We start from the raw sequence: 57,671 nt of genomic DNA, 5'->3' as shown, positions 1-57,671 counted from the left end.
GGGGGCCTGCCGCCGGACGAGGGACCGCATCTCGCGGATGTACGGGGAGTCGGTGCGGTTCGCCAGGCCGGTGCCGGGGTCGCCGTAGTACGTGGCGATGGTCTTCTTGACGGAGTCGATGTTCGGGATGCCCTCACCGGACTGCGTCGCACCGGAGGAGCCGTCGGCCGCCATCGTGAACTGCGTCCGTGGGGACAGCCGGGGCTCGGAGACGCCGGGCAGGTCGGCCGAGGGTAGGTAGTAGGTGGGGTTCGGCAGCTTGAGGGACCGCTCGGCGTACCCGCCCTGCAGGTCGCTCCACTGGTCGCCGATGTTCAGCGCGATGTCGTAGCCGAGGTCCTGCTCGATGTGCTTGCGGGTCAGGGCCTTGTACTCGACGGTCGTGCAGCTCGCGGCGGCGCAGGTCACGTACGACGGTTGCTGCGAGGCGCCCTTGCCGGTCCACTTCGTGAAGAAGTGGTCCTCGGTGAAGGCGGTGTAGCCGACCTTCGACAGGTTCTGCACGGTCGCGGTCTTCTGGTCGTCGTTCCGGCCGGTCAGTCCGAAGACGGTGAAGCCCATCGCGGCGGCGCGGTTGACGAAGCTGACCATGGACGGGGTGGCGGCGAAGCGTTCGTCCTGCACCCACTCGTCCTGCCGTGCGGGGTCGAAGACGAAGTGCATGTCCGCGACCTCCATGTCGTACGTCCACAGGGTGGTGTCGTCGGCGTCGAGGACGATCGCGGGCTTCTCGCCGTGCCGGACGGCACGGTCGTGGATGCGCTGCAGCGACGCTCCCTGGCGGGCGACGATCGATCGCATCTCGCGGATGTAGGGGGAGTCGGTCCGGTTCGCCAGGCCCGTGCCGGGGTCGCCGTAGTAGGTGGCGATGGTCTTCTTGACGGAGTCGATGTTCGGGATGCCCTCGCCGCCCTGCGTCGCACCGGACGTGCCGTCGGCAGTCATCGTGAAGTGCGTCCGCGGCGTAAGGCCGGCGTCGGCCGAGTGCCCCGGTCCGTGTCCTGGGTCGCCCCACCCGTGTGCGCTGGCCGGACCGCCGACGAGGGTGGACGTGAGGACGATCGCGGCGCTGGTGGCGACGACGGAGAGGACGGAACGGCGCATGGAGGACCTGCACACCTTCGACTCGGGGAGGAGTGACCCCCGGATGGGGGATCTCGCAGCACGTTAGCTGGCAATCACCCGTGGAGTCCATACCAAAGTGCTGCGGCCAGTCCTGGTAGACATGGCCCCATGACGGTTCGCTGGGGAGTCATCGGCACGGGCGGCATCGCCCGGTCCTTCGTCGGCGACTGCGTCGCCGCGGGCATCGAGTTCACGGCGGTCGGCAGCCGCACCCGCGACGGTGCCGAGGCGTTCGCGGCGGAGTTCGGCATCCCACGGGCGCACGGCTCCTACCAGGACCTCGTCGCCGACGACACGGTCGACGCCGTGTACGTCGCGACCCCGCACGTCCGGCACGCCGAGGACGCCCTGCTCGCGATCCGCGCCGGCAAGCACGTCCTCGTCGAGAAGGCCTTCACGATGACGGCGGCCGAGGCACGGACCGTGGTCGATGCCGCCCGTCGAGCCGGTGTCGCGGTGACCGAGGCGATGTGGACTCGGTTCCTGCCGCAGATGGCGATGATCCGCGAGGTCCTGGCCGAGGGGCGCATCGGCCGGCCGGTGCTCGTCGAGGCGACGCACCACCAGGCCCTGCCCACCGACCCGTCGCACCGGCTGCGCGATCCGGCCCTCGGCGGTGGAGCCCTGCTGGACCTGGGCGTGTACCCGGTGTCCTTCGCCGTCGACGTGCTGGGGGTGCCCACCTCGCTCGTCGCGGCCGGCACGCTGAGCGAGCAGGGCGTCGACACGCAGATGGGCATCGTCCTGACGCACGACGGCGGTGCGCAGTCGGTGATCCACTTCGGGATGGACGTGCGCAGTCCGAACACCGCCTCGGTCATCGGGGAAGCGGGGCGCATCGACGTCGACTCGACCTGGTACACCCCGACGACCTGGCGGATCCGCGACCGCGACGGTGTCGTGGTCGAGGAGTTCGACGCGCGCGAGGAGCTCGCCGGCTACGGCCACGAGGCGCGCGCGTTCGAGGCGATGGTCACGTCCGGCGTGCACGAGGGCGGTCCGATGGACGCCGAACAGTCGGTCGCGATCATGGCCGTCATGGACGAGGCCCGCCGCCAGGTCGGCGTGCACTACCCGGCGGACGACCCCTCAACAGCGCCCTGATCCGGGTCGCGTCGTCCACATCGGGACGATCCGGCCTGGAGGCTCCTGCCGCAGTTCCGTAGGATCGGTCACGATGTCCGAGCAGCAGCCCACCCCGCCTTCCGTACCGGAGCGTGTCCGCGCCGCCGTCGCAGCCGCGCGCGCCTCCGCCGTGCGCCGCCCGGTGCCCTGGATCGCCGGTGGGCTCGCAGCCCTGCTCGTGATCGGTTCGGGCGGGGCCGTCGCGGTCGCCGCCGCGATGACACCGGACACGGGCACGACGGCCGCGCCGGCGACCACGTCGCGCGCGACCTCGACCCCGAGCCGGTCGACCGCCACCACGAAGCGACCGACGAGCACGCCGACACCCACCCCGGACGCCCGCGCCGTGCCGAAGGACCCGGCCGGCCCGTCCGCGCTGCGCACCTGCTCGATCGCCGGTGCGGCGTCGGCGAGCGGTCTCGGCGCGTTCGAGGGGTACGTCATGGACGCGAAGACCGGCGAGGTCCTGTTCTCGAAGGACGGCGACAAGGCCGCCCAGACCGGCAGCGTCATGAAGACCCTGACGACGGCGACGGCGCTCGCGGTGCTCGGCGGCGACCACCGCATCCCGACCACCGTCACACAGGAGTCCGGCGGGACCATCGCGCTGGTCGGGCACGGCGACGCCACGCTGTCCGCCGGCAACGGCACGGTCTACCCGGGGGCCCCGACGCTCGCGCAGCTCGCCCAGCAGGTCAAGGCGAAGGTCGGCAACACCCCCGTCACCACCATCGTGACCGATGACACGTACTGGAGCGACGCCGACGCGTGGGACCCCACGTGGCCGGTGTCCGAGCGCACCATCGGATACCAGCCGAAGGTCACGGCGCTCATGGTCGACGGTGACCGGGCGAACCCGGCCGCGGCGACCTCGCCCCGGTCCGAGGACCCGGTCGGCCGTGCGGGCACCGCGTTCCGGACGGCACTGGCGAACGCCGGGGTCGCCGGGGCCGGGTCGGCACAGATCGTCAAGCGCGCCACGACCAGCACGAACACCATCGCGACGGTCTCGTCGCAGCCGGTGTCGACGCTGATCGGGCAGATGATCCCGAACTCGGACAACACCCTCGCCGAGATGCTCGCCCGGGTGTCGTCGAAGGAGTCCGGCTCGAACGGGTCGGCGGCCTCGCTGACCTCGGTGTACCAGTCGGCGCTCGGCTCCTACGGCGTCGACCCGGCCGGCATCGTCATCAAGGACGGCTCGGGCGAGAGCGCCGCCAACGCGGTGTCGCCGAACTTCGTCGCCCACCTCATGGTGCAGGTCGCCGCCGGTGCGAAGGGTCTCGGCACCCTCGCGAACGCCCTGCCCGTGTCGGGCCAGTCCGGCACCCTCGCCAGCCGCTTCACCGGCGCGAACGCCGTCGCCCGCGGCAAGGTGCACGCGAAGACCGGGTGGATCGACAGCGCGAACACCCTCGGCGGGTACATCGACGCCGCGGACGGATCGCGCCTGACCTTCGCGTTCTACGCCATCGGGTCCTCGCGTGCGGCCGCGCTGCCGGCGCTCGACGCGGTGACCGCGGCGGCCTACTCGTGCGGGAGCAAGCTCACCGACTCCTGAGTCACCGGGTGTTGGATGGGCCCATGGCACGGGCTCTCCTCATCGTCGACGTCCAGAACGACTTCACCGAGGGCGGTGCGCTCGGTGTCACCGGGGGCGCGGCCCTCGCGGAACGGATCAGCGCGTTCCTCGGCCGGCACGCCGAGGAGTACGACCTGATCGTCGGATCCCGCGACTGGCACCACGGCGACGACGACAACGGCGGACACTTCGCCGGACCCGAGGGCCCCGACTTCGTCGACACGTGGCCCGTGCACTGCGTGGCCGGCACACCGGGCGCCGAGTACCACCCGGAGCTCGACACCGAGCCGATCGACGTCGACGTCTTCAAGGGCCAGGGCACGCCGGACTACTCGGCGTTCCAGGCCCGGACCGAGTCGGGCGTGCCGTTGCCGGAGATCCTGACCGAGCACCGGGTGCACTCCGTCGACATCGTCGGCATCGCCACCGACCACTGCGTCCGGGCCTCGGCCCTCGACGCCCGCGCTGCCGGCATCGACGTCGCGGTCTACGAGGACCTGGTGGCCGGCGTCGACGACGAGCGCAGTGCCCGCGCGCTCGACGACATCCGAGCGGCCGGCGGGCACGTCGACCGCAGCGACATGGACGAGGGGCTCGCGAACCCCGGAGGAGCACAGCTGTGACCGAGACCAACACCGAGACGAGCACCGACACGAGCACCACCACCGGCGACCTCACCACGACCGTGGGCGACGAGCACGTCACCGTGCACGGCGTCCCGACCGGCCTGTTCATCGGCGGGTCCTGGCGCCCGTCGACGAGCGGCGCGACGTTCGCCGTCCGCGACCCCTCGACCGGCGACGTGCTGGCCGAGGTCGCCGACGCCACCCCTGAGGACGGCATCGCCGCGCTCGACGCCGCGGTCGCCGCGCAGCAGGAGTGGGCGGCCACCGCACCGCGCCAGCGCTCCGACGTCCTCCGCCGCGCGTTCGACCTGGTCCGCGCGCACGAGGACGACCTGGCCGCCCTGATGACGCTCGAGATGGGCAAGCCCCTGGCCGAGGCCCGCGGCGAGGTGGTCTACGGCGGCGAGTTCCTCCGCTGGTTCTCGGAAGAGGCCGTCCGCATCGGCGGCGACTACCGCACCAACCCCGAGGGCACCGGACGCGCGATCGTCCTGAAGCGTCCGGTCGGCCCGGTCTACGCGATCACCCCGTGGAACTTCCCCCTCGCCATGGCGACCCGCAAGATCGGCCCCGCACTGGCGGCCGGCTGCACGGTCGTCGTGAAGCCTGCGGAGCTCACGCCGCTGACCACGCTGTTCCTGGTCGAGCTGTTCCGCCGTGCCGGGCTGCCGGACGGCGTGCTCAACGTGGTGCCGTCCCTCGACGCCAAGGGCCTGTCCGAGCCGATCATCGCCGACCGCCGCCTCCGCAAGCTCACCTTCACCGGATCGACGCCGGTCGGGTCCGCGCTCCTCAAGCAGGCGGCGGACAACGTGCTCAGGACGAGCATGGAGCTCGGCGGCAACGCCCCTTTGCTGGTGTTCGACGACGCCGACCTCGACGCCGCGGTGGACGCCGCGATGCTCGCGAAGTTCCGGAACGTCGGCGAGGCCTGCACGGCCGCCAACCGGTTCTTCGTGCAGGACGGCATCGCCGACGCGTTCGTGGCCGCCCTCACTGCGAAGGTCGACGCGCTCCGCATCGGCCGGGGCACCGAGGACGGCACGACGATGGGGCCGCTCATCGACGACCGTGCAGTGGACAAGGCTGCCGGACTCGTCGACGACGCGGTCACCCGCGGCGCGCGGCTCGTCACCGGCGGACACCGCGTCGAGCGGCCCGGCACCTACTACGCGCCCACGGTGCTCGACGACGTGCAGCCGGGTTCGGACATCCTGACGACCGAGATCTTCGGACCGGTCGTGTCGATCACGCGCTTCGCGACCGAGGACGAGGGCATCCGGCTCGCCAACGACACCGAGTTCGGGCTCATCGCCTACGCGTTCACGACGGACTTCCCGCGCGGGCAGCGGCTCGCCGAACGCCTGGAGACCGGGATGCTCGGGCTGAACACCGGCGTCGTGTCGAACGCAGCGTTCCCGTTCGGCGGGGTGAAGTCGTCCGGCCTCGGCCGCGAGGGCTCGCACGAGGGCATCGAGGAGTACCTCGAGACCGTGTACGTGCTCACCCCGGACCCGTTCGCCGCCTGAACGGGCCCGACCGCGGGGCTCAGACCAGCAGCTGGTGCTTCGCCAGGTCGCGGTAGAGCGGCGTCGACTCGACGAGCTCGGAGTGCGTGCCGGCGCCGACGACCCGGCCGTGCTCGAGCACGACGATGACGTCGGAGTCCACCACGGTGGACAGCCGGTGCGCGATGACGAGCAGGGTGCGGTCCTCGGCGACGGCGTCGATCGCCAGCCGCATCTTCTGCTCGTTCACGCCGTCGAGCGACGACGTCGACTCGTCGAGCAGCAGGATCGGGGGAGCGGCGAGCAGGGCGCGGGCGATGGCCAGCCGCTGACGCTCGCCGCCGGAGAGCATCACGCCGTCCTCGCCGACCTGGGCATCGAGCCCACGCGGGTCACGGTGCAGCACCTCGCCGAGGTTGACCGCCTCGAGCACGCGGACGCAGTCGTCCTCGGTCGCGTCCGGCGAACCGAGCAGCAGGTTCGCTCGGATGGTGCCGGCGAGCACCGGGGCGTCCTGCTCGACGTAGCCGATCTGGGCGCGGAGCTCCTGGCGGTCCATGCCCCGGACGTCGATGCCACCGAGCCGGATGACGCCGTCGGTGGGGTCGTAGAACCGCTCGATCAGGGCGAGGGTCGTCGACTTGCCAGCACCCGACGGGCCCACGAGTGCGACCCGCGAGCCGCGGGGAACACGGAACGACACGTCGTGGAGCACCACGTCGTCGGCCGGACGCTCGTCGGCGAGCCGATCCGGGCCTCCCGGTCGATCCACCGCGCCGGACGCGACGGCGCCGTCCGGACCGGACGCATCCGCTGCAGCCGCGTACCGGAACGTGACGTGCTCGAACGTGATGGCGTCGTCGGAGGCGACCGCGGCGGCGGGGCGCGCAGCGGCGTCGTCCTGCGCCTCGGTCGGCAGGTGCAGGATCTCCTCGATCCGGCCGAGCGCACCGAGCGCCTGGGCGACCGCGACGGCGGCGCCCATCGCCTGGCCGAGCGGCATGATCATCATGAAGAGCAGCAGGATGAACGTGATGAGCGTGGCGATGGTGATGGTGCCCGCGGCGACCTGGGCCCCGCCGACGCCGAGCACGGCGATGAACGCCACCTGCATGACGATGCTCGCGACCGGCACGACGAACGCGGACATCTTCGCGATGTCGAGGCCGCGCTGGTAGGCCTCGGTCGCGTGTCCGTCGACCTCGTGCACCTCGCGCTCGGTGGCACCGGCCGCGCGGATGGTGCGGACGGCGCCGATGCCGCGCTCGACGGCCGCGGTCAGGTCGCCGACCTTCTCCTGCGCACGCTTCGACGCGACCCGGATGCGCCGGCTCAGTCCGCCGACGACCACGATCGCGACCAGGACGATGACGACCACGATCACGAGCAGCAGCGGGTCGATGATCGCCATCGCGATGATCGCGCCGATGAAGGTCAGGGCGCCGCCGATCGACTCGATCAGGCCCTGGGTCAGGACGGCGCGCAGGAGCGTGGTGTCGCTGCCGACGCGGGACACCAGGTCGCCGGTGCGACGGGTGTCGAACTCCGAGATCGGCAGGTTGAGGATGCGGGCGATGAGCTTGCGGCGCGTGGAGAGCACGACGCCCTCGCCCGCACGCTGCAGCAGGAAGTGCTGCACACCGTTCAGGACGCCGGCGACCAGGACGAGCCCGACGAGCAGCCAGACGAGCGTGCTGAGCGTGTTGCCCTGCTGCACCGCCGTGACGACCTGGTTGACGAGCAGCGGCTGCGCGAGCGACGCCCCGGCGCCGAGGATGCTCAGCACGATGATGACGACCATCGCCGGCTTGTTCTCGAACAGGTAGGACAACAGGCGGCCGAAGGTGGCGCGGGGGCCGTCGGTCTTCTTGGGGCGCGCGAAGGGGAGACTCATCGTGTTCCTAGTTTCTGCCGTACTTCTTGTGCACTGCCTGTCGGCTGACACCGAGCAGGGTCGCGATCTCCTGCCACGACGCCCCGGCGTTGCGGGCGGCACGGGCAGCGAGCTCTTCGGTCCGGTCGAGTTCACGGCGGAGCTCGCGCACGTTGGCGAGGGCGGAGAACGGGTCGTCCCCGGAGGCTCCGGCCGCGAGGCTCGTGATGGTCGGTCGGTCCATGGCTGTCAACCTACATTGACGTGCCGACAACTGTCAACCTGAGTTGACGGACAGGGTCGCGCCGTGCGGTGGACGCGACGGCGGACGGACGGGAGACCCGGTGCCAGCTGGCACCGGGCCTCCCGTCCGTCAGGTGGTCGCGTCTCAGGCGTCGGTGAAGTCCTTGCTCTTCGTCTCGCGGACGAAGAGCAGCGCGACGAGCGTCACCACGGCGGCGATCGTCAGGTACAGCCCGACCAGGAAGATGTTGCCGTCGGCCTGCCACAGCGCCAGGGCGATCGTCGGTGCGAGCGAGGCACCGAGGATCGACGCGACGTTGTACGCGATCGCCGAGCCGGTGTACCGGACGTTCGTCGGGAACAGCTCCGGCAGCAGGGCACCCATCGGCCCGAAGGTCAGCCCCATCAGGGACAGCCCGACGATCAGGAACGTCACCACCGTGATCGGACCCTGCGACGCCGCGAACCAGAACTGGAACGTCAGACCGAACAGCGCGATGCCGATCGTGGTCGGGATGAGGGTCTTCCGGCGCCCGAACTTGTCGGCCAGGATGCCGGCGATCGGGGTGAAGATGCCGAAGAACACGACGCCGATCATGAGCAGCGTCAGGAACTCACCGCGGCTGTAGCCGAGGCCGACCTTCGGGACGAGTGGACCGGCCTCGGCACCGGTGGTGCCGTACGACAGCGTGAACGTGGTCATGAAGTAGAAGAGGACGTACGTCGCGACCATGCCGAACGTGCCGACGATGAGCGCCTTCCACGAGGTGCGGAACACCCGGCCCAGCGGGATCTTCGCGACCGTGCCGGACTCCTGCACGCCGCGGAACACCGGCGACTCGACGAGCTTGAAGCGCACGTAGAGCCCGACGATGACCAGGACCGAGGAGAGCAGGAACGGGATGCGCCAGCCCCACGCCTGGAAGTCGGCGTTCGGGGTGCCGTCGGCACCGGCGGGCATCGCGGCGTTGATCGCGATGAACAGGCCGTTCGCGAGCAGGAAGCCGATCGGTGCGCCGAGCTGCGGCATCGAACCGAAGACGCCGCGCTTGCCCTTGGGGGCGTTCTCGGTGGCGAGCAGTGCCGCACCGGACCACTCGCCGCCGAGGCCGACGCCCTGGGCGAAGCGCATCACGGCGAGCAGGACCGGCGCCCACACGCCGATGGTGCTGAAGGTCGGCAGGCAGCCGATCAGGAACGTCGCGGTGCCCATGACGAGCAGCGACGCGACGAGGGTGGTCTTGCGGCCCACCCGGTCACCGAAGTGCCCGAAGATGATCGACCCGATCGGCCGCGCGAAGAAGGCGAGGGCGAACGTCACGAACGACGACAGCTGCGATGCCGTGGGGTCCTCGTTCGGGAAGAACAGCGTCGGGAAGACGAGGACCGCGGCCGTCGCGTAGACGTAGAAGTCGTAGAACTCGATCGAGGTGCCGACGAGGCTGGCGATGACGACGCGCGAGCGCGGGTTGCCTGCTGGTGCCGGAGCTGAGGTCGGGGTTGCTGGTGCCGGTGCGGCGGTCATGGGTGTCGTGTGGTCTTCCGTGGTGCGCGCTCCTGGCAGGGAGCACGGATACCCGAAACGGCGGACACCGATCGGTTCGCGCAGGGTGGCGCGGGCACCGATCGGGTGCGTTCGGTTGGTGGGGGACCGCTTGTGACGGAAGACAACATCGTACGACAGATGTCGCCCACCTGCGAATCAGCCCAGAGTCAGCTGGCGGCTCCTGCGCCGGCGCCCGCCCCGGCTTCCAGGTGTGCGGGCAGCTGGTGCCCCATCCGATCGCGCTTGGTGTCGAGGTACCCGGCGTTCTGCGCCGAGACGCCGACGACCAGCGGCACGAGCGACTCGACGGTGATGCCGTGCTCCTCGAGCTGGCGACGCTTCTCGGGGTTGTTCGAGAGCAGTCGCACGCGGGTGATCCCGAGTTCGGCGAGGATGCCCGCGGCACCCCCGTACGCACGGGAGTCGGCCGGCAGCCCGAGCGCCAGGTTGGCGTCGAGCGTGTCGAGGCCGTCCTCCTGCAGTCGGTAGGCCTTGAGCTTGTTGATGAGCCCGATGCCGCGCCCTTCCTGCCCGCGCAGGTAGACCACCACTCCGCCCTCGGCAGCGATGGTGTCGAGCGCGGCGTCGAGCTGGGGCCCGCACTCGCACTTCAGCGAGCCGAACGCCTCGCCGGTCAGGCACTCGGAGTGCACGCGGACCAGGGCGCCGTCGGATGGGGCGGACCCGTCGGGCAGCGCGCCGATGATCGCGACGTGCTCGGCGCCGGTCACGAGGTCGCGGTAGGCGCGCATCTGGAACGTGCCGTGGGTGGTGGGGACGTTCGTCGACACCTCGAACTGGACGGGGCTGCCCGGGGTGGAGGAGGTCAGCGCGTCGGTCATGGGGTGCTCCGGTCGTTCGTGGGCCCGTCGTCTCCGAACCCGGGTGCTGCGTCGTGCTGCTGCGGTGTCTGCTGCTGCGCTGTCTGTGGTGGCGCTGTCTGTGGTGGCGCTGGCTGCGGCTGCGCTGTCACGCTGCGTTGCGGTCGGGCTCGGACCAGCAGGTCAGGGCCCAGGCTGGTGGTCGATAGTACGTCCAACCGCCGACGCCCGGACATGCTTCCCACCCCGAGGTCGTCGAGGGCGACCCGGGGTCCGCCGAGCAGGATCGGGGCGACGTACACGAGGTACTCGTCGACGAGCCCGGCGGCGATGAGCGCGGACGCGACGGTGGGGCCGCCCTCGACGAACACCGAGTGCACGCCGTGCCCACGCAGGGCGGCGAGCGACGCGGCGAGGTCGTGCCCCGGCAGCGTCACGAGCCCACGGGGGTGTCGACGGACCGCGGCGTCGTCGGGGACGGCGCGGTCACCGAGCACGACCGCGAGCGGCTGGTCGGCGAGGAGTTCGCCCGCGTCACCCCGAGCGGTCAGGCTCGGGTCGTCGGCGAGCACGGTGCCGGTGCCGACCAGGATCGCGTCGTGCGCGGCACGCTGCTCGTGGACGTGCTGTCGGGCTGCGGCGCCGGTGATCCACTTGCTCGTCCCGTCGGCAGCCGCGGCGCGGCCGTCCAGGCTCGAGGCCCACTTCACGGTCACCCACGGGCGTCCGAGGCGGACCGACAGGAGCCACCGTTCGAGGAACGCCTCGGCCTCGTCGGCGAGCACACCGGACACGACGTCGACCCCGGCGGCGCGGAGTCGGTCGGCACCGCCGTGCACGTCCGCGCCCGGATCGTCGATCGCGTACACGACACGGGCGACCCCGGCCTCGATCAGGGCGACGGCGCAGGGGCCGGTGCGGCCGGTGTGGTTGCAGGGCTCGAGGGTGACGACGGCCGTCGCGCCGCGGAGCTGTGCCGGATCGACCTTCGCCATCGCGTCGACCTCGGCGTGCGGGGTTCCGGCGCCCTTGTGCCACCCCTCGGCGAGGACGTCGCCGGCGGGGGAGAGGATCACGGCGCCGACCCGTGCGTGGTCGCCCACGACGGGCCCGAGGGCCGCGAGTTCGAGCCCGCGGCGCATCGCCCGGACCTCGGTGGGTCGTGCCGTGTCGCTCACGGATCGAGCCTACCGGCGGTGGATCGGTGACGCGTCATCGTCGGGAACGCGGCGTCATGCGGGACCGGGTCACGGGGCGCTGTGTCACGGAGCGTCGGGCCACGGGAGGTCCGATGCGGGCGCGCCGTCGGGGCGGCGCAGGGCGGTCCAGGCGGTCGTCGGTCCGCCGTCGCGTCCGGGGATCCGTGCAGGCCCGGCGCCGGTGAACGAGAACCCGGCGCTGCGTGCGACCGCGGCCGACGCCGTGTTGCCCTCGTAGCACTCCCAGTAGACGTCCGGAGCACCGCCCTCGAACGCCCAGCCCACGACGAGCTCCACCGCATCGTGCATCAACCCGGCACCGCGGGCCGAGGGCGCCAGCCAGAAGCCGAGGTCGCGGCCGGCGGTGCGGTAGCCGATGATCCCCTCGAGCCAGGTCGACCCGCGGCGACGGATCGCCCAGGTGTACTCGCGGTCCGACGCCCAGCCGGGTCCGACCAGGGCGTCGACGAAGGTCCGTGCGTCCTGTTCGCGGTACGGCGTGGGGATCGTCGTCCAGCGGACGATGTCCGGGTCCTGACAGGCGTCGGTGATCGCCGCGGTGTCCGCCCGGGTCGGGACGTCCAGTCGGACCCGGGCGGACTCCAGCGTGACCGGCAGCACGGTCAGCCGCGCGAGCGCGGGACGAACCCGATCCGGTCGTACACGCGCGCCAGGGTCTCCTGCGCGATGGACTCGGCACGGTCTGCGCCGACGGCGAGCAGTCGGTCGAGCTCCGCCGGGTCGTCGAGCAGCTCGAGCGTGCGGGTGCGCACCGGCTCGAGCTCGGCGACGACGGCGTCGGCGACCGCGCCCTTGAGGTCCCCGTAGCCCTTGCCCGCGAACGATGCCTCGAGCTCGGCGACGGGGGTCCGGCTGAAGGCGGACAGGATCGCGAGCAGGTTCGTCACGCCCGGCTTCGCCTGCCGGTCGGAGCGGATCTCGCGCTCGTCGTCGGTGACGGCCGACTTGATCTTCTTCGCGGTGCGCTTCGGGTCGTCGAGCAGCCGGATCAGGCCGCTGTCGGACGCCGCCGACTTGCTCATCTTGCTCGTCGGGTCCTGCAGGTCGTAGATGCGCGCCGTCTCGGTGCCGATCCGGGCCTCGGGCACGACGAACGTGTCGCCGAACCGCGAGTTGAAGCGTCCGGCGAGGTCGCGGGTGAGCTCGACGTGCTGGCGCTGGTCGTCGCCGACCGGCACGACCTTGGTGTCGTACAGCAGGATGTCGGCGGCCATCAGGACCGGGTACGTGAAGAGCCCGACCGACGCGGCCTCGGACCCCTGCCGCGCCGACTTGTCCTTGAACTGGGTCATCCGGCTCGCCTCACCGAACCCGGTGAGGGTGTTGAGCACCCAGGCGAGCTCGGCGTGGGCCGGCACGTGTGACTGCACGAACAGCGTCGACTTCGTCGGGTCGATGCCCGACGCGATGTACTGCGCGGCCGTCGCCCGGGTGCTTGCGCGGAGCTCGGCCGGGTCCTGCGGCGAGGTGATCGCGTGCATGTCGACGACGCAGTAGATGGCGTCGAAGTCGTCCTGCAGGTCGCGCCACTGCATGAGCGCCCCGACGTAGTTGCCGAGGTGCAGCGAGCCGGCGGACGGCTGGATGCCCGAGAAGATGCGGGTCTTGGTCATGGTGGTGTCCCTGTGGGTCAGGTGGAGCGCAAGGAGTGGGGATCAGAGGTCGTAGTCGACGACCACGGGGGCGTGGTCGGACCATCGCTGGTCGTACGCCGCGGCGCGGTCGACCGTGTACTCCGTGACCTTCGCCGCGAGGTCGGGCGTGGCCATCTGGTAGTCGATGCGCCAGCCGGTGTCGTTGTCGAACGCCTGGCCGCGCCAGGACCACCACGTGTACGGCCCCTCGACGTCGCCGGCCTGCGCACGACCGACGTCCACCCAGCCGAGCCCCGGGCCCGTCGAGCCGTCAGCGCCCTCGACCGGTTCGCCGTCGGTACCGAAGAAGCGCGAGAAGTAGGCACGCTCGCGCGGCAGGAAGCCCGCTCGCTTGACGTTGCCCTTCCAGTTCTTGATGTCGCGCTGGTCGTGCCCGACGTTCAGGTCACCGACGACGACGGCGAGCGGGTTGTGTGCGCGGAGGGCGGGCAGCCGCTCGGTCATGGCGTCGAGGAACTTCCACTTCTCGTCCTGCTTGGGGGTGTCGACCTCGCCCGAGTGCACGTAGGTGGACACGACCGTGACCGTGGTTCCGCCGATCTCGTAGTCGGCTTCGAGCCAGCGGCCGGCGGAGTCGAACTCGTCCGGTCCGAGGGCGACGCGGTGGATCTGGGCGGAGTGTCGCGAGGCGATCGCGACGCCGGCCCGGCCCTTGGCGGTCGCCGGGTCGTGCACGATGTCCCACTCGTCGCCGAGCAGACCGGCCAGGTCTTCGCTCGACGCACGCACTTCCTGCAGGGCGAGCACGTCGACGTCGCGGGTGGCGAGCCAGTCGCCCATGCCCTTGCGGAAGGCGGCGCGGACGCCGTTCACGTTGACGGATGCGAGGCGCAGGCGTGTCATGCCGACCACCTTATCGGCGGGCGCCGACAGCCCCGGACCGCACCGGTTCGAGGTTCCACGACTCGCCGCGTGCCGTCCGCCGAGGTTCCACAGACCGACGTGGGGGACGCCGAGATGACGAGATTTCGGAACCTCGGGGGCGCGGGCCGGCCGTCGGGTCCGCGCGATCAGGCCGCGTCGTGGTCCGTCTGCAGGAACTCGACCAGGCTGTCGGCGGTGGTCTCGGCGTCGTCGCCGGTCACGGTGAGGCTGACCTCGTCACCGTTCTCGATGCCCAGACCGAGCAGGGCGAGGATGCTGCCGGCGTTGCCGGACTTGTCGCCCTTGGCGATCGTGACCTGGTGGCCGGAGGCCGTCACGGTCTGGACGAAGAGGGACGCGGGGCGCGCGTGCAGGCCGGACGCGCTGGCGACGGTCACGGTGCGGGTGGCTTCGGACATCGATGTACTCCTGTCGATGGGTGGTGCGCTCATGCTAGCGAGCGCCGGATGGGCGGGTCGGGCGAGCGGTCAGGGTCGACCGGGCCAGAACACCTCGGTGCCGGCGGCCTCGACCTCGCGGACCAGGTCGAGGTTGACGGCGGGGTCGGTGATGATCGTGTCGATGGCGGCGAGGGGTGCGACGCGGCCGAACTCCTCACGGCCGAACTTGGTGTGGTCGGCGAGCAGGATGCTCCGGCGGGCGGACTTGATCATCGCCGACTTCACCGCGGCCTCGGCCATGTTGTGGGTCGTCAGGCCGCGCTCCGGCGTGATGCCGTTGATGCTCACGAAGGCGACGTCGACGCTCACCATGCCGATGAGCTGGTGCGTCCACGTTCCGACGCCGGCCAGGGAGTCGCTGCGGATGTTGCCGCCGAGCAGGTGCAGGTCGATGCCCGGGCGGTTCGCGACGGCCATCGCGACGGGGAGGGAGTGCGTGACGACGGTGAGTCCGCGGTCGGTCGGCAGCATCTCGGCGAGGCAGATGGTGGAGGTGCCGGCGTCGATCATGATCGAGCCGTTCTCCGGCAGCTCCTCGAGCGCGGCCTCGGCGATGACCATCTTCTCGGCCTGGTTGATGCCGCCGCGGTCGCCGACGCCGGGGTGGATCGTGATGCGCTCGACCGGGATCGCGCCGCCGTGGGCGCGTCGGACCAACCCGCGGCGCTCGAGGCTCGTCAGGTCGCGGCGGATGGTCTCGGGAGTGACCTCGAGCAGCTCGGCGAGGTCCTTGACGTCGACCCGCCCCTGCGCGCGCGCCTGCTCGACGATGCGCTGGTGGCGTTCTGGTGCGTACATCGGACCTCGTCGTCTCCTGGTCGGAACGGAACGGACATGACCGGGCACGAACCTGACGGAACCGAGCCGGAGCGGCTGGCCGCCAGACGCAAACGGGCATCTGTTTCTGCATTTTTATCCCCGGATGTGTTTGTTTGTCAACGCGGATCGGGGTAGTGTGCTGCTCAGCCGCACCGGCGAGGTCCCGTCTCAGCCGTGCGCGCACCGAACGAACACCCCACCGCAAGCGCGTGTGAGATGAAGGAGTCTCGAATGTCCGAACTGCTCGGCACCGGCGTCGGTCGTGGCGTCGCCCACGGCCCCGTGCTCCGCATGGCGGACCCGCTCGGCGAACCGTCGAAGGACGCCCTGACCGGTTCGGCGGACGACGCGAAGCAGGCCGTGCACGACGCACTGGCCGCGGTGGCCGAGGACCTCAACAAGCGCGGACAGCTCGCCGGCGGCGACGCCCAGGCCGTGCTCGAGGCGCAGGCGCTCATGGCGCAGGACCCGACCCTCCTCGACGACGTGCACACGCGCATCGACGGCGGCACCAACCCGGAACGCGCCGTGTACGAGGCGTTCGCGCAGTTCCGCGACCTGCTCGTCGGCATGGGCGGCTACATGGGGGAGCGTGCAGCCGACCTCGACGACGTCGCCCAGCGCATCATCGCGAAGCTCCGCGGCGTGCACGCCCCCGGTGTCCCCGAGTCGGACACCCCGTTCGTCCTCGTCGCCCGTGACCTCGCTCCGGCCGACACCGCACTGCTGGACCTCGACAAGGTCCTCGCGCTGGTCACCCGCGACGGCGGCCCGACCTCGCACACCGCGATCCTCGCCCGCGCCAAGGGCATCACCGCGATCGTCGGCGTCACCGGTGCCGACGACCTGGCCGACGGGCAGCCGATCGTCGTCGACGCCGTCGCCGGCACCGTCGTCACCGACCCGTCCGAGGCCCTGGTGGCCGACGTCGAGCAGCGCATCGCCGACCGGCTCGCCGCGGCCGCTGCACCGCTCACCGCCGGTGCCCTGGCCGACGGCCACGTCGTGCCCCTGCTCGCGAACCTCGGCAGCCCCGCCGACGCCGCGGGCGCCGTTGCTCTCGGTGCGGAGGGCGTGGGGCTCTTCCGCACCGAGTTCCTCTTCCTCGACTCGCCGAAGGCGCCGACCGTCGACGAGCAGACCGAGTCCTACCGTCAGCTCCTCGCCGCCTTCCCGGGCAAGAAGGTCGTCGTCCGTGCGCTCGACGCCGGTGCCGACAAGCCGCTGCCGTTCCTCACCGACAAGGACGAGGAGAACCCGGCGCTCGGCCGTCGCGGGCTCCGTGCGCTGCGCAACCACCCCGAGGTGCTGCGCGACCAGCTCGTCGCACTCGCCCAGGCGGACGCCGCGACCGAGGCCGACCTCTGGGTCATGGCCCCGATGGTCGCCGACGCCGAGGAGACCGAGTACTTCGTCACCCTGGCCCGCGAGCTCGGCATCCGCACCGCCGGCGTGATGGCCGAGGTGCCGTCGCTCGCCCTGATGGCCGAACAGGTCTTCGAGAACGCGGACTTCGTGTCGATCGGCACGAACGACCTGACCCAGTACACGATGGCCGCCGACCGCATGCTCGGCACCGTCGCGTCCTACCAGGACCCGTGGCACCCCGCCGTCCTGCGCCTCGTCGCGCAGCTCGGAGCGGCCGGTGCCGACGCGGGCAAGCCCGTCGGCATCTGCGGTGAGGCCGCAGCCGACCCGCTCCTCGCCGTCGTGCTCGTCGGCCTCGGCGCCACCACCCTCTCCATGACCCCCGCGGCCCTGGCCGACGTGCGCGCCGAACTCGGTCAGCACACGCTCGAGCAGGCCCGCGAGATGGCCCAGGCGGCACTCGCCGCGTCCACGGCGGCGGCCGCGAAGTCCGCCGCGGCGGCCGCGCACGCCGTCTGAGCCGCACCATCCCCAACACCCCGTCCGCACCAGCAGCAGCTCCACCACACAGAAAGTCACCGCACATGACAACGTCGTCCGTTGCAGCGCCCGACGCACCCGCGAAGTCGCGGGGCGGCGCACGCGTCGCCGTTCAGAAGTTCGGCACGTTCCTCTCCGGCATGGTCATGCCCAACATCGCGATCTTCATCGCGTGGGGCCTGATCACCGCCTTCTTCATCGAGACCGGATGGACCCCCGTCGGGATCCTCGGCGGGTTCGGTGAGACGGACGGTGTGGCCAACATCGGTCTCGTCGGCCCGATCCTGACGTACCTGATCCCGCTCGCGATCGCCTTCCAGGGCGGCCGGATGATCTACGAGACCCGCGGCGCCGTCGTCGGCTCGATCATGGCGATGGGTGTCATCCTCGGTGCCAACGGCACGATCATGATCCTCGGCGCGATGATCTGCGGGCCGCTCGGCGCGTACCTCATCAAGCAGATCGACAAGATCTGGGACGGCAAGATCAAGCCGGGCTTCGAGATGCTCGTCAACAACTACGCGGCCGGCATCCTCGGCTTCGGGCTGGCGATGGTCGGGTTCTTCTGGCTCGCGCCGCTGTTCAAGCTCATCGCCGAGGGCCTCGGCGACGCGGTGAACTTCCTCGTCCAGCACTCGCTGCTGCCGCTCGCCAGCGTCATCATCGAGCCGGCCAAGGTGTTCTTCCTGAACAACGCCATCAACCACGGTGTGCTCGACCAGCTCGGCGCCCAGCAGGTGCAGGACTCCGGCAAGTCGATCCTGTTCCTGCTCGAGGCGAACCCCGGCCCCGGTCTGGGCATCCTGCTCGCCTTCACCTTCTTCGGTGTCGGCATCGCCCGCTCGACCGCTCCCGGTGCGATCCTCATCCAGTTCTTCGGTGGCATCCACGAGATCTACTTCCCGTACGTGCTGCAGAAGCCGGTCCTGTTCATCGCCGTCATCCTCGGTGGTGCGACGGGCGTCGGCACGAACGTCCTGTTCGGCTCCGGCCTGGTCGCCCCGGCATCGCCCGGATCGATCTTCGCCGTGCTGACGGCGACGGCGAAGGACAGCTACGTCGGCGTCATCCTGTCGGTCGTCCTGTCCGCAGCGGTCACCTTCGCGGTCGCGTCGTTCTTCCTGCTGGCCAGCCGCAAGCGCGACCTCGCCAACGGCGGCGGCGACATGACCGCAGCGTTCGACAAGATGCAGGCCACCAAGGGCCGCGACGCGAACGCCGCGACCGCAGGGCTCTTCGGCGGCACCGCCCCGGCCAACTCGGAAGAGGCAGCCGCCGCCGGCACCACCGCCACCGCGACGAAGGTCCAGAACCTCGTGTTCGCCTGCGACGCCGGCATGGGGTCGAGCGCCATGGGCGCCAGTGTCCTGCGCAACAAGATCAAGAAGGCGGGCATCGAAGGGGTCACGGTCACCAACAAGGCGATCGCGAACCTGTCCGGTGACGAGGACCTGATCATCACGCAGGAAGAACTGACGGACCGCGCCAAGCAGAAGAACCCGAACGCGCAGCACGTGTCGGTCGGCAACTTCATGAACGCGCCGCAGTACGACCAGGTCGTCGACCAGCTCAAGAACCAGTAACGCCACCACCAGTAACGAAGTGCAGTATCGGAGGGGACGGGGACATCCCCGTCCCCTCCGTCACGTCCTCGAACACCAAGGAGAACCACGATGCCCGTCCTGCAGGAGAGCCAGATCCGGATCCACGCCGAGGACACCGCGCCGACCAAGTCGGAGGCGATGAAGGAGGCGGCCGAGATCCTCGAAGCTGCGGGCGCGGTCACCGCTGACTACTACCCGGCGATGCTCGAGCGTGAGAAGAGCGTGTCCACGTACATGGGCAACTTCCTCGCCATCCCGCACGGCACGAACGACGCGAAGGACGCCATCAAGTCGTCCGCGCTGTCGTTCATCCGCTACGCCAGCCCGATCGACTGGGACGGCAACCCCGTGCGCTTCGTCGTCGGCATCGCCGGCGTGAACAACGAGCACCTCGACATCCTGTCCAAGATCGCGATCGTGTTCTCCGACGAGGACGAGGTCCAGAAGCTCACCGACGCGGCCGACACCAGCGCGATCCTGTCGATCCTCGGCGAGGTCAACGAGTGAGCACCACCGACCGGGGCACCGCCGTCCACTTCGGTGCCGGCAACATCGGCCGCGGCTTCGTCGGCCTGCTCCTGCACGAAGCGGGCTACGAGGTCGTCTTCGCCGACGTCGCCGCGCCGCTCATCGACGCCCTTGCCGCCGCCGACTCGTACACCGTGCACGAGGTCGGTACCGGAGCGCAGGACCACGAGGTCACGAACTTCCGCGCCCTGAACAGCGCGCAGGACGAGGACGGCGTCGTCGCCGAGATCGCCGCTGCCGCGATCGTGACGTGCGCCGTGGGTCCGAACGTCCTGAAGTTCATCGCCCCCGTCATCGCGCGGGCGCTCCAGCAGCGCGACGCGGACGCCGCGCCCATCGCCGTGATGGCGTGCGAGAACGCGCTGAACGCCACGGACCGTCTGCGCGAGTTCATCGTCGACGCGCTCCCGGCCGAGGGCCGTGACGCGGCGCTCGCGAAGGCCGTCTTCGCGAACACCGCCGTCGACCGCATCGTGCCGGCCCAGCCCGAGGGCGCCGGCCTCGACGTCACCGTCGAGACCTACTTCGAGTGGGCCATCGACCGCACGCCGTTCGGCGGCGACGAGCCGGCGATCCCCGGCGCGCACTACGTCGACGGCCTCGCTGCCTCGATCGAGCGGAAGCTCTTCACGGTGAACACCGGGCACGCCACCGTCGCGTACCACGGCTTCGTCGCCGGGGCCGACAAGATCTCCGACGCCATCGCGATCCCCGCCGTGCGCTCCGAGCTCGAGTCCGTCCTGGCCGAGACGAGCGACCTGCTCGTCCGCCGCCACGAACTCGACCCCGAGGTGCACCGCGCCTACGTCCAGGCGATCATCACCCGGTTCGAGAACCCGCACCTGCCCGACACGGTGACACGCGTCGGCCGGCAGCCGCTCCGCAAGCTGTCGCGCGACGAGCGCTTCGTCTCGCCCGCCGCGGCGCTGGCCGAGGACGGCACCGAGCCGACCGCGCTGCTCGACGCGATGGGCGCGGCGCTCCGCTTCGACGTCGCCGACGACGAGCAGAGCGTCGAGCTGCAGGCGCTCCTGGCCTCGGACGCGTCCGATGCCGACGTGGTGACGCAGATCACCGGCCTCGCCGCGGAGCACCCGCTGCACGCAGCGTTCGCGGACCGGGTGCGTGTCGCGCGCGGCTGACGCTCTCGACGTGGCTCAGTGATGACGGGAGGCCCGGTGCCAGCTGGCACCGGGCCTCCCGTCTTCACGTGGTCACCGCGACCGCCCCGCCCGGATGGTGAGTCCGCCGTGGTCCACCGTCAGCCGCACCGCCACCACGGTGCCGAACGGGTCGCCGTCGAGCTGGACCTGCTCGGGCTGGTCCAGCACGAGGTCGAGGACCCGTGCGCTCGTGTACCGCAGCGTCCGGGTGGCCGGGATGAGCCACGACAGGAACCGGCCGAACCCGGTCCGGTGGAAGAAGCGGTTCAGCGACAGGCCGTAGCCGACGCCGGCCCAGCCGACCGTCCGACCGGGGCGGAATGCGACCGCGTCGAGCACCCCGTCGTCCGGCTTCGCGGCGGGCAGCAGCAGGACGCCGGCGGTCAGGGTGCCGCAGTTGCCGACGATGACGGTGTGCGCCCGCATCGTCCGGGTGTCACCGTCGTCGAGTCGGTACCGCAGGTCGATCTGCCGGTTGCCGATCACGGACCGCATGATCGGGTCGGAGTACGCGAGCCAGCCGAACCGCTTCTTGAGCCGCGCGTTGGTGTTGGCCGCCATGTTCGCGTCGAGGCCGATACCTGCCATCACCAAGAAGGCGTGGCGCGTCGTCGTGCCCTGCGGGTCGGTGAGCTCGGCGAAGGCGAGGTCGACCGGCCGATCGGTCCCGCTGAAGGCGGCTCGGACCGAGCCGGCGACGTCGTTCAGCGGGATGCGGAGGTTCCGGGCGTACAGGTTCCCGGTGCCGACGGGGAGCACGGCGAGGGGCACGCCGGAGCCGTGCAGCACCTCGGCTGCGACGCGCAGTGTGCCGTCGCCACCGACGACCAGGACGACGTCCGGCGCGGTGGCGAGCGCATCGACCGCAGCGGCACGGCCGTCGTCGGACGCCGCGGTCTCGAACCAGGTCGTGGGATCCCAGCCGTTCCGGCCCGCCTCGGCCGCGACGGTGTTGCGGAGCACCCGCAGGTCGACCTTGGACGGGTTGACGACGATCGCGGCGCGCGGCATGGAAGGACGATACCGAACCGGGATCCGGCTCCGGAACGCACTGATCCTGTCCACCATCGGCTGATCCGGGCGAACCTGGGAGTCCGGAGCGCAGAACGCATGTGATCAGAACACACTCGGGACACGGTGAACGCCGGGTGTCTCCGACGTCCGATCGGCTCTTCGCCATCTCAGGCAGGGGCCTCCGTGGCCAGATCGCCCATCTTCCGTTCCATCGTCGTCGTCAGTACCGGGATCGGGTTGACCGCGGTACTCGCGCTCGGCGCCTCCTCGGCCGCGTCGGCCGCCACCATCATCGACGGCCCCGTCGGTCTCGGGACCGCGGCGAGCTACGGCGTCCTCGGTGCCCAGACCGTGACGAACACCGGGCCGACCGTGGTCAACGGTGACCTCGGGGTCTCGCCCGGTACCTCGATCACCGGCTTCGGCGGCACCGGCAACGGGACCGTGAACGGTACCGTGCACCAGACCGACGCCGCGGCCGCGCAGGCCCAGTCGGACACCACGACCGCGTACAACGTGGCCGCTTCGCTGACGCCGACACGGACCGGGCTCCAGGAGCTCAACGGGCTCAGCCTCAGCCCGGGCGTCTACAACGGCGACACGCTGCAGCTCGCGAACACCGGCCAGCTGACCCTGGCCGGCAGCGCAGACTCGGTCTGGGTGTTCCAGGCCGCGTCGACCCTGACGATCGGGTCCGGCACGAGGATCGTCATCACCGGTGGCGCCAGTTCGTGCAACGTGTTCTGGCAGGTCGGCAGTTCCGCGACCATCGGCAGCGCGGCCCAGTTCCAGGGCACCGTCCTCGCGGACCAGTCCGTGACGGCGACGACGGGTGCGACGGTCGTGGGCCGACTGCTCGCCCGGAACGCGGCGGTGACGCTCGACGACAACACCATCACCCGTCCGACCAACTGCCCGGCTGCCGGCACGCCGTCCGAGAGCGTCGCACCGACGATCACCTCGGGCACGCCGACCGACGCCACCGCGGGCACGCCGTACTCGTTCCCAGTCACCGCGACGGGCAACCCGGCACCCACGTACTCCGACGGCGGGACCCTGCCCCCGGGCCTCACGATCAACCCGGACACGGGTGTCATCTCCGGGACGCCCACCACGCCGGGCACCACGACGGTGACGATCACGGTCGACAACGGCACGGCACCGCCGGACACCGAGACCTACGTCGTGACCGTCCGCGCACCGGCACCCACGGCGACGCCGACCGCGTCGGCTCCCGCACCCACCGCACCCACGTCGACAGCTCCGGCGGTCCCGGTTGTCGGTGGCGGCGCCACCGGCGGCGGCACGACGGAACTGGCCTTCACCGGCAGCGACCCGACGATCCCGCTCGCCGCGGCGGGCGCGATGCTGCTCGGCGGGATCGCCGTGATGGTGCTCCGTGCTCGGACGCTCCGCGCACGGCGTCGGCGGCTCGGGGCGTAACGTCGAGCGCATGACGAAGCACTGGGTGGCTCCACGGTTCGGCGGCAGCGAGGTCCTCGAGTTCGTGGACACCGAGGTCGCCGCACCCGGACCCGGCGAGGTCACCATCGCGGTCCGGGCCGCCGGCATGAACCCCGCCGACACGAAGCACACGCGGCAGGGCGACCCGTCCGACCTGCCAGTGCTCGTCGGCTACGAGGTCGCCGGCGTGCTCACCGCCCTCGGACCGGACACCACCATCGCGTCCGGCGGGGGAGCGGTCGGCGACGAGGTCCTGGCGTTCCGGGTCGCCGGCGGCTGGACGTCGTCCCTCACCGTCCCGGCAGCGGACGTCTTCGCGAAGCCCGTCGGGCTCGACTTCCCCGAGGCGGCGAACCTGCTGCTCGCGGGCACCACCGCCGCTGACATGCTGCGCGTCACCCGTGCCGCGGGGCGCGACACCGTGCTGGTGCACGGCGCCTCCGGCGCAGTCGGCGTCAGCCTGCTGCAGCAGCTCCGCCTGCTCGGCGCACGCGTCGTCGGCACCGCCTCCGAGCGGGGTGCGGCCGTCGTGCGACGCTTCGGCGGCGAGTGGGTCGCGTACGGCGAGGGCCTGGAGGCACGGGTCCGGTCGCTCGCACCCTCCGGCATCGACGTGGCACTGGACTGCGTGGGCACCGACGAGGCCGTCGACGTCTCGCTCGCGGTGGTCGCGGACCGCGACCGGATCGTCACGATCGCGGCACCGGCGCGCGCCGCCGAGGCCGGGTTCGCGGCCGTCGGTGGGGCGCAGCCAGCGAGCAAGGCGTTCCGCGACTCGGTGCGGCAGCGACTGATCGACCTGGCCGGGGCCGGCCAGCTCGAGGTCCCGGTCGCGCGGACCTTCCCGCTCGCCGAGGCGAAGGCGGCCGCGGAGTTGCTGGAGTCCGGGCACCCCGGCGGCAAGCTCGCGCTGGTGCCCTGAGCCGGTCGAGCGCTGTCGCTGTGCTGTCGCTGTGCTGTCCTCCGCTGGGGGGACGCGTCCGGTCGGTGTCGCTGCCAGACTCGTCGGTGATCGCAGTCGGCCCCCGGAAGGAACGAACCAGTGAGTGACCAGTACCCGCCGCAGGACCCGTACGGCCAGCAGCCCGGACCGTACGGGCAGCAGCCCGGACCGTACGGCCAGCAGCCCGGACCGTACGGCCAGCAGCCGACCGGTCAGCGCCAGCCCCCGCTGTGGGCACCCTGGTACGGGATCCCGTTCGTGCAGGCGTTCCCGCGGTTCTGGAAGAAGTACGTCCGGTTCGACGGCCGCGCGAGCCAGTCGGAGTTCTGGTTCTGGGCACTCTGGTACGTCATCGGCTCGGCGGCCACCGGCATCGTCGGTGGGTTCTTCAACGTGCTGCCGTTCTTCGACGATGCGTCGAACGGGTTGAGTGGGTTGTGGGCCTTGGCCTGCGCCCTCGGCTTCATCGCGCTGACGGTGCGACGACTGCACGACGTGAACCTGAGCGGGTACTTCGCCTTCCTCTTCATCATCCCGCCACTCGGCGTCCTGTTCTCCCTGATCGTCGGTCTGATGGGCTCGAACCCGCAGGGGCAGCGGTACGACGAACCCCACCGCGGGTAGCGAGCGGCGGCCCCGCGACGGTTCTGGTTGACTCGGACCCGACTACCAGCCAACGATCGAGGGGGACACCGTGAGTGACCAGTACCCGCAGAACCCGTCCGGCCAGCAGCCGGGCGGCCAGCCGAACCCGTACAACGGAACGCCGCAGTACGGCCAGCAGCCGGCGACCGGCCCGAACGGCGAGCCGCCCATCTGGGCCCCCTGGTACGGGATCTCCTTCGGCAAGGCCGTCGGACGCTTCTTCAAGAAGTACGCGACCTTCAGTGGCCGCGCGAGCCGCAGCGAGTTCTGGTGGTGGTACCTGGCGAACGCGATCGTCGGCATCGTCCTCGGCATCCTGTACGGCATCGGCTTCGCCACGTCGGAGCGCTCGACGGTGTCGATGTCCACCGCGACCTCGGCGAGCGTCCAGTCGACCGTCACCAGCCCGTCAGCGCTCTTCGTGATCGCCGGCATCCTGCTCGGACTCTGGGGCCTCGCGATCATCATCCCGACGCTCGCCCTCGGCTGGCGACGCCTGCACGACGCGAACCTGCCCGGTGCCCTGTGGATCATCGCGATCTTCGTCGGCATCGTCGGCATCGTGTTCGGCCTGCTGCCCTCGAACCCGCAGGGCGAGCGCTACGACCGACCGACCGGCGCTCGATGAGCAACGACACACCGCAGTGGGGTCAGCCCGGCGGCGACCAGCCGTCGGGGCAGGCCGACCCCGGGCAGCAGCAGCCGGGGTACGGGCAGCAGCCCGGGTACGGCCAGCAGCCTGCCCAGTACGGCCAGTACGGCCAGCAGCCCGGGTACGGTCAGCAGCCCGGTCCCTACGGGCAGCAGCCCGGTCAGTACGGGCAGCAGCCCGGGTACGGCCAGCAGTACGCCGACCCGTACCCGCAGGCCGGCCCGCCGATCCCGGTCGGGCCCGACGGAGCTCCGCCGCTGTGGGCACCCTTCTACGGTGCCGGGTTCCTCGACGCCTTCACCCGGTTCTTCAAGAAGTACGCCCGGTTCGACGGGCGCGCCAGCCGCAGTGAGTACTGGTACTGGGTCCTGGCGAACGCGATCGTCACCGTCGTGCTGTTCGGCGGGTTCTACGCGATCCTGTTCTCGTCCATCGCCGCGAACACCCAGGTCGACGAGTACGGCAACACGGTCGGCTCGTCGGCGCCGTCGCCGTTCGCGTTCGTCCTGCTCGCGCTCTACGGGCTGTGGTGGCTCGCGACGCTCGTGCCGAACCTCGCACTCGGTTGGCGCCGCGTCCACGACGCGAACCTGCCCGGTGCGCTCTGGATCATCGGCTTGTTCGTGAGCATCGCCGCGATCGTGTTCGGCTGCCTGCCGCCGAACCCGGCCGGTGCGCAGTACGACCGTCCCGACCAGGCGTAGCACCACACAACGGCAATCGGCCCGCACTGCGCGAACGCGCGGTGCGGGCCGATCTGCGTCGTGCGCGGAGTCAGACCACGCGGAGTCGAGCCAGTGCACCGTCGACGACGAGGTCGCGGACGGTGACCGTGGGATCGGCGATCTGGAAGCGGAGCGCCCCGCCCGGCTGCTCGAACCACGGCTGCACGAAGCGGACGTTCACCATGAACGGGCGCTCGACCAGGTAGCGGTGGGTCTCCGGGACGCCGGCGACGTGCGGCGGCAGCGACCGGCTCGGCAGCGGGGTGTCGAGGGGGTGCAGCAGGTAACCGTCCGGACCACCGATGCGGTCGACGGGGACGCCCGCGGGGATCTGGATGGTCAGCCCCTGTTCGCCGGCCTGCGACACCTGCTGCGCCAGCTGCGGGTACGTCGACGCCGCACGGTCACGGAGCCCGTCGAGCTCGTGCCGGGCGATGTCGCGCGGAGCCGGGAACGGGCGGTTCAGGAACCGACGGAGCATCTCGACCGCGTCCTCCTCGCCGCGCGCGGTGGCGAGGCGACGGGCCGTGCCGTAGTCGACGACCTCGAGCGCGAACTCGTCGGACGCCTCGGCCGGGACCACGCGGAGCGCGCCCTCGACCGGCGGCTCGTGCAGGGTCTCTCCGGGGAGCTGCACGTAGCGGATCGTGTAGCCGAGCTGGTCGAGGATGGGGCGGGTGGCCGCGAACGTCATGGAGCGGAGCCTATCGGTGGAGTCGATGTCGAGTCTTGGACGCCCCCGAGTGTCAGGCGCGACCCCGCATGACGGCCTGCTTGACCTCGGAGATCGCCTTCGTCACCTGGATGCCACGGGGGCAGGCGTCGGTGCAGTTGAAGGTGGTGCGGCAGCGCCAGACCCCTTCCTTGTCGTTGAGGATGTCGAGGCGGACCTCGGCGGCATCGTCACGCGAGTCGAAGATGAAGCGGTGCGCGTTCACGATCGCGGCCGGGCCGAAGTACTGCCCGTCGGTCCAGAACACCGGGCACGACGAGGTGCACGCGGCGCAGAGGATGCACTTCGTGGTGTCGTCGAAGCGTGCGCGGTCGGCCACCGACTGGATGCGCTCCTTGCCCGGGGTGGGCGCCGTCTTCGGCTGCAGGAACGGCTGGACCTCGCGGAAGGACTTGAAGAAGGGCTCCATGTCGACGACGAGGTCCTTCTCGAGCGGCAGGCCCTTGATCGCCTCGACGTAGATCGGCTTCGAGACGTCGAGGTCCTTGATCAGGGTCTTGCACGCCAGCCGGTTCCGCCCGTTGATGCGCATCGCGTCCGAGCCACAGACGCCGTGGGCGCAGGAGCGGCGGAACGTCAGGGAGCCGTCCTGGTCCCACTTGATCTTGTGCAGGGCGTCGAGGATGCGGTCGGTCGGCAGCATCATGACGTCGAAGTCCTGCCAGCGCGGCTCGTCGTCGACGTCCGGGTCGAAGCGCCGGATGATGAGCGTGACGGAGAAGGACCCGGGAGGCGCGTCGGTGGTGTCGGTCCGGGGTGCGTCGGAGACCAGGGTGTCGGTCATCTCAGTACTTCCTCTCCATCGGCTGGTACCGGGTCACGACGACCGGCTTCCAGTCCAGCGTGATGTGGTCGTCGGCGAGCGACGAGTGCGGGTCGCCCGTCAGGTACGCCATCGTGTGCTGCATGTAGTTCTCGTCGTCGCGCTTCGGGTAGTCGTCGCGCATGTGGCCGCCGCGGCTCTCCTTGCGGTTGCGGGCCGAGTAGACGACCACCTCGGCCAGATCGAGCAGGAACCCGAGCTCGACGGCCTCGAGCAGGTCGGTGTTGAACCGCTTGCCCTTGTCCTGCACGGAGACCTGCATGAAGCGGTTCCGGAGCGTGTGGATGGTCTCGGTGACGCGGGCGAGGGACTCGTCGGTGCGGAACACCTGGGCGTTCTTGTCCATCTCGTCCTGCAGCTCCTTGCGCAGGACGGCGATGCGCTCGGTGCCGGTCGAGGCGCGCAGCTGGTCGAGCATCGCCCGGACGCCGGCAGCTGGGTCTTCGGGCAGCGGGAGGAACTCGGCGGTCTTGACCCACTCGGCGGCGTTGTTGCCCGAGCGCTTGCCGAAGACGTTGATGTCGAGCAGCGAGTTCGTGCCGAGACGGTTCGAGCCGTGCACCGAGACGCACGCGCACTCGCCGGCGGCGTAGAGGCCGGGGACGACGGTGGTGTTGTCGTAGAGCACCTGCGCGTCGGTGTTCGTCGGGATGCCGCCCATCGCGTAGTGCGCGGTCGGCATCACCGGCACCGGCTCGACGACGGGGTCGACGCCGAGGTAGGTGCGGGCGAACTCCGTGATGTCCGGGAGCTTGGTCTCGAGGACCTCGGCACCGAGGTGCGTGCAGTCGAGCAGGACGTAGTCCTTGTTCGGGCCGGCACCGCGGCCCTCTGCCACCTCTTGCACCATGCACCGGGCGACGATGTCGCGTGGGGCGAGGTCCTTGATGGTGGGGGCGTAGCGCTCCATGAAGCGTTCACCGGAGGCGTTGCGCAGGATCGCACCCTCGCCACGAGCACCCTCGGTCAGCAGGATGCCGAGGCCGGCGAGGCCGGTCGGGTGGAACTGGAAGAACTCCATGTCCTCGAGCGGCAGGCCCGTGCGCCACACGATGCCGACGCCGTCGCCGGTCAGGGTGTGCGCGTTCGAGGTCGTCTTGTACATCTTGCCGAAGCCGCCGGTCGCGAAGATCATCGCCTTGGCGTGGAACACGTGCAGCTCACCCGTGGCGAGCTCGAACGCGACGACGCCGGCCGGCTGCTTGCGCGTGACGCCGTCCTCGCCCACGACGTCGACCATGATGAGGTCGAGCGCGTAGAACTCGTTGTAGAACTCGACGCCGAGCTTGACGCAGTTCTGGAACAGCGTCTGCAGGATCATGTGGCCGGTGCGGTCGGCCGCGTAGCAGGCCCGGCGGACCGGTGCCTTGCCGTGGTCGCGGGTGTGGCCGCCGAAGCGACGCTGGTCGATCTTGCCCTCGGGTGTGCGGTTGAACGGCAGGCCCATGTTCTCGAGGTCGATGACGGCGTCGATGGCTTCCTTCGCCAGGATCTCGGCGGCGTCCTGGTCGACCAGGTAGTCGCCGCCCTTGATCGTGTCGAAGGTGTGCCACTCCCACGAGTCCTCTTCGACGTTCGCGAGGGCCGCGGCCATCCCGCCCTGCGCCGCACCGGTGTGCGAGCGGGTCGGGTAGAGCTTCGAGATGACGGCCGTCTTCGCCTTCGGGCCGGCCTCGATCGCGGCACGCATGCCCGCGCCTCCTGCGCCGATGATGACGATGTCGAACTGGTGGTGGTGCACGGTGGTCTCGGTCACAGGGGTCTTTCCGTAGACGGTGGGAAGGCGGTCGGCAGCGGGGATGGTGCTACTGCGCCGGGCAGAAGGAGGGCAGGTCCGCGGCGGCTGCGCCGGCGGGGCACGGGTCGAACGTCCAGCAGACGAGCAGGCCGAGGACGATCAGCACGACGCACGCGATGAGGATCGCGGCGAGGAGCGTCTTCCGGACCCCCGGCTTCGACACGTAGTCGTTGACGATCGTGCGCATGCCGTTCGAGCCGTGGATCAGCGCCAGGACGAGCATGAGGGAGTCCCACACCTGCCAGAACGGGTTGGCCCACTTGCCGGCGACGAAGGCGAAGTCGATCTGCTTGACACCCTCGCCCGCCACCATGTTGACGAAGAGGTGGCCGAAGATCAGCACGACGAGCAGGACGCCCGAGCCGCGCATGTAGATCCAGCCCCACTTCTCCCAGTTGGTGGAGCGGCGGGCGGCCGAGGCGGAACGGGGGGGTTCGACGATCTGCGTGGTCATCAGGTGCCCCTCTAGTTGAAGTCCGCGAAGAGGTTCATGAGCTGGCGGGGCAGGAAGCCCGCGATCGCGATCGCCCACAGGACGATGACGACCCAGAACATGGCCCGCTGGTACTTCGGCCCCTTGGACCAGAAGTCGACGAGGATGATCCGGAGCCCGTTGAACGCGTGGAACACGATGGCCATCACCAGGGCGATCTCGCCGAGGTTCATGATCGGGGTCTTGTACGTGCCGATGACCGCGTTGTACGCCTCGGGGGAGAGGCGCACGAGTGCCGTGTCGAGGATGTGCACGAGCAGGAAGAAGTAGATCGCGACACCGGTGATCCGGTGCAGGACCCACGACCACATGCCGGTCGATCCGCGGTACAGCGTGCCCTCGAGCTTCCGAGAAGCCCGTGGAGCATCGATACGCTTTCCATCGATACGTACGTCGGGGACGGCGGTCGCCGTACCGCCGCCGGTGGGCTCAGCCATGAGCTCGTCCTTCCATAGGACGGGCTCGCCCGATCGGCGAGCCCTTGCCGTTCGTGTTCGTGTGGAACACGACCCATCCTATGCGCGGGTGCTGACCTTCTCGTCCCGACCGGCCCGCAGGCCCCGACCGACGGGCGGCGCGCCGATGTTCCTGGCCGTGTCGTGGTGCCCCAGGAGCTGGTCGCCGACGGCCTCCCACGTGGTGCCCTCGACCCGGAGACGGCCCGCCGATCCCATCCGTTCCGCGAGTGCGCGGTCCTGGTGGAGCCGCAGGACCGCCTGACGGAGGGCCTGCGGTGCGTCGGTGTCGTAGAGCTCGCCGTCGAGTCCGGGGGCGACCAGGTCGAGCGGACCACCCGACGCCGGCGCGATCACCGGCAGTCCCGAGGCGTGCGCTTCCTGGAGGGTCTGCCCGAAGGTCTCGGCCGGACCGGTGTGCACGAAGAGGTCGAGCGAGGCGTACGCGTCGGCGAGGGCGTCGCCGCGCAACGGTCCGGTGAAGGTGACGTCGAGGTGCCGCAGGCGTCGCTCGAGCAGCGCCCGGGACGGCCCGCCGCCGGCCACGACGACGCGGATGCCGGGGATCCCGCCGAGCTCGGCGAGCCGTTCGACCTCCTTCTCCGGCGCCAGCCGCCCCACGTAGCCGACGATCGTCTCGCCGTGCGGGGCGATCCGGCGTCGGAGCGCCCGGACGTGGGCGGACTCCCGTCGGGCCGGGTGGAAGAGCTCGGTGTCGACACCGCGCCCCCAGCGGGCGACGCGGGGGACCCCGTCCTCGGCGAGCATCGCGGCGGTCGCGCTCGACGGTGCGAGCGTCAGCGAGGCGCCGGCGTGGATGCGGCCGAGGATCCTGCGGACCAACGGGACGGTCGCCGTCAAGCCGTTGCGGCGGGCGAAACCGGCCACGTCGGTCTGGAAGACGGCGACGGAGGGGATGCCGAGCCTCCCGGCTGCCGTGATCGCGCGCCCACCCAACAGGAACGGACTCGCGGCGTGGAGCACGTCGGCGCCGGAGGCGGCGAGGATCGTGTCGAGGACGGGGTGGGGGAGTGCGACGGGGAACTGCCGGTACGCGACGGCGGGGATCCGGTGCACGTCGAAGGAGCGGTAGCGCTCGACACTGCTGCGGGACCGGAACTGCGCGAGCCCCGGGGTGTCCGGTGCGATCACGACCGCGCGTTGGCCTCGGCGTTCCAGGTGGTCGAGGACCGCCAGGACGCTGGTGGTCACGCCGTTGAGGGTGGGCAGGAAGCTCTCGGTCACGACGGCGACGGTCCGGGGGGACGTGCCGCGCTCCACGCTGCGTGCGCTCATGGTGCTGCCCATGCTCCGGGCGTCACGTGACCCCGCGGGGCCGACGACGTGAACGGGGCGGAGGCGACGGGTGAACAACGCGACGCCTTCGCCGCGCGCACGCTGACGATGCCCTGCGGGAGCCCGCATGCGGGAATCGTGCGGAGACCACCCAGGATCCGCGCGGCAGGACCGGTACGGTGAGCGCGTGGCTGACGCTCTCGAAGACTTCTACGCGATCATCCCCGCAGGGGGCATCGGATCGCGCCTGTGGCCGCTGTCGCGCGCGGACGCACCCAAGTTCCTGCACGACCTGACCGGGTCCGGCACCTCGCTGCTCCGGCAGACCTGGGACCGGCTCGCCCCGCTCGCGGGCGAGCAGCGGATCATGGTCGTGACCGGACGGGCGCACCGCGTCGCCGTCGAGTCGCAACTGCCGGGGGTCGAGGACCACAACGTGGTGCTCGAGAGCGAGCCGAAGGACTCCACGGCGGCCATCGGCCTCGCCGCGGCGATCCTCGTGCGCCGTGAACCCGACGTCGTCATCGGCTCCTTCGCCGCCGACCACGTCATCGGGGACGCCCGCGGCTTCCGCCGTTCCGTGCGCGAGGCCGTCGCCGTCGCCCGTGCCGGGTACATCACCACCATCGGCATCACGCCGACCGAGCCCGCGATCGGCTTCGGGTACATCCACGCGCACGGCGACACCCTGGACATCGAGGGCGCACCGACCGCGCACGCCGTCCGGTCGTTCGTCGAGAAGCCCGACCTGGACACCGCACGCTCGTACGTCGAACAGGGCACGTACCTGTGGAACGCGGGCATGTTCATCGCCCGCGCCGATGTGCTGCTCGAGGAGATCGGCCGGAACAACCCGACGCTGCTGGCCGGCATCAACGAGCTCGCGGACGCCTGGGACACCTCGGCCCGCGGCGCGGTCGTCGACGCGGTGTGGCCCACGCTCGAGAAGATCGCGATCGACTACACCGTCGCCGAGCCGGCCGCCGCGGCGGGCCGCATGGCGGTCGTCCCCGGCGACTTCGACTGGGACGACGTCGGCGACTTCGCCTCGCTCGCCAAGCTGCAGTCCGGTGGCCGACCGAACAACCTCGCCGTGCTCGGTGACGGCGCCCGGATCCTGGCCGACTCGTCGAGCGGCATCGTGATCTCGCACAGCCAGCGGCTCATCTCGCTCATCGGCGTCGAGGACATCGTCGTCGTGGACACCCCCGACGCGCTCCTCGTGACCACCAGCGCGAACGCACAGCGGGTCAAGGGTGTCGTGGATGCTCTCAAGATCAGCGGCCGTGGCGACGTCCTGTGACGACGTCGTACCGGGCTCCCGTCCGGTGATGTGTCAGGTGTAGGGTCGCTGGGGAGCGACACGGGGGAGACACGGGGCGACGGTGGACATCGAGTTCGACGCGGGGGACGCGTCAGCACTGGCAACGGCGGTACGGGCAGCAGCAGCGACCCTGCGCGGGCAGGGCGGGAGCCGTTCGGGGGCGGCGGAGTCGGCACTGGCGGACTTCGCAGGCTCGTACGCCGACCGGTTCCGTGACGCCGTCGTCATCGAGGCCGAGGACCGCGGCAAGCTCGTCGGGGTGCTGACCGATCTCGCGTCCGGGGTCGACCGAGCCGCCCAACGCGCCGAGCAGGAGCGTGAGCGCGTCCGCGCGCACGCCGCCTGGAAGGTCCGAGAATCCGAGCGTCAGCAGTCGGCCGTTGATGCGCTCGCCGGACCGTTCTCCGGCGCGGCGGTCGATCTCTGGGGGACGTTGACCGACCGGGAACCCTCGAACGAGCCGCTCACTCGACCAACCGTCGACGCCGAGTTCCGCGGCCGTGAACGTGCTCGGTACGGAGCCGGCGCGAGCCGAGGGAAGAGCTCCGCCGACCCGACGGCACTGCGCGCGTTCGTCTCGACGGTGGCAGGGCTGGACGCCTCGGCTTCGGCGGAGGCGGCGCGAGTGCGATCGGCTTGGTCGTCGTTCCGGTCCTCGTGCGCATGGGTGCAGGTCGACCGCGGCAGCATGCCGGCTGGGTTCGACCGGTACGTCGCGGAGAACGACGAGGATCGGTCCTGGATCGCCAAGACCGCCCAGGCGTTCGAGGGCGCAGGCGGCGGCGCGCTCGCCGACGCCGTGCTCGACATCGCCGCCATGGGCCGGGCAGCGCCCGCGGTGCAGGGTCTGCTCGCGCCCGGCCTGACGCCGACGCAGGTCGCAGCGAAGTGGGCGGCGCTCGGTCTGACCACGGCCGACGCCGATGCGCTTCGTGCGCTGCCGACGTCGGTGCTGTCCGAGCTCGGCAACCTGGAGGGGATTCCGTACTGGGCTCGGAGCACGGCAAACGTCGTGGTCTTGAACCAGCGGTTGGGCGACGTCGAGCTCGAGATCGAGAGTCTTCTGGCGTCCGTGGCGTCCACGGGCGACGAGGGTGCCGCACGCGCGGCGGCACAGCGGATCGCGGCGCTGAAGACCGAGCTGAAGTCCCTGCGCAACATCAACGCGACGATGGCGAAGAAGGGGGCGGAGGGGGAGCGGTACCTCATCTCGCTCACCGACGACCAGCCCCCGCTGGCGGCCGTTTCGATCGGTGACCTCGACACGGCTGACTCCGTGACGTGGGCCGTTCCGGGGATGGACACGACGACCGCGGACATGAGTTCGTGGACGATGGCGGCGCAGAACATCTACGACGAGCAGGGGCGAGCTGCTGTCGATGGCGGGTTCTCCGGGACCCACGCAGTCGTCTCCTGGATCGGGTACGACACGCCGACGCCCGCAGAAGTTCTCTTCATGGGGAAGGCGAAGCGGGGCGGAGGGCAGCTTGCCGAGTCAATCCGTGGATTGGGGGCCGTGCGTACAGAGCGGATGCCGGAGACGAATGTCGTCGCGCACTCGTACGGCACGACCACGACGGCCGTCGCGTTGTCGCAACGAGGCGTTCACGTCGATCGGTTCGTGGCGCTCGGTTCAGCGGGGCTGCCTGACACTGTCGATTCAGCAGACGAGCTGCACGCCGGACACGTGTACGCGGCACAGGCGAAGGACGCACCAGTGGGGCAGGCCGGTCAGGGTGACGAGTGGGCTGCCTTCGGACGGGACCACAGCGTTGCGCATCATGTCGACCCAACGTCCGGGGACTTCGGGGCAACCGTGTTCGGTGCCAACGGCACGACGGCGGCTGACGGCAGGAAGCTGAATCCGGTCTTGCACCACGACCCGTTGAACAGTGACCTCAAGGGGTACCTCGACCGTGACACGGAGACGATCTACAACGTCGGGCGAGCGACGATCGGTTTGGACGACGAGCTCACCCCGCCAGGATCACGGTGACCGTGCGCAAGCAATGAGGAGAACGATGACCGTCGTAACGCCCGTCGGACGCGTGGCTGCGAGCGCGATGGCGCTCGTGGCGCTGGTGACCGTGCTCGCTGGGTGCGCCCGGCACCCCGAGGAGAGGAAGCCGTCCGTGAACCCTGAGACCGCGAAGCAGCAGATGATCGACGCCGTCGACGAAGTCACCGGGCGCCTGGGCGGTGAGTGGAAGCCCCGGACCGGGCCGGATTACGCCGAGAGATGTCAGCTGCCGGACGGTGAGGACGGTGCGCACTGGGTGTACCTCACTGGCCGGGCGGACGGCGGCAACCCGCAAAGTGACGCCGCGGAGACGGCTGATCGCTGGGAAGCACAAGGGATGACGATCGAACGCTGGGGCAAGGGAGACCGCCCGGCGATCGTCGGTCGTGGCGGAGGCTCGGTGGAATCGATCAGTCTGTACGCGTACCCGGGCAACTACACCGTGCAAGCCCTCTCGCTCTGCTTCCCGGGCGACGCCGACGAGCTGTGACGCAGGGCCGTCCCCCGGGTCCTGCGACGGGCACATCCGCCCGCGCGACCGTCTCGGGGATGACTGGGAAGCCCGTACGGGACCGGACGCGCCGGAAGGCTGCACACTTCCGGGCGGTGAGCCGGGCGCCCACCTGCGATACCTGATGGGCAGCGCGCGGACAGGGAGTCCCGAGACCGACGCTGCTCGAATGGTGCAGCACGGGGAGGCGCCGGGCACGGGCATCGTCCAGCGCGACTCGAGTGAGGGACGCGCGGTACTCAGGAGTGGAGGAGGCAATGTTTTGTCCATCAGCGTCTACGCCTACTCGGGGAACTCCACGGTCCAAGCCGTCTCGCTGTGTTTCCCGGGCGACGCGGACCGTCTGTGATGCTCGGTCAGGGCCGCCGGTGCAAGTCCTCCGCCGTCGCGTTCGTCCTGGGCGCCGTGGCGATAACGCTCGCCGGGTGCGTTCTGCGCGAGCCGGACGTGAGTGCGCCACCTCCGACGGAGCCTCCAATCGACGCTGACACCGCGAAGCAGCAGATGATCGATGCCATCGACGACGTCACGAAGCATCTGGGCGGCGTGTGGAAGCCTCGCACCGGCCCTGACGCTCCTGAGCACTGTGAGCTGCCTGACGGGACGCAGGGCGCCCACTGGGTGTACCTCACCGGCCGGACTTCAAGCGGCGACTCGCAGGACCCGGAATCTGACGCGAAGGCGACGCTCGCCCGCTGGAAGTCCCAGGGAATGAAGGTCGAGCGCTGGGCTGACCCCGATGGACCTGCGATCGTCGGCCGCGGAGGTGGCTCGATCGACTCGATCAACCTCTACGCGTTCCCCGGCGACTACACCGTCGAAGCCATCTCGCTGTGTTTCCCTGGTGACTCCGACGAACTCTGATCTCCAGAGATCCGCCGGTCCGGCGACGTCCTGTAGCGCTCCACCGACAAACCCCTCGAACTGGGGGTCCGAGCGTGACCCCGCGTTACGGGCGCGTTTCGGCGCGGTCGCGATCCCGTAACTGATCCGTCCGGGGCTCAGAACGGGTCCTGTACCGGCCGGGCGGTCGTGTACTGTCGCCACGATCGCCCGGAACGCACGTGGTCCGGGCACGCTCCCCGGAGGAACCCACCCGTGACATCTCGTACCCGACGCGTCGTCCTCAGCGGCTTCGCGCTCCTCGGCACCGCCGCCGTCCTCGCAGGCTGCGCTTCGGCGCCGTCCGACACGACGACCGCCAAGAAGACCGACTTCCGCCCCTGCATGGTCTCCGACGCCGGTGGCTTCGACGACAAGTCGTTCAACCAGCTCGGCTACGAGGGCATGAAGGACGCCGCCAAGGACCTCGGTGCCACCTACAAGGAAGCCGAGTCGAAGGACGCCACCGTCTACGACTCGAACATCCAGCAGCTCATCGGCCAGAACTGCAACCTCGTCGTGACCGTCGGCTTCAACCTCGCCGACGCCACGAAGAAGCAGGCCGCGGCGAACCCCGACACCGACTTCGCGATCATCGACGACAGCTCGATCGACGCGAAGAACGTCAAGCCGATCACGTTCGACACCTCGCAGGCCGCCTTCCTCGCCGGCTACGCAGCGGCGTCCTACTCGAAGACCGGCGTCGTCGGCACCTTCGGCGGCATGCAGATCCCGACCGTCACCATCTTCATGGACGGCTTCGCGGACGGCGTGAAGTACTACAACGAGCAGAAGGACAAGGACGTCCAGGTCAAGGGCTGGAACGTCGACACCGGCAAGGGTTCCTTCACCGGTGGTTTCGAGGCCGGCACGCAGGCCAAGTCGGTCGCGCAGACGCTCCTCGACCAGGACGCCGACGTGATCCTGCCCGTCGGTGGCCCGATCTACCAGTCGGCGGCAGAGGCCATCAAGGACGCCGACAACGGCTCCGTCCTCATCGGTGCGGACAGCGACCTCTACGAGGCCGACCCGCGCTACAAGGACATCGCCTTCACCTCGGTCGAGAAGGGCATGCGCCCGGCCGTGAAGGACGTCGTCGAGCAGGCGGCCGACAAGAAGTTCTCGAAGACCCCCTACGTGGGCACCCTCGAGAACGAGGGCGTCGGCATCGCGCCGTTCCACGACTACGAGTCCAAGGTCGACAAGGGCCTGCAGGGCGAACTGGACGACATCAAGGCCGGCATCATCGACGGCTCGATCAAGGTCAAGACCCAGTCCTGACCCGACGAACGCGGGCGAGGGGCTTCCCTCGCCCGCGTTCTCGTGCGCCCGAGCGGTGCACGTGAGACCGTGCGCCCGCGTGGCGCACTCGAGACCGTGCGCCCGCGTGGCGCACTCGAGACCGTGCGCCCGCGTGGCGCGCGCGAGACAGAAATAGACTCCCGAACATGAAGCTCGAACTCCGCGGCATCACCAAGCGGTTCGGCGCCCTGGTCGCCAACGACCACATCTCGCTCACCGTCGAGCCGGGTGAGGTCCACTGCCTCCTGGGTGAGAACGGCGCCGGCAAGTCCACCCTGATGAACGTGCTCTACGGCCTGTACGACGCCGACGAGGGCCAGATCCTGCTCGACGACGTTGTCCAGGACTTCGACGGCCCCGGTGACGCCATGCGCGCCGGCATCGGCATGGTGCACCAGCACTTCATGCTCGTCCCCGTCTTCACGGTCGCCGAGAACGTCATGCTCGGTCAGGAGCAGACCACCTTCGGCGGCCGGCTCGACCTCGCCGGCGCCCGCAAGCGGGTCAAGGAGATCTCCGACCGCTTCGGGTTCGACGTCGACCCCGATGCCAAGATCGAGGACTTGCCCGTCGGCGTCCAGCAGCGCGTCGAGATCATCAAGGCGCTCTCCCGCGACGCCTCCGTGCTGGTGTTCGACGAGCCGACGGCCGTCCTCACCCCGCAGGAGACCGACGAGCTGATGGGCATCATGCGGCAGCTCCGCGAAGCCGGCACCGCGATCGTCTTCATCACCCACAAGCTCCGCGAGGTCCGCGAGGTCGCCGACCGCATCACGGTGATCCGGCTCGGCAAGGTCGTCGGCGAGGCCTCGCCCGCGGCGACCAACAACGAACTGGCCGCGATGATGGTCGGCCGCGCCGTCTCCCTCGTCGTCGACAAGACGCCGTCGACCGGTGGCGAGGACGCCCTGGTCGTCGAGGGTCTCACCGTCACCGACCCGTCCGGCATCGTGCTCGTCGACGACGTGTCGTTCTCGGTCCGTCGCGGCGAGGTCCTGGCGATCGCCGGGGTGCAGGGCAACGGGCAGACCGAGCTGACCGAGGCGATCCTCGGTCTCGAGCCGGTCCACGCCGGCCGCATCACGCTGGACGGCAAGGAGCTCACCGGCCGCAGCGTCAAGCAGGTGCTCGACGCCGGCGTCGGGTTCGTCCCCGAGGACCGCAAGGAGGACGGCCTGGTCGGCGAGTTCACCATCGCGGAGAACCTCATGCTCGACCGGTCCGACCACGACCAGTTCGTCCGCGCCGGCACCATCCGTGCCGCCGAGCGCGACGCCTTCGCCGACGAGAAGATCGCCGAGTTCGACATCCGCACGCCGGGCCGCGCGACCGCTGCCGGTCGGCTGTCCGGCGGCAACCAGCAGAAGATCGTCCTCGCCCGCGAGCTCAGCCGCGACCTCCGGCTGTTCGTCGCCGCGCAGCCCACGCGCGGCATCGACGTCGGGTCGATCGAGTTCGTGCACAAGCGCATCGTCGCCACCCGCGACACCGGTGTGCCCGTCATCGTCGTCTCCACCGAGCTCGACGAGGTCGTCGCACTGGCCGACCGCATCGCCGTCATGTACCGCGGCGGCATCGTCGGGATCGTGCCGGCGACCACCCCGCGAGACGTCCTCGGCCTCATGATGGCCGGCGAGATCCCAGAAGGAACGGAGTTGGCCGCATGACCGGTTCGGCCGGCGAGATCCAAGCCACATCCACGACCGGAACGGAGTTGGCCGCATGACCGGTTCGGCCGGCGAGATCCAAGCCACATCCACGACCGGAACGGAGCTGGCAGCGTGACCGCGCAGGACCCAGACAACACGCAGCAGCCGCTCACCGACGACCGTCTGCAGGAGTCCCCGGAGACCCCGCACCTGATGACGGACTCGGCGGACGACACCGAGCGCCGCAACGGCGCCCCCGGCACCGACCGCTGGCACGCCGCGATGCAGAGCATCCTGAACGGCTCCGTGCTCGTCACGGTCCTCGCGGTCGTGCTCGCCCTCGTCGCCTGCGGCATCCTCATCGCCCTGACCGACGAGAACGTCCGCGCCACGGCCGGCTACTTCTTCGCCCGTCCCGCCGACATGCTCCAGGCCATCGGCACCGCGGTCGGCGGCGCCTACGCGTCGCTGTTCCAGGGCTCGGTGGTCAACTTCGGCGCCGCGAGCTTCCAGCAGGCGATCGCTCCGCTCACCCGGTCGATCGACTACGCGGTGCCGCTCGTCGTCGCCGGCCTCGGGATCGCGCTGTCCTTCCGCGCCGGGCTGTTCAACATCGGCGGCCAGGGCCAGATCCTGATGGGGGCCGCGGCCGCCGGCTGGGTCGGGTTCTCGTTCGACGGACCCGCCGCGATCCACATCCCGCTCACGATCGTCGCCGGCATCGTCGGCGGTGCGGTCTGGGGCGGGATCGTCGGTGTCCTCAAGGCGCGCACGGGTGCGAACGAGGTGGTCGTCACGATCATGCTCAACTACGTCGCGCTCTACCTGGTCAGCTACCTGCTCCGGACCCCCGGTCTGCTCCAGGCTCCGGGCAGCAGCAACCCGATCTCCCCGGCCACGAAGGACAGCGCGCTCCTGCCGCAGCTCTTCGGCGAGCGGTACGGCGTGGACCTCGGGTTCATCGTCGCGATCATCGCGGTCGTCGTCGTCTGGTGGCTCGTCAACAAGTCGTCGCTCGGCTTCCGGTTCCGCACCATCGGTGAGAACCCCCGCGCCGCCCGCGTCGCCGGCATGAGCGTGCCGGCACTGACGATCTGGGTGATGGTCATCTCCGGTGCCCTCGTCGGCATCGCCGGTGCCTACCAGGTGCAGGGTGCGGTCACGACGGGCTTCACCTCGGGCATCGACGCCGGCATCGGCTTCGACGCGATCACCGTCGCGCTGCTCGGCCGCTCGAAGCCGTGGGGCGTGTTCTGGGCCGCGATCCTGTTCGGCGTGCTGAAGAACGGTGGCTACGCCATGCAGGCCGCCAACGGCATCCCGATCGACATCGTCGGTGTCATCCAGGCCCTCATCGTCCTGTTCATCGCGGCGCCGCCGCTCGTCCGCGCGATCTTCCGGATCCCGCAGCCGGGAGCCCGCCAGCGCACGAAGACGAGCACGAACAGCAAGAAGGCGGTCGCCGCGTGAGCACCCTCAGCCCCACCGCGGCGCCCGCGTCGCCCCTGTCCGACCGTCCGGTCGAGACGACCCGCAGCTGGAAGCTCCCGATCGGGTACGCCGTGTTCACGCTGCTCGCGGTCGTGTTCTTCGTCCTGCTCAGCCGTGCCGGCACGACCACCTTCCGGCTCGCGAACGCCGGCGACTTCGTCGCGCTGCCGAACGTCCCGCTGTCGGCGGCACCGACCGGCTACGTCGTGGTCGTGCTCCTGGCGATCGCCACGGTCTACGCCGTCGTCGAGGTCCGCGCCTACCGGCACGTCCCGCTCTGGGTCACGTCGGTCTTCGCGATCGTCTTCGTCGTCGGCTTCCTGACGTGGGCAGCGGCCGGCGCGACGATCCCGCTGCCCGGCCTGCTGGTCGGCGCACTCGGGCTGAGCGTCCCCCTCGTGTTCGGTGCCCTCGGCGGCGTCATCTCCGAGCGGGTCGGCGTGGTGAACATCGCCATCGAGGGCCAGTTCCTCGCGGGTGCGTTCACCTCGGCGCTCATCGCGTCGCTCACCGGCTCCGCGTGGGTCGGGCTCGTCGGCGCGCTCGTCGCCGGTGTGCTCGTCTCGTTCATCCTGGCCGCGTTCAGCATCAAGTACCTCGTCGACCAGGTCATCGTCGGTGTCGTCATCAACGCCCTCATCTCGGGGCTGACCGGCTTCCTGTACTCGCAGGTGCTGTCCCCGAACGAGACCACGCTCAACGTCGGCGTCCGGTTCCCGAAGTTCGAGATCCCGCTGCTCCACCAGATCCCGGTGATCGGTCCGGTGTTCTTCGAGCAGAGCGTCATCGTCTACCTGGCGTACGTGGCCGTCGCGGTCGTCACCTTCGGCCTGTTCAAGACCCGCTGGGGCCTGCGCCTCCGCGCGGTCGGCGAGCACCCGCAGGCGGCCGACACGGTGGGCATCAACGTCACGAGCACCCGGTTCTGGAACGTGTCGCTCGCCGGCGCGATCGCCGGCCTCGGTGGTGCGTACTTCACGCTCGACGCGGTCGGACCGTTCACGAAGGACATGACCGCGGGCGCCGGCTACATCGCCCTGGCCGCCGTCATCTTCGGTCGCTGGGACCCGATCAAGGCCACGCTGGCGGCGCTGCTGTTCGGCTTCGCGTCGAACCTGCAGAACACGCTCGGGGCGATCGACTCGCCCGTGCCGAGCGAGTTCCTGCTGATGCTGCCGTACGTGGTGACGATCTTCGCGGTGGCCGGCCTGGTCGGACAGTCGCGTGGCCCCGCCGCGTCCGGCAAGCCCTACATCAAGAGCTGACGGCCAGGAGGCACGGCACATGACCGACACGCACGCTGCGGACGACGGCACGGCCGCGTCCACCGACGCGATCGCCTGGACGGACCCGGCCACGGCCCTGCGCGCGGGAGGCGGCGACACCGCCGCCGACGGGGCGGACGCAGCCACGGGCCTCCCGGTCGACGACGTGGACTGGGGCGCCCTCCGCGACGCCGCCACGGCCGCGATGCGGCGCGCCTACGCGCCGTACTCGTCGTTCCCGGTGGGCGCCGCGGCGCTCACCGACGACGGCCGGATCGTCTCCGGCTGCAACGTCGAGAACGCGAGCTACGGGGTGACGCTCTGCGCGGAGTGCTCGCTCGTGTCGCAGCTGCACATGACCGGCGGCGGCAAGCTCGTCGCGTTCACGTGCGTCGACGGCGACGGGGCGACCCTCATGCCGTGCGGCCGCTGCCGCCAGCTGCTGTTCGAGCACTCGACCGAGGGCATGCTCCTCGAGACGGTCTCGGGCATCCGCACCATCGACGAGGTCCTGCCCGACGCGTTCGGACCACGCACCCTCGCCACCTACCAACAGGAGCACTGATCCCCATGGCCGTCGAGCCGTTCGACACCGTCGACCTCATCCGCACGAAGCGATCCGGTGGCGCTCTGAGCACCGCCGAGGTCGACTGGCTCGTCGACGCGTACACACGCGGCTACGTCGAGGACCCGCAGATGGCCGCGATGGCGATGGCGATCTTCCTGAACGGGATGGAGCGGCGCGAGGTCAAGGACCTCACGCTCGCGATGATCGCGTCGGGGGAGCGGATGTCGTTCGGGTCGCTCGGCAAGACGACCGTCGACAAGCACTCCACCGGTGGGGTCGGCGACAAGATCACGCTGCCGCTCGCACCGCTGGTGGCGTCGTTCGGCGTCGCGGTGCCGCAGCTGTCCGGCCGTGGCCTCGGTCACACGGGCGGGACGCTCGACAAGCTCGAGTCGATCCCCGGGTGGCAGGCGGCGCTGTCGAACGACCGGATGATGGAGATCCTGTCCGACGTCGGTGCGGTCATCTGCGCCGCCGGCTCCGGCCTGGCACCGGCCGACAAGAAGCTGTACGCCCTGCGGGACATCACCGGCACCGTCGAGTGCATCCCGCTCATCGCGTCGAGCATCATGTCGAAGAAGATCGCCGAGGGCACCGGTGCGCTCGTGCTCGACGTGAAGTTCGGTTCCGGTGCGTTCATGCCGACCTACGAAGCGTCGCGCGAGCTCGCGCAGACGATGGTCGACCTCGGGAACGACGCCGGGGTGAAGACCTCGGCGCTGCTCACCGACATGGAGGTCCCGCTCGGGCTGACGATCGGCAACGCGCTCGAGGTGCGGGAGTCGGTCGAGGTGCTGGAGGGCGGCGGTCCGGCCGACGTCGTGGAGCTGACCGTCGCACTGGCCTCGGAGATGCTGACGCTCGCCGGGATGCCGGACGCCGATCCCGCCGCGGCGCTGGCCGACGGTCGCGCGATGGACACCTGGCGCCGGATGATCTCCGCGCAGGGTGGGGACCCCTCCGCCGCGCTGCCGGTCGCCCGCGAGCAGCACGTCGTCACGGCGCCGTCGTCCGGTGTGCTGGCGCAGCAGGACGCCCTGCCGTTCGGCGTCTCGGCCTGGCGCCTCGGTGCCGGTCGTGCCCGCGCGCAGGACCCGGTGCAGGCCGGGGCGGGCATCGAGCTGCACGTCAAGCCCGGTGACACCGTGACCGAGGGGCAGCCGCTCTGGACGCTGCACACCGACGACGCCTCGCGGATCCCGCGCGCGCTCGAGTCGCTCGAGGGTGCGTGGTCGATCGGCTCGTCCGACGCTGCCGTGGCGGCTCGCGGGCCGATCGTGCGGGAGCGCATCGCGGGCTGAACGCGACTGTCCGACCGACTGGAGGCTCTCTGCACACGTGTGGAGAGCCTCCAGTCTGTGCAGGGGTCTGTTGTGCACAGGTGCCTGCGCGTGGTCGGTGACCACCGATAGCCTGGTCGCATGAGCGCCGACGCCCCGACCTACCGCCTGCCCGACGCCGGGGCGGTCATCAACGACCTGCCGAAGGTCTCGCTGCACGACCACCTCGACGGCGGCCTGCGCCCCGCGACGATCGTCGAGCTGGCTGCTGCTTCGGGTGTGACGCTTCCGACCACCGACCCGTCCGAGCTCGGGCAGTGGTTCGCCGACCAGTCGAACTCGGGCTCGCTCGTCGAGTACCTGAAGACGTTCGACGTCACCACCTCGGTCATGCAGACGGCTCCGCAGCTGACGCGCATCGCCCGTGAGTTCGTCGAGGACCTGGTCGCCGACGGCGTCGTCTACGGCGAGGTCCGGTGGGCCCCGGAACAGCACCTGCAGGGCGGGCTGACGCTCGACGAGACGGTCGAGGCCGTGCAGGCCGGCATCGAGGAAGCGGTCGACGCCGCGGGCGGCAGCATCCGGGTCGGCCAGCTCGTCACCGCGATGCGCCACGCCGACCGCTCGCTCGAGATCGCCGAGCTCGCCGTCCGGCACCGCGACAACGGGGTGGTCGGCTTCGACATCGCCGGTGCCGAAGCCGGGTTCCCGGCGTCGAACCACCGTGCCGCGTTCGACTACCTCGCATCCGAGCTGTTCCCCGTCACCGTCCACGCGGGCGAAGCCGACGGACTCGCCTCGATCCGGTCCGCGCTGGTCGACGGCCGCGCGCTGCGCCTCGGGCACGGCGTCCGGATCTTCGAGGACGTCACCCTCTCCGACGCCGGTGACGGCTCGACGCTGGCCTCCCTCGGCGAGGTCGCCTCGTGGGTCCGCGACCGCGAGATCCCGCTCGAGGTCTCGCCGTCCTCCAACCTGCAGACCGGTGCGATCGCGGCCTGGGGCGACGACCTCGCCGACCACCCCTTCGACGTGCTCTACCAGCTCGGCTTCCGGGTCACGGTGAACACCGACAACCGCCTGATGAGCGGGACGTCGCTGTCGAAGGAACTCGCACTGCTCGCCGGCACGTTCGGCTACGACCTCGACGACCTGGCGGCGTTCCAGATCAACGCGGCGCTCGGCTCCTTCCTGCCGCTCGAGGACCGCGAGGAGATCATCGCGACCATCACCTCCGGGTACTCGGAGGCCTGACGCATGGGACTGCCGCCGCTGCCGGACGCCGCCGTGCTCCTCGGGGCCACCGCGCCCACCTGGCGTGACGCGATGCGCCTGGCCGGCGGCGCGCTCGTCGCGTCCGGAGCCACGACCGACGAGTACACGGACGCCATGATCGGCATGGTCGAGGAACACGGGCCGTACATCGTGATCTCCCCGGGGCTGGCGTTCGCGCACGCCCGACCGGGTGGCGCGGTCCTGCGTGACGGGCTCGCCGTCGTGACCATCGAAGCACCGGTCGCGTTCGGTCACCCGCACAACGACCCGGTCCGCGTGGTCCTGGGGCTTGCGGTCGCCGGGGTGGGGACGCACCTCGAGTCCATCGGCGAGATCGCGAACCTGTTCAACGACCAGTCCGTCACGGGGCGGATCGCCGACGCGACGACGGCGGACGAGGTCCGCACGATCATGGGGGTGTCCGCGTGAAGATCGTGACCATCTGCGGCGCGGGCATCGGCTCGAGCGGGATCCTCAAGGTGAACGCCGAGAAGGCGTTGTCCGCCCTCGGTCTGCAGGCGTCGGTCGTCGCGGCCGACGTGGCCTCGGTGCGCGACGTGTCCGACGACGCCAACGTGATCCTCACCAGCCAGGAGTTCGTCGAGGCGATCGGCGACACCTACGCCGAGGTCATCGTGATCCGGAACCACTTCGACCAGGGCGAGATCACGGCGGCGGTGGACCGGGCGCTCGGCGAGCACTGAGGTGGGTGCGGCGGGCGGCCGCTGGGGCGGGCGTCCGCCCTTTAGAGTTGGGGCATGAGCACCGAGAACCCGCTGAACGACCCCGCTGCCGACCCGTTCGAGGTCGCGCGGGACGCCGCCGCCGTCATCGCCGCGAAGTCCGGCATCGAGCGGCACGACATCGCCCTGACCCTCGGCTCGGGCTGGGGCAAGGCCGCCGACATCATCGGTGAGACCGTGTCCGAGATCCCGGCGGACCAGGTCCCCGGGTTCAGCGCCTCGGCCGTGCCCGGACACTCCGGCACCATCCGGTCGATCCGCCTCGCCGACGGCCGCCACGCGCTCGTCATCGGCGCACGTACGCACTACTACGAGGGCCACGGCGTCCGCCGGGTCGTGCACAGCGTCCGCACCGCCGCGGCCACGGGTGCCTCGGTCATGGTGCTGACGAACGGCGCGGGTGGCATCAAGGAGCACTGGACGCCCGGCACGCCCGTGCTCATCAGCGACCACATCAACCTGACCGCCGACAGCCCGCTCGAGGGGGCGACGTTCATCGACCTCACGGACCTGTACTCGTCCCGGCTGCGTGACGTGGCGCGCTCGGTCGACCCGTCCCTGGACGAGGGCGTCTACACGCAGTTCCGCGGCCCGCACTACGAGACCCCGGCCGAGGTCCAGATGGCCAAGGCCATCGGCGGGCACATCGTCGGCATGTCCACCGCGCTCGAGGCCATCGCCGCCCGACAGGCCGGCATGGAGGTCCTCGGGTTCTCCCTCATCACGAACCTCGCCGCCGGCATCCAGAAGACACCGCTGTCGCACACCGAGGTGCTCGAGGCCGGCAAGCAGGCCGAGCCCGTGATCGCGGACCTGCTCGCCCGCGTGGTGACCGCACTCGGGCAGCCCGCGTCGTGAAGATCGACCTCGACCACGTGCTCGGGACCGCTCGGTCCTGGCTCGCGCAGGACCCGGATCCGCAGACCCGCGACGAGCTGACCGCCGCGATCGACGCCGCGTCCGACGGCTCCGGTCCGGCCGTGCAGGCCCTGGCCGCGCGGTTCGGCGGCCGGCTGCAGTTCGGCACCGCCGGACTCCGCGCCGAGCTCGGCTACGGCCCGCTCCGCATGAACCGGGTCGTCGTGTCGCAGGCCGCTGCCGGTCTCGCACGCTTCCTGATCGACACCGGCCGGTCACGCAGCGTCGTGATCGGGTACGACGGCCGGGTGAACTCCGACGTCTTCGCGCGCGACTCCGCCGAGGTCATGCGTGGCCTCGGGCTCGAGGTCACGCTGCTGCCGGTCGCCCTGCCCACGCCGGTGCTCGCGTTCGCCGTACGGCACCTCGACGTCGGCGCCGGGGTGATGGTCACCGCGAGCCACAACCCGCCCCGCGACAACGGGTACAAGGTCTACCTCGGACAGGACGACGACGGGTCGCAGATCGTGCCGCCGATCGACGGTCGCATCGCGGACGCCATCGACGCCGTCGCGGCGGGGTCGATCACGGACCTGCCCCGGGGCACCGACTACACCGTCGCGTCGTCGGCGCTGCTCGACGCCTACGTGGCCGCCACCGCCGCCATCGTGCCGACCCCGACCCTGGCGCCCCAGGAGCAGCCGACGGTCGTGTACACGGCGATGCACGGTGTCGGGTGGGAGACCGCACGCGCGGTGTTCGCCGCCGCCGGGTTCGCGTCGCCCGCGGTCGTGCCGGAGCAGATCGAGCCGGACGGAGCGTTCCCGACCGTGTCGTTCCCGAACCCGGAAGAGCCCGGCGCGATGGACCTGGCGATCGCTCGCGGGCTCGCCGTCGGCGCAGACCTCGTCATCGCGAACGACCCCGACGCCGACCGGCTCGCGCTCGCGATCCCGGCGGTCGCCGACTCCGGGGACCCGACCTACCGCCGCCTGTCGGGCAACGAGGTCGGGTGGCTGCTCGGGTGGCAGGCTGCCGTCCGTGCGTCGGAGACCGGCGCCACTGGCACCCTCGCGGCGTCGATCGTCTCGTCGCCGGCGCTGGCCCGCGTCGCCGCCCGCCACGGTCTGGAGTACCGCGACACCCTGACCGGCTTCAAGTGGGTCTCGCGGGTCCCCGGGCTGCTCTTCGGGTACGAAGAGGCCCTCGGCTACCTGGTGGACCCGTCGGTCGTCCGCGACAAGGACGGCATCTCGGCGGCACTGTCGCTGCTGTCGTTGGCGTCGGACCTCGCCGCTGCCGGATCGTCGATCGCCGGGCAGCTCGACGCCTTCGCCGCCGAGTTCGGGGCGTTCGCGTCCGGGCAGGTCGCGACCCGCGTGGACGACCTGTCCCGCATCGGCGAGATCATGGCGTCGCTGCGGTCCGCGCCGCCGTCGTCGCTCGGCGGCCTGGACGTCCGCACCGTGACGGACTACGTCGACGGGGTGGAGGGCTTCCCGCCGTCCGACATCCTGCGCTACGACCTGACCGGTGACGCGCGCGTGATCGTCCGACCGAGCGGCACCGAGCCCAAGGTCAAGGTCTACATCGACACCGTCGCCGAGACCCCCGCCGAGGCCCAGCGCCTCGTCGACGCCCTCGCGGCGTCGGTCCGCCCCTTGGTCTCGTAGGGCGCTGCCCGCGCGCCCGGCTCGTTCGTGTTGCGCCCCGCTGCGGGCATCGCGCCCCGACTCTTCGGGGCGCGATGCCCGCGACGGGGTGCGCTGCCCCGTGGCTTGTCCACAGATCGCGCAGACCCTGCTCGCGACGGACCGTGCGTCGCGATCATCGGAGCATGGAACACGAACCCATCTCGACCGTCGGCCTCGCGCAGGACCCCGGTCGGGCGTCGGCGATCCGTCGCGCAGCAGATGCCGGCGCCCTCGTCCGGGTGCACCGTGGCACGTACGTCGGGTCGGGCGAGTGGGCCTCGATGACGGAACGCGAACGACATCGCATGCTCGTGCGGAGTGTGCTCGCCGGCGGGACGGGCTCCGTCGTGGTGTCGCACCGGTCAGCGGTCGCCGTGCTCGGACTGCCGTGGATCGGGGCGTTCGGCGAGCGTGTCACGGTGACCGACCCGTCCCGGGACCGGGGCCAGGTCAAGCGGAGCATCCAGCGCATCGGCAGCGCCGGCCGGCGACCGTCTTCCGTCGAGGTCGACGGTGTACCCGTCACGACGTTGACCGAGACCGCGGTCGACGTCGCCCTTCGCGAACACCCGTGGCGTGCCATCGTCGTGCTCGACGCGGTCCTGCGGCGCGGCGTCGAGCGGGCGACGATCCTCGAAGCGCTCGGCAGTCGCCGTGCTCGCGGGCATCGACGCGCGCGGGAACTGGTCGAGTACGCGGATCCGCTCGCCGAGTCACCGGGGGAGAGCATCACGCGGTGGGGTGCGCACGTGCTCGGCGCACCGGACCCGGTCCTGCAGCAGGAGTTCCGGCACGACGGCCTGCTCCACGACCGGGTGGACCTGTGGTTCGCGGAATCCGGGGTGATCGTCGAGTTCGACGGCCGGGTGAAGTACGACGACCCGCGGCGAGGACGCACAGCGGCAGACGCCCTGGTCGACGAGAAGCGCCGTGAGGACCGTCTCCGCCGTCGTCGGGGGGTCAACGGATTCGCACGGGTGATGTGGTCGGACGCGATGCCCGCGGGGCAGCTCCCGCGGATCCTGCACGACGCCGGGGTGCCGCTCGGTCCGAACTGGGGTACTGCCTGGCGTCATGCTGCGAGCCGCGCCCTCTGACGGTCATCGCGCCCCGAAAAGTCGGGGCGCGATGACCGCAGCGGGGCGCAACCCAAGCTGACGAGCCGCGACGGGCCCGCGACGGCCCGCGACGGGCCCGCGACAGCCCGCGACTCCGCGCGGCCTACGCCAGTTCGAGCAGCACGTGACCGGACGAGACCGTCTGGCCGACCGGGGCGTTCAGCCCGGTGACGACGCCGTCCTTGTGGGCCTGCACGGGCTGCTCCATCTTCATGGCCTCGAGCACGACGAGCAGGTCGCCCTTCACCACGGTGTCACCCTCGGCGACCGCGAGCTTCACGACGGTCGCCTGCATCGGCGACGCAACGGAGCCGCCGGACTTCGCGATACCGCCCTTGACCGCCGACGAGCGACGCTTCGGGGGAGCGGAGGGACCGGCCGGACGACGACCGGCGACACCGGCGGCGGCACCGCCACCGACGATCGACGGCATGGTGACCTCGATGCGCTTGCCCTGCACCTCGACGACCACCGAGTCGCGCGAAGCCGGCTCCGGAAGCGACTCGGGGGAGCCGCTCCACGCCGGGATCTCGTTGACGAATTCGGTCTCGATCCACTGCGTGTACACGGAGAACGGCGAGGAGTCGTCCGTCGCGAACGCCGGGTCCGACACGACCGCACGGTGGAAGGGGAGCACGGTCGGCAGGCCGGTGACCTCGAACTCGGCCAGTGCACGACGCGAGCGCTCCAACGCCTCGGCACGGGTGGCGCCGGTGACGATGAGCTTCGCGAGCATCGAGTCGAACGAACCGGACACGACGTCGCCGCTCACGACGCCCGAGTCGACGCGGACACCGGGGCCGGACGGCGCGTTGAAGGCGTGCACGGGGCCGGGCGCGGGGAAGAAGTTGCGGCCCGGGTCCTCGCCGTTGATGCGGAACTCGAACGAGTGACCACGCGCCACGGGGTCGGAGTAGTCGAGCACGCCGCCCTCGGCGATGCGGAACTGCTCGCGCACCAGGTCGATGCCGGTGACCTCTTCGGACACGCAGTGCTCGACCTGCAGGCGGGTGTTGACCTCGAGGAACGACACCGTGCCGTCGGCGCCGATCAGGAACTCGCAGGTGCCGGCACCGACGTAGCCGACCTCGCGCAGAATCGCCTTCGACGACTCGTACAGTCGCTCCTGCTGCGCGTCCGTCAGGTACGGCGCGGGTGCTTCCTCGACGAGCTTCTGGTGCCGGCGCTGCAGCGAGCAGTCACGCGTCGACACGACGACGACGTTGCCGTGCTCGTCCGCCAGACACTGGGTCTCGACGTGGCGCGGCTTGTCGAGGTACTTCTCGACGAAGCACTCGCCCCGACCGAACGCCGCGATGGCTTCACGCGTCGCCGACTCGAACTGCGAGGCGACCTCATCGCGCGTCCGTGCGACCTTCAGGCCACGGCCACCGCCGCCGAAGGCCGCCTTGATGGCGACCGGCAGGCCGACCTCGTCGGCGAACGCGATGACCTCGGAGGCGTCCTTGACGGGCTCGATGGTGCCGGGCGCGAGCGGCGCGCCGACCTTCTCGGCCACGTGGCGCGCGGAGACCTTGTCGCCGAGCCGCTCGATCGAGTCCGGCGACGGGCCGATCCAGGTCAGTCCGGCGTCGATGACGGCACGGGCGAAGTCGGCGTTCTCGGCAAGGAACCCGTAGCCCGGGTGCACGGCGTCTGCGCCGGACCGTCGGGCGACCGAGATGATCTTGTCGATGACGAGGTAGGTGTCGGCGCTCGTGGTGCCGTTCAGCGCGTAGGCCTCGTCGGCGAGGCGGGCGTGCAGGGCGTCACGGTCCTGGTCGGCGTAGACGGCGACCGATGCCTTGCCTGCGTCGCGGGCCGCGCGGATGATGCGGACGGCGATCTCGCCGCGGTTCGCGATGAGGACCTTGCTGATACGGGGCATGAGACATCAGCGTATTCGTGCAACGGGAGCACGAATTGACTGGCACCCACAAAGAACCGTGCCGAACAAGTGCGGATGTCTACAGTGACCAGAACTCGTGCCAGCGGACGCCGAAGCCGCGGAGCAGCATCGACCGCAGCACCGGCAGGGACAGCCCGACCACCGCCGACGGTGCCCCGTCGATGCGCGAGATGTACGCCGCCGCCTGTCCGTCGATGGTGAACGCCCCCGCGACCTCGAGCGGCTCGCCCGTCGCCACGTACGCGTCGATCTCCTCGGCGGACAGGTCGTCGGCGAACGTCAGCACGGCGCTGTCCACGGCGACCACGCGGTCGCCACCGGCGGCCAGGGCCGACCCGCCGGGCGAGACGTCCCCCAGCTCCGGCACGCCGGCAGGAGACGTCACCAGGCTGCGGACGGGAGGCGCGGGGCGGGCCGCATCCGGGCCTCCCGTCCGCCCCGTGGCCGGGTCCAGGTCGCGGCGCCGGTCGTCGCGTCGTCGATCGATGACGCAGTGCCCACTCCACAGCGTCCCGCCGCCGGCGGCGAGCATCTGCCGCCAGCGTTCCCGGGCCACCGACGGGTCGTGCGGCTTGCCGTACAGGCGCCCGTCGACCTCGAAGGCGGAGTCGCCGCCGAACACGAAGCCGTCGACCGGCGACCCGGCGACGTCGGCGTCCGCGACGGCCGATGCCTTGGCGACGGCCAGCAGCGAGACGAGCTCCGGGCCGGTCAGGTCACGGCCGAGCGAGGCGGCGGCAGCGGACGCCGCGGCGTCCTCGTCGACCCCGGGCGACACGAGCACGGGCTCGATCCCGGACTGGGCGAGGAGTGCTCGGCGGGCGGGGGATGTACTCGCGAGGTACAGACGCATGGGACCATCGAACCATGGGTGAATCCGTCGGAACGCTGCTCGAACTCGACGTCACCGGGATCGCCCACGGCGGCATCTCGGTGGCACGACACGAAGGCCGGGTGGTCTTCGTCTCCGACGCGATCCCCGGGGAGCGCGTCGTCGCCCGGGTGACCGAGGACCGGAAGAAGTCGTTCTGGCGCGCCGACACCGTCAGTGTCGTCACCCCGAGCGAGCACCGCGTCGACCACGTCTGGGCCGAGGCCGCGCTCGACCGCGACCCCGAGACGCGCCCGGGCGGTGCCGAGTTCGGCCACATCGCCCTCGCGCACCAGCGCACGCTGAAGCACGACGTGCTCGTCGACTCGTTCTCGCGGTTCGCGCACACCGACCTGGCGTCGGTGCTCGGCACGGACGTCGTCGTCGAGGCCGCACCCGGTGACGACGCCGCGAACGGCCTCGGCTGGCGCACCCGGGTCCGGCTGCACGTCGACGAGCACGGCACCGCCGGCCCGTTCGCCGCACGCTCGCACTCGGTCATCCCCGTCACCAGCCTGCCGCTCGCGAACGACGCCGTGCAGCAGAGCGCGCCGCTCGGCCGTGGCGTGATGCCCGGGTCGTCGGTCATCGACGTGCTGGCACCGAGTGGCTCCGAGGGCGCGCGCCTCGTCATCGACGAGCAGAAGCCCACCGTGGTGACCGAGGTCGTGGGGGAGCGCACCTTCGAGGTGGACGACAACGGCTTCTGGCAGGTGCACCGTGCCGCGGCGTCCGTGCTCACCGCGGCCGTGCAGGACCTGGTCGACCGCGACCGGCTCGACCCCGAGGGCACCCACCTGGACCTGTACGGCGGTGTCGGCCTGCTCGCCGCCGCGCTCGGCGACCTCGTCGGCCCGAAGGCGCGCCTCACGAGCGTCGAGAGCGCCGCGCGCGCGACCGAGCACGCGCAGGAGAACCTCGCCGAGTGGCTCGGTGCGCGCGCCGAGACCGGGCGGGTCGACCGCTGGCTCGCGAACACGGTGGCGAACGCCTCGCGCGCCGAGCAGGACCGGTTCCGCGCCGGCACGATCGTCCTCGACCCGCCGCGTGCCGGTGCCGGTCGTCAGGTCGTCGAGCAGATCGCGGCCCTGCACCCGTCGCAGGTCGTCTACGTCGCCTGCGACCCGGTCGCGCTCGCCCGCGACGTCGCGACGTTCGCCGACCTGGGGTACAAGCTCGAGGCACTGCGGGCGTTCGACCTGTTCCCGCACACCCACCACATGGAGGCCGTGGCGCGCCTGACACCCGCGCGCTGACGGGCAACCGGGCGGTTTCGTCCGCGTGGCGCGTCCGGTTTCCCCGGACCTGAGTCCAGCCTGGGTATCCTGGGCGCTGATGGCGATCCGGTTTCAGGGGCCGGGGACGCACATCGGAACGAGAGGCCACAGTGGGAGCAGGAACGACAACCGCAGCCGAGACGTCGGGCACGGCCACCAGGCCGGTCCGGGTCGCGATCGTGGACGACCACGAGTCCGTGCGACTCGGGATCCAGGCGGCGTGCCAGAACGAGGGCTTCGAGGTGGTGCTCACCGCCGCGAGCGTGCCCGAGTACGTCCAGAACCTCGACGGGCGCGAGGTCGACGTCGTCGTCCTCGACCTGTCCCTCGGAGACGGCTCGACCGTGACCGAGAACGTCAAGGGCGTGCAGGGGACCGGCTCCGCCGTGCTCGTGCACTCCATCGCGGACCGCGTCGCCAACGTCCGTGAGGCACTCGCAGCAGGGGCTGCCGGTGTCATCCCGAAGTCGTCCGCCACGAAGACGGTGATGGCAGCGGTCGCCACCGTCGCGCGTGGTGACGTGCTGAACAACCTCGAGTGGGCGAGCGCCATCGACGCGGACCGCGACTTCGCGAAGGCCCAGCTCGGCCGGCGCGAGCGCGAGATCCTGCACCTGTACGCCTCGGGCCTGCCGCTCAAGCTGGCGGCGCAGCAACTCGGCATCGGGTACTCCACGGCTCGTGAGTACCTCGACCGCATCCGCGTGAAGTACGTCGAGGTCGGTCGCCCGGCCCCGACGAAGGTCGACCTGCTGCGACGGGCGGTCGAGGACGGCATCCTCCCCGGGCTCGACTCGGGTATCGACCCCGACGGTGACGGTCGCTGAACACGATGGCGAGCGCGGCTGAGCCGGCGTCGCGCCGGGGGACCGGTCGGGGCAGCGGCCCGGGGACCGGTCGGGGGACCGGTCGGCGGTTCGGCCGCGTCGCAGCAGGCTCGAGCCGTGCTCCCGCTGGCGACCCGGTCGGCTTCGGGGACGGAGCGCCCTTCGGTGCCGACCCGTCACGCAGCGTCCGCGCGTCGATCACGCAGGCGTCGGTGGAGCGTGCCTTCGCGATCCTGCTGGCGATGACCGCGGTCGGCCTCGGCGTCGTCGACACCCCGGCGGTCCTCGCCCAGTTGCCCTACCTCGACCCGTTCTGGGGCCCGGTCGTCGCGATCGCGCTCGGGGCGTCGTTCGTCCTCGTCGGGGTCTCGGCGTTCGTGCCGCGGGTGGCGCAGTTCGCGCAGATCCTGTGCGCCCTGCTCTTCCTGGTCGCGTTGACCACGTGGCCGCTCACGGTGCAGGACCCGATCCCGTCGACGCAGCAGCCGTGGCCGTGGTGGTTCTGCACCGTCGGCTCGACCGCGGCGGCCATGGGCTTCGCCACCTGGCGGGCGACGATCTACACCGCACTCGTTCCGGCGGTCTACGTCGTCCTCCGGCTCACCCCGGTCGGCGGCGACGCCGGGCTCGTCCGTGCGCTGCTCGACGGCGTGTACACGGCGCTGCTCAGCGGTGCGGTGCTCGTCATCGCCGTGGTCCTCCGCCGTGCCGCTTCGTCGGTCGACACGGCGCAGTCGACCGCGGTCCGCCGGTACTCGCACGCCATCCGCGAGCACGCGGTCGAGGTGGAGCGCGTGCAGGTCGACGCGATCGTGCACGACAGCGTGCTGACGACCCTGCTCTCCGCCGCGCGGGCCGACACGCTCGAGGCGAAGACCCTCGCCGCCCGCATGGCGCGGAACGCCATCGACCACCTCGAGGCCGCGGCAGCCGACGGCCCGGACGACGACACCCCGGTCTCGCTCGCCGACCTCCGCGCCCGCATCGGCGAGGCGATCGGTGCCCTCGCGGCACCCGTCCGGCTCGTCCCGGCGCCGACCGGCTCGGTCCGACTGCCGGCGTCGGTCGCCGACGCCCTCGCGTCAGCAGCACTGCAGGCGGCCGTCAACAGCGTCCAGCACGCCGGTGGGCCCGACGTCGCCCGGTGGGTCCGCGTCGAGCAGCACGACGACGGTGTGCACATCGAGGTCGGTGACGACGGTCGCGGCTTCGACGTCGCGACGATCCCGTCCGAACGACTCGGGGTGCGGCGGTCGATCATCGAGCGCGTCGCCGCCGTCGACGGCCGAGCCGAGGTGCACACCGCCTCGGGTGAGGGCACGCGCATCGAACTGACCTGGTCGCCCGTGACGCCCACGACGACGGGAGCCGCAGCGTGAAGGTCTCCCTGCCCGCGAGCATCGCGCTCGGCCTGGCGTCGCTGTTCTCCCTCTACCACCTGGTCCTCGCCGTCGCGTCGCTGCAGCGCGTGCAGGACGTCGGCCCCGTGATCGCCTGCATGGTCCTCTACGCCGCGGCCACCGGCACCGCGCTGTTCGTGCCCGGCAAGGTCCTGCCGGTCTGGACGGCGTGCTTCTCGCTCGCCACCGCGATCGTGATGCCGCTGGTCGCGGCACCCGTCGTCGACCTGTCGAGGCCGCCGGGGCCCGCCACGTGGTGGATCGCCGCCGTCGGCACCCTGATGGTCGTGCTCGTCGTGCGGGGACGCGGCCCGTTCGCCTGGGCAGGGGTCCTGTTCCTCGCCGTGTACACGGTCGCCTGGGCCGGTCTCGATGCGCTGGGCGCACTCGGGGTGCTCGGCAGCGTGGCCTGGGTGGCGATCGCCACGGTGTTCGCCATCGCCATGAACCGAGCCATCCGGAACACCCGCGAGCTCGTCCGTGCCGAGCAGGAGACCGCCGACTGGCAGGCGGCGCAGGACGCCCACGTCTTCGAACGGCAGTTCCGCCTGAGCCAGACCACGCGGATGGCGCTGCCGATGCTGCAGCGGATCATCGACTCGTGCGGTGACCTCGACGACGCGGACCGAGCCGAGTGCCTGCACCTCGAGCAGGCCATCCGCGACGAGATCCGTGGCCGCTCCCTGCTGTCCGAGGACGTCCGCGACGAGGTCATGCGCCTGCGCCGCCGGGGTGCGACGGTGCAGCTGCACGACGACGGCGGTCTCGACGAGCTCGAGGTCGACGACGTCCGCCGCATCCACGCCCGCATCGCCGAAGCGCTCCGCCAGGCCCGCGAGGCCGACAACGTCATCGTCCGCACCGTCAGCGAGGGGTCCGACTCCGCGGTCACGGTCGTCGGGCTCAAGCTCGACACGGCCGCGAGCGAGTCCGCCGCCCTCGGAGCGGGCATGGAGGACGACGACGGCGACGAGGACGACTCCGTGGCCCTCTGGCTCGAGATCCCGCGGCACGAGCCCGCCTGAGGCGGGCTGCGCCTGCTCGAGCTGGCGCCCGGTGCGTGCGCATCGTCGCGCGCGGCGAGACGGAAGCGACAAGGTCGATGTCGTACGACATCGAGGGTGTCGCTCGTGCGCGCGCGCAACTGTTGTGTCCGCGTGCGGACGACTACGTCGACGTCGTACGACGTCGAGGACGTCGTTCCGGGTCCGTGGGACGCGCGCGCGGCGGTGGACGCGGGGCGTGGCGGCCGGGAGGCGCTTGGCGGCGCCGCCACGGGCCTCCCTGCCGCAACGTGGTCGCGCCGGGCTGGCGCCGACGGCTGACGCGACAACACGGACGTCGTACGACGTCGGGGGCGTCGCTCGTGCGCGGGTGCAACTGTTGCCGGCGCCGGGGGACGACACTGTGGACGTCGTACGACGTCGAGGATGTCGTTCCGCATCGACGGCCGGCGCGAACGCCCCCGGAAACGGGGAACGGGCCGGTCGTATCCGACCGGCCCGTTCACGACCCGAGGCTGAGCGACAACCCGAATGTCGCCCTGCCTCGCAGCGGGCGGTGGCGTCGTACCCTAGTCGGCCACCGACCTGCGATGTTCTTCGTTGAAGGACACCGAACACCAGTAACTATGCCAACCCGCAACCCCGGTGTCAGTCGTCATTATGGGGGACAAATTCGGCATTTCCGGTCCAC

General features: G+C 70.9%; 52 protein-coding genes and 1 pseudogene (1 of these 53 running past the window's edge). 33 read left to right on the top strand and 20 right to left on the bottom strand.

Going from position 1 to position 57,671, the window contains the following annotated elements; translation table 11 throughout:
* Window positions 1–1,104 carry the 5' portion of an HAD family acid phosphatase gene (locus ITJ60_RS00755; RefSeq protein WP_194646360.1) on the bottom strand. 564 nt of this gene lie to the left of the window's left edge, so 1,104 of the gene's 1,668 nt are visible here — the first part of the coding sequence; it begins with the start codon at window positions 1,102–1,104; its stop codon lies off the left edge, out of view.
* Between the two features lie 129 nt (window positions 1,105–1,233).
* Here ITJ60_RS00755 and ITJ60_RS00750 point away from each other — a divergent pair, with 129 nt between their 5' ends.
* The 4 genes from ITJ60_RS00750 (at window position 1,234) to ITJ60_RS00735 (ending at window position 5,987) form a co-directional block, all read left to right on the top strand.
* The gene (locus tag ITJ60_RS00750) at window positions 1,234–2,229 is read left to right on the top strand and encodes a Gfo/Idh/MocA family protein (protein WP_194646359.1); all 996 of its coding nucleotides are present in this window, start codon (window positions 1,234–1,236) and stop codon (window positions 2,227–2,229) included.
* Between the two features lie 73 nt (window positions 2,230–2,302).
* Complete coding sequence (gene dacB / locus ITJ60_RS00745; RefSeq protein WP_228509668.1) at window positions 2,303–3,811, top strand: D-alanyl-D-alanine carboxypeptidase/D-alanyl-D-alanine-endopeptidase; 1,509 nt, start codon at window positions 2,303–2,305, stop codon at window positions 3,809–3,811.
* A gap of 23 nt (window positions 3,812–3,834) precedes the next feature.
* The gene (locus ITJ60_RS00740) at window positions 3,835–4,455 is read left to right on the top strand and encodes an isochorismatase family protein (RefSeq protein ID WP_131845653.1); all 621 of its coding nucleotides are present in this window, start codon (window positions 3,835–3,837) and stop codon (window positions 4,453–4,455) included.
* Window positions 4,456–4,517: 62 nt separating this feature from the next.
* Window positions 4,518–5,987, top strand: a complete 1,470-nt coding sequence (locus tag ITJ60_RS00735; RefSeq protein ID WP_194647046.1) for an NAD-dependent succinate-semialdehyde dehydrogenase — start codon at window positions 4,518–4,520, stop codon at window positions 5,985–5,987.
* A gap of 19 nt (window positions 5,988–6,006) precedes the next feature.
* Here the strand turns inward: ITJ60_RS00735 and ITJ60_RS00730 are convergent, their stop codons facing one another.
* The 10 genes and pseudogenes from ITJ60_RS00730 to ITJ60_RS00685 form a co-directional block, all read right to left on the bottom strand.
* The gene (locus ITJ60_RS00730) at window positions 6,007–7,860 is read right to left on the bottom strand and encodes an ABC transporter ATP-binding protein (RefSeq protein WP_194646358.1); all 1,854 of its coding nucleotides are present in this window, start codon (window positions 7,858–7,860) and stop codon (window positions 6,007–6,009) included.
* A 7-nt stretch (window positions 7,861–7,867) separates the two neighbouring features.
* Window positions 7,868–8,083, bottom strand: a complete 216-nt coding sequence (locus ITJ60_RS00725; protein ID WP_123292166.1) for a helix-turn-helix domain-containing protein — start codon at window positions 8,081–8,083, stop codon at window positions 7,868–7,870.
* 144 nt (window positions 8,084–8,227) lie between these two features.
* Window positions 8,228–9,607, bottom strand: a complete 1,380-nt coding sequence (locus tag ITJ60_RS00720) for an MFS transporter (RefSeq protein WP_131881370.1) — start codon at window positions 9,605–9,607, stop codon at window positions 8,228–8,230.
* 188 nt (window positions 9,608–9,795) lie between these two features.
* Window positions 9,796–10,437, bottom strand: a pseudogene (ribA, locus tag ITJ60_RS00715) (GTP cyclohydrolase II); the annotation flags it as partial.
* A 29-nt stretch (window positions 10,438–10,466) separates the two neighbouring features.
* On the bottom strand, window positions 10,467–11,591 hold the full coding sequence (gene ribD, locus ITJ60_RS00710; RefSeq protein WP_228509727.1) for a bifunctional diaminohydroxyphosphoribosylaminopyrimidine deaminase/5-amino-6-(5-phosphoribosylamino)uracil reductase RibD: 1,125 nt from the start codon (window positions 11,589–11,591) through the stop codon (window positions 10,467–10,469).
* 120 nt (window positions 11,592–11,711) lie between these two features.
* Window positions 11,712–12,269, bottom strand: coding sequence for a GNAT family N-acetyltransferase (locus ITJ60_RS00705; protein ID WP_194646355.1), 558 nt, complete (start codon window positions 12,267–12,269; stop codon window positions 11,712–11,714).
* Between the two features lie 2 nt (window positions 12,270–12,271).
* Entirely contained in the window at window positions 12,272–13,282 is a 1,011-nt protein-coding gene (trpS, locus tag ITJ60_RS00700) for a tryptophan--tRNA ligase (RefSeq protein ID WP_111084195.1), read from the bottom strand.
* A gap of 42 nt (window positions 13,283–13,324) precedes the next feature.
* Window positions 13,325–14,167, bottom strand: coding sequence for an exodeoxyribonuclease III (locus ITJ60_RS00695; RefSeq protein ID WP_194646354.1), 843 nt, complete (start codon window positions 14,165–14,167; stop codon window positions 13,325–13,327).
* Between the two features lie 167 nt (window positions 14,168–14,334).
* Window positions 14,335–14,607, bottom strand: coding sequence for an HPr family phosphocarrier protein (locus tag ITJ60_RS00690; protein ID WP_111086640.1), 273 nt, complete (start codon window positions 14,605–14,607; stop codon window positions 14,335–14,337).
* Window positions 14,608–14,676: 69 nt separating this feature from the next.
* Entirely contained in the window at window positions 14,677–15,447 is a 771-nt protein-coding gene (locus tag ITJ60_RS00685; protein WP_111086639.1) for a DeoR/GlpR family DNA-binding transcription regulator, read from the bottom strand.
* Window positions 15,448–15,699: 252 nt separating this feature from the next.
* Here ITJ60_RS00685 and ptsP point away from each other — a divergent pair, with 252 nt between their 5' ends.
* The 4 genes from ptsP (at window position 15,700) to ITJ60_RS00670 (ending at window position 20,650) form a co-directional block, all read left to right on the top strand.
* Window positions 15,700–17,355, top strand: coding sequence for a phosphoenolpyruvate--protein phosphotransferase (gene ptsP, locus ITJ60_RS00680; protein WP_194646353.1), 1,656 nt, complete (start codon window positions 15,700–15,702; stop codon window positions 17,353–17,355).
* A 65-nt stretch (window positions 17,356–17,420) separates the two neighbouring features.
* Entirely contained in the window at window positions 17,421–18,959 is a 1,539-nt protein-coding gene (locus ITJ60_RS00675) for a PTS mannitol transporter subunit IICB (RefSeq protein WP_185047005.1), read from the top strand.
* 90 nt (window positions 18,960–19,049) lie between these two features.
* Window positions 19,050–19,487: a PTS sugar transporter subunit IIA gene (locus ITJ60_RS18720; protein ID WP_228509667.1), complete on the top strand. Its 438-nt coding sequence runs from the start codon at window positions 19,050–19,052 to the stop codon at window positions 19,485–19,487.
* The gene (locus ITJ60_RS00670) at window positions 19,484–20,650 is read left to right on the top strand and encodes a mannitol-1-phosphate 5-dehydrogenase (RefSeq protein ID WP_194646352.1); all 1,167 of its coding nucleotides are present in this window, start codon (window positions 19,484–19,486) and stop codon (window positions 20,648–20,650) included. The genes ITJ60_RS18720 and ITJ60_RS00670 overlap by 4 nt, the downstream gene beginning before the upstream one ends.
* Before the next feature lie 72 nt (window positions 20,651–20,722).
* Here ITJ60_RS00670 and ITJ60_RS00665 read toward each other — a convergent pair whose 3' ends face one another.
* On the bottom strand, window positions 20,723–21,682 hold the full coding sequence (locus ITJ60_RS00665) for a diacylglycerol/lipid kinase family protein (RefSeq protein ID WP_194646351.1): 960 nt from the start codon (window positions 21,680–21,682) through the stop codon (window positions 20,723–20,725).
* Window positions 21,683–21,868: 186 nt separating this feature from the next.
* Between ITJ60_RS00665 and ITJ60_RS00660 the strand changes: the two genes are divergently transcribed.
* The 5 genes from ITJ60_RS00660 to ITJ60_RS00640 all read left to right on the top strand — a co-directional run bounded on the left by ITJ60_RS00660 (window position 21,869) and on the right by ITJ60_RS00640 (window position 26,093).
* Window positions 21,869–23,128 (top strand): ice-binding family protein, encoded by a 1,260-nt coding sequence (locus ITJ60_RS00660; protein ID WP_194646350.1) that lies wholly within the window; start codon window positions 21,869–21,871, stop codon window positions 23,126–23,128.
* Between the two features lie 10 nt (window positions 23,129–23,138).
* Window positions 23,139–24,071 (top strand): NADP-dependent oxidoreductase, encoded by a 933-nt coding sequence (locus ITJ60_RS00655; protein WP_194646349.1) that lies wholly within the window; start codon window positions 23,139–23,141, stop codon window positions 24,069–24,071.
* A gap of 120 nt (window positions 24,072–24,191) precedes the next feature.
* Window positions 24,192–24,716 (top strand): DUF805 domain-containing protein, encoded by a 525-nt coding sequence (locus ITJ60_RS00650; protein WP_194646348.1) that lies wholly within the window; start codon window positions 24,192–24,194, stop codon window positions 24,714–24,716.
* 70 nt (window positions 24,717–24,786) lie between these two features.
* Entirely contained in the window at window positions 24,787–25,365 is a 579-nt protein-coding gene (locus ITJ60_RS00645) for a DUF805 domain-containing protein (RefSeq protein WP_123292176.1), read from the top strand.
* Entirely contained in the window at window positions 25,362–26,093 is a 732-nt protein-coding gene (locus ITJ60_RS00640) for a DUF805 domain-containing protein (RefSeq protein ID WP_194646347.1), read from the top strand. The genes ITJ60_RS00645 and ITJ60_RS00640 overlap by 4 nt, the downstream gene beginning before the upstream one ends.
* 70 nt (window positions 26,094–26,163) lie before the next feature.
* Here the strand turns inward: ITJ60_RS00640 and ITJ60_RS00635 are convergent, their stop codons facing one another.
* The 6 genes from ITJ60_RS00635 to ITJ60_RS00610 form a co-directional block, all read right to left on the bottom strand.
* Window positions 26,164–26,808, bottom strand: coding sequence for a TNT domain-containing protein (locus ITJ60_RS00635; RefSeq protein ID WP_111086631.1), 645 nt, complete (start codon window positions 26,806–26,808; stop codon window positions 26,164–26,166).
* Window positions 26,809–26,860: 52 nt separating this feature from the next.
* Entirely contained in the window at window positions 26,861–27,631 is a 771-nt protein-coding gene (locus tag ITJ60_RS00630) for a succinate dehydrogenase iron-sulfur subunit (RefSeq protein WP_123292177.1), read from the bottom strand.
* A gap of 1 nt (window position 27,632) precedes the next feature.
* Window positions 27,633–29,426, bottom strand: a complete 1,794-nt coding sequence (sdhA, locus tag ITJ60_RS00625; RefSeq protein WP_123338916.1) for a succinate dehydrogenase flavoprotein subunit — start codon at window positions 29,424–29,426, stop codon at window positions 27,633–27,635.
* A 49-nt stretch (window positions 29,427–29,475) separates the two neighbouring features.
* Window positions 29,476–29,922, bottom strand: a complete 447-nt coding sequence (gene sdhD, locus ITJ60_RS00620; protein ID WP_194646346.1) for a succinate dehydrogenase, hydrophobic membrane anchor protein — start codon at window positions 29,920–29,922, stop codon at window positions 29,476–29,478.
* Window positions 29,923–29,933: 11 nt separating this feature from the next.
* A complete protein-coding gene (sdhC, locus tag ITJ60_RS00615) occupies window positions 29,934–30,398 on the bottom strand; it encodes a succinate dehydrogenase, cytochrome b556 subunit (RefSeq protein WP_111086627.1) in 465 nt (154 codons plus the stop codon).
* 78 nt (window positions 30,399–30,476) lie between these two features.
* Window positions 30,477–31,712, bottom strand: coding sequence for a glycosyltransferase family 4 protein (locus ITJ60_RS00610; protein WP_228509666.1), 1,236 nt, complete (start codon window positions 31,710–31,712; stop codon window positions 30,477–30,479).
* A 187-nt stretch (window positions 31,713–31,899) separates the two neighbouring features.
* Between ITJ60_RS00610 and ITJ60_RS00605 the strand changes: the two genes are divergently transcribed.
* The 16 genes from ITJ60_RS00605 to ITJ60_RS00530 all read left to right on the top strand — a co-directional run bounded on the left by ITJ60_RS00605 (window position 31,900) and on the right by ITJ60_RS00530 (window position 49,671).
* Window positions 31,900–33,015, top strand: a complete 1,116-nt coding sequence (locus ITJ60_RS00605) for a mannose-1-phosphate guanylyltransferase (RefSeq protein ID WP_123672266.1) — start codon at window positions 31,900–31,902, stop codon at window positions 33,013–33,015.
* Between the two features lie 82 nt (window positions 33,016–33,097).
* Window positions 33,098–35,032, top strand: coding sequence for an alpha/beta hydrolase (locus ITJ60_RS19200; protein WP_194646344.1), 1,935 nt, complete (start codon window positions 33,098–33,100; stop codon window positions 35,030–35,032).
* Window positions 35,033–35,057: 25 nt separating this feature from the next.
* Window positions 35,058–35,546 (top strand): hypothetical protein, encoded by a 489-nt coding sequence (locus ITJ60_RS00595; RefSeq protein WP_194646343.1) that lies wholly within the window; start codon window positions 35,058–35,060, stop codon window positions 35,544–35,546.
* Window positions 35,547–36,071: 525 nt separating this feature from the next.
* Entirely contained in the window at window positions 36,072–36,431 is a 360-nt protein-coding gene (locus tag ITJ60_RS00590; RefSeq protein ID WP_194646342.1) for a hypothetical protein, read from the top strand.
* A gap of 234 nt (window positions 36,432–36,665) precedes the next feature.
* Window positions 36,666–37,730 carry a BMP family lipoprotein gene (locus tag ITJ60_RS00585; protein WP_123292183.1) on the top strand — a complete coding sequence of 355 codons (1,065 nt, stop codon included), beginning with the start codon at window positions 36,666–36,668 and terminating at the stop codon, window positions 37,728–37,730.
* A 167-nt stretch (window positions 37,731–37,897) separates the two neighbouring features.
* Complete coding sequence (locus ITJ60_RS00580) at window positions 37,898–39,418, top strand: ABC transporter ATP-binding protein (protein WP_194646341.1); 1,521 nt, start codon at window positions 37,898–37,900, stop codon at window positions 39,416–39,418.
* Window positions 39,419–39,532: 114 nt separating this feature from the next.
* Window positions 39,533–40,870 carry an ABC transporter permease gene (locus ITJ60_RS00575; RefSeq protein WP_416371898.1) on the top strand — a complete coding sequence of 446 codons (1,338 nt, stop codon included), beginning with the start codon at window positions 39,533–39,535 and terminating at the stop codon, window positions 40,868–40,870.
* A complete protein-coding gene (locus ITJ60_RS00570) occupies window positions 40,867–42,156 on the top strand; it encodes an ABC transporter permease (RefSeq protein ID WP_123672263.1) in 1,290 nt (429 codons plus the stop codon). The genes ITJ60_RS00575 and ITJ60_RS00570 overlap by 4 nt, the downstream gene beginning before the upstream one ends.
* 166 nt (window positions 42,157–42,322) lie before the next feature.
* Window positions 42,323–42,721: a cytidine deaminase gene (locus ITJ60_RS00565; protein WP_123339066.1), complete on the top strand. Its 399-nt coding sequence runs from the start codon at window positions 42,323–42,325 to the stop codon at window positions 42,719–42,721.
* Window positions 42,722–42,726: 5 nt separating this feature from the next.
* Window positions 42,727–44,025 carry a thymidine phosphorylase gene (locus ITJ60_RS00560; RefSeq protein WP_123938686.1) on the top strand — a complete coding sequence of 433 codons (1,299 nt, stop codon included), beginning with the start codon at window positions 42,727–42,729 and terminating at the stop codon, window positions 44,023–44,025.
* 120 nt (window positions 44,026–44,145) lie between these two features.
* Entirely contained in the window at window positions 44,146–45,258 is a 1,113-nt protein-coding gene (locus ITJ60_RS00555) for an adenosine deaminase (RefSeq protein WP_131922382.1), read from the top strand.
* Between the two features lie 3 nt (window positions 45,259–45,261).
* Window positions 45,262–45,708, top strand: coding sequence for a PTS sugar transporter subunit IIA (locus ITJ60_RS00550; protein WP_194646340.1), 447 nt, complete (start codon window positions 45,262–45,264; stop codon window positions 45,706–45,708).
* Entirely contained in the window at window positions 45,705–45,983 is a 279-nt protein-coding gene (locus tag ITJ60_RS00545) for a PTS sugar transporter subunit IIB (RefSeq protein WP_123292189.1), read from the top strand. Before ITJ60_RS00550 ends, ITJ60_RS00545 begins: the two co-directional genes overlap by 4 nt.
* A gap of 54 nt (window positions 45,984–46,037) precedes the next feature.
* Window positions 46,038–46,880, top strand: coding sequence for a purine-nucleoside phosphorylase (locus tag ITJ60_RS00540; protein WP_194646339.1), 843 nt, complete (start codon window positions 46,038–46,040; stop codon window positions 46,878–46,880).
* Entirely contained in the window at window positions 46,877–48,553 is a 1,677-nt protein-coding gene (locus ITJ60_RS00535; RefSeq protein ID WP_194646338.1) for a phospho-sugar mutase, read from the top strand. Before ITJ60_RS00540 ends, ITJ60_RS00535 begins: the two co-directional genes overlap by 4 nt.
* Before the next feature lie 164 nt (window positions 48,554–48,717).
* Window positions 48,718–49,671, top strand: coding sequence for a hypothetical protein (locus ITJ60_RS00530; RefSeq protein WP_194646337.1), 954 nt, complete (start codon window positions 48,718–48,720; stop codon window positions 49,669–49,671).
* A gap of 124 nt (window positions 49,672–49,795) precedes the next feature.
* Here the strand turns inward: ITJ60_RS00530 and ITJ60_RS00525 are convergent, their stop codons facing one another.
* Together ITJ60_RS00525 and ITJ60_RS00520 are read right to left on the bottom strand one after the other, a co-directional pair.
* Window positions 49,796–51,580, bottom strand: a complete 1,785-nt coding sequence (locus tag ITJ60_RS00525; RefSeq protein ID WP_194646336.1) for a biotin carboxylase N-terminal domain-containing protein — start codon at window positions 51,578–51,580, stop codon at window positions 49,796–49,798.
* A gap of 79 nt (window positions 51,581–51,659) precedes the next feature.
* The gene (locus ITJ60_RS00520; RefSeq protein ID WP_194646335.1) at window positions 51,660–52,454 is read right to left on the bottom strand and encodes a Maf family protein; all 795 of its coding nucleotides are present in this window, start codon (window positions 52,452–52,454) and stop codon (window positions 51,660–51,662) included.
* A 14-nt stretch (window positions 52,455–52,468) separates the two neighbouring features.
* Here ITJ60_RS00520 and ITJ60_RS00515 point away from each other — a divergent pair, with 14 nt between their 5' ends.
* From ITJ60_RS00515 to ITJ60_RS00500, 4 genes are all read left to right on the top strand, one after another.
* Window positions 52,469–53,728, top strand: a complete 1,260-nt coding sequence (locus ITJ60_RS00515; RefSeq protein ID WP_194646334.1) for a class I SAM-dependent RNA methyltransferase — start codon at window positions 52,469–52,471, stop codon at window positions 53,726–53,728.
* A gap of 131 nt (window positions 53,729–53,859) precedes the next feature.
* Window positions 53,860–54,576 (top strand): response regulator transcription factor, encoded by a 717-nt coding sequence (locus ITJ60_RS00510; RefSeq protein ID WP_111086608.1) that lies wholly within the window; start codon window positions 53,860–53,862, stop codon window positions 54,574–54,576.
* 5 nt (window positions 54,577–54,581) lie between these two features.
* Window positions 54,582–55,955, top strand: a complete 1,374-nt coding sequence (locus ITJ60_RS00505) for a sensor histidine kinase (RefSeq protein ID WP_194646333.1) — start codon at window positions 54,582–54,584, stop codon at window positions 55,953–55,955.
* Complete coding sequence (locus ITJ60_RS00500; RefSeq protein ID WP_159573020.1) at window positions 55,952–57,001, top strand: hypothetical protein; 1,050 nt, start codon at window positions 55,952–55,954, stop codon at window positions 56,999–57,001. The genes ITJ60_RS00505 and ITJ60_RS00500 overlap by 4 nt, the downstream gene beginning before the upstream one ends.
* Window positions 57,002–57,671 lie beyond the last annotated feature (670 nt).

Source organism: Curtobacterium sp. VKM Ac-2884, from assembly GCF_015350945.1.
Lineage (GTDB): Bacteria > Actinomycetota > Actinomycetes > Actinomycetales > Microbacteriaceae > Curtobacterium.
This window is presented reverse-complemented; position numbering and strand designations above follow the sequence as displayed.

Bases quoted from the DNA above. Each gene is read 5' to 3' on its own strand.
- ITJ60_RS00525 (WP_194646336.1), bottom strand. From the start codon at position 51,580: ATGCCCCGTATCAGCAAGGTCCTCATCGCGAACCGCGGCGAGATCGCC.
- sdhD (WP_194646346.1), bottom strand. From the start codon at position 29,922: ATGACCACGCAGATCGTCGAACCCCCCCGTTCCGCCTCGGCCGCCCGC.
- ITJ60_RS00720 (WP_131881370.1), bottom strand. From the start codon at position 9,607: ATGACCGCCGCACCGGCACCAGCAACCCCGACCTCAGCTCCGGCACCA.
- ptsP (WP_194646353.1), top strand. From the start codon at position 15,700: ATGTCCGAACTGCTCGGCACCGGCGTCGGTCGTGGCGTCGCCCACGGC.
- ITJ60_RS00530 (WP_194646337.1), top strand. From the start codon at position 48,718: ATGGAACACGAACCCATCTCGACCGTCGGCCTCGCGCAGGACCCCGGT.
- sdhC (WP_111086627.1), bottom strand. From the start codon at position 30,398: ATGGCTGAGCCCACCGGCGGCGGTACGGCGACCGCCGTCCCCGACGTA.
- ITJ60_RS18720 (WP_228509667.1), top strand. From the start codon at position 19,050: ATGCCCGTCCTGCAGGAGAGCCAGATCCGGATCCACGCCGAGGACACC.
- ITJ60_RS00685 (WP_111086639.1), bottom strand. From the start codon at position 15,447: ATGTACGCACCAGAACGCCACCAGCGCATCGTCGAGCAGGCGCGCGCG.
- ITJ60_RS00695 (WP_194646354.1), bottom strand. From the start codon at position 14,167: ATGACACGCCTGCGCCTCGCATCCGTCAACGTGAACGGCGTCCGCGCC.
- ITJ60_RS00665 (WP_194646351.1), bottom strand. From the start codon at position 21,682: ATGCCGCGCGCCGCGATCGTCGTCAACCCGTCCAAGGTCGACCTGCGG.
- ITJ60_RS00655 (WP_194646349.1), top strand. From the start codon at position 23,139: ATGACGAAGCACTGGGTGGCTCCACGGTTCGGCGGCAGCGAGGTCCTC.
- ribD (WP_228509727.1), bottom strand. From the start codon at position 11,591: ATGCGCCGCGGGCTCGAACTCGCGGCCCTCGGGCCCGTCGTGGGCGAC.
- ITJ60_RS00520 (WP_194646335.1), bottom strand. From the start codon at position 52,454: ATGCGTCTGTACCTCGCGAGTACATCCCCCGCCCGCCGAGCACTCCTC.
- ITJ60_RS00515 (WP_194646334.1), top strand. From the start codon at position 52,469: ATGGGTGAATCCGTCGGAACGCTGCTCGAACTCGACGTCACCGGGATC.
- ITJ60_RS00590 (WP_194646342.1), top strand. From the start codon at position 36,072: ATGATCGATGCCATCGACGACGTCACGAAGCATCTGGGCGGCGTGTGG.
- ITJ60_RS00640 (WP_194646347.1), top strand. From the start codon at position 25,362: ATGAGCAACGACACACCGCAGTGGGGTCAGCCCGGCGGCGACCAGCCG.
- ITJ60_RS00630 (WP_123292177.1), bottom strand. From the start codon at position 27,631: ATGACCGACACCCTGGTCTCCGACGCACCCCGGACCGACACCACCGAC.
- ITJ60_RS00595 (WP_194646343.1), top strand. From the start codon at position 35,058: ATGACCGTCGTAACGCCCGTCGGACGCGTGGCTGCGAGCGCGATGGCG.
- ITJ60_RS00750 (WP_194646359.1), top strand. From the start codon at position 1,234: ATGACGGTTCGCTGGGGAGTCATCGGCACGGGCGGCATCGCCCGGTCC.
- ITJ60_RS00730 (WP_194646358.1), bottom strand. From the start codon at position 7,860: ATGAGTCTCCCCTTCGCGCGCCCCAAGAAGACCGACGGCCCCCGCGCC.
- dacB (WP_228509668.1), top strand. From the start codon at position 2,303: ATGTCCGAGCAGCAGCCCACCCCGCCTTCCGTACCGGAGCGTGTCCGC.
- trpS (WP_111084195.1), bottom strand. From the start codon at position 13,282: ATGACCAAGACCCGCATCTTCTCGGGCATCCAGCCGTCCGCCGGCTCG.
- ITJ60_RS00740 (WP_131845653.1), top strand. From the start codon at position 3,835: ATGGCACGGGCTCTCCTCATCGTCGACGTCCAGAACGACTTCACCGAG.
- ITJ60_RS00675 (WP_185047005.1), top strand. From the start codon at position 17,421: ATGACAACGTCGTCCGTTGCAGCGCCCGACGCACCCGCGAAGTCGCGG.
- ITJ60_RS00560 (WP_123938686.1), top strand. From the start codon at position 42,727: ATGGCCGTCGAGCCGTTCGACACCGTCGACCTCATCCGCACGAAGCGA.
- ITJ60_RS00550 (WP_194646340.1), top strand. From the start codon at position 45,262: ATGGGACTGCCGCCGCTGCCGGACGCCGCCGTGCTCCTCGGGGCCACC.
- ITJ60_RS00505 (WP_194646333.1), top strand. From the start codon at position 54,582: ATGGCGAGCGCGGCTGAGCCGGCGTCGCGCCGGGGGACCGGTCGGGGC.
- ITJ60_RS00540 (WP_194646339.1), top strand. From the start codon at position 46,038: ATGAGCACCGAGAACCCGCTGAACGACCCCGCTGCCGACCCGTTCGAG.
- ITJ60_RS00610 (WP_228509666.1), bottom strand. From the start codon at position 31,712: ATGAGCGCACGCAGCGTGGAGCGCGGCACGTCCCCCCGGACCGTCGCC.
- ITJ60_RS00690 (WP_111086640.1), bottom strand. From the start codon at position 14,607: ATGTCCGAAGCCACCCGCACCGTGACCGTCGCCAGCGCGTCCGGCCTG.
- ITJ60_RS00635 (WP_111086631.1), bottom strand. From the start codon at position 26,808: ATGACGTTCGCGGCCACCCGCCCCATCCTCGACCAGCTCGGCTACACG.
- ITJ60_RS00725 (WP_123292166.1), bottom strand. From the start codon at position 8,083: ATGGACCGACCGACCATCACGAGCCTCGCGGCCGGAGCCTCCGGGGAC.
- ITJ60_RS00580 (WP_194646341.1), top strand. From the start codon at position 37,898: ATGAAGCTCGAACTCCGCGGCATCACCAAGCGGTTCGGCGCCCTGGTC.
- ITJ60_RS00555 (WP_131922382.1), top strand. From the start codon at position 44,146: ATGAGCGCCGACGCCCCGACCTACCGCCTGCCCGACGCCGGGGCGGTC.